Raw genomic sequence first — 53,668 nt, forward strand, 5'->3', positions numbered from 1 at the left:
CATGGGAATTGCCGCTTTCGGACGGTCGTGTCTTGCGTACCCGGATCTCGCGGCCCATGGACAACACCGACTACGGATCCAAGCTGTGGTGCCAGATCCTGAAGGACCAACTCGAGGTCAGCGAAGCCCAGTTCTGGGCATGCGTAAACGATCGAGTTCGTCCAGCGCGCACCCCAGAATCTGTCATGATCCCCGACAAGGAGCCAATCCCTCTCGGTATCGTCGAGAAGCTCATACGCCTGGTTCACCTGACCCCAGGGGAAATCGAGGAGATGACCAAAGATCAGGCGGTAGCCCGGCTCAACCAATTCTGGGCTGAACAGTGAGCTCCGCCGACTCCTCATTTAGATGAAAGCCCGGAGAACCGTGGGGCTACCACCTTGGCACCAGCTCGGCGGTGATGCCCGATGAACGGCCGAGACGACATCACAGCGGCGGACGGGGCAGCGATTGGGTGCGCGGATGGGTCGGCAGGTGCCCGGCGTCCTATAGCCGCCACCCCAAACGCCGAACACGCCAACGGTATCCGGGCTGCTCGGGCACACATTCGAGGTACCTGGGCGAAATCCAGAATGAATAGCAAAACTCATACGCATCTCGGTAGGGGCGTGCAGTGAACGCCGCGTGCACCGCCGCAGATGTCCGGACGCCGGCACCTGGTTTCACCTCCGCGACCGCGACGACGCCTCCACTCCCTCCTTCCACCGCAAAGTGCTTACCGCCAACCAGATCACAGCACTCGAATTCGTCTCTACCCAGCGCGTACAGGATCGGCTAAGCAAACTCGGTGAGTAGGCAGACCCTTCGCTTTCTGTGAATCCCTCGGTCCGGGGAGAACGACTTCTCTTGCCCGGCAGCGCCATCGAGTCAAAACGGTCGAGCCGCGGAGCCTTGGACCTTGCCACCTTCGTGCTCTCCGACCTGATCGGACCGGCTGCCGTCCCCACCTTCCGCATCCTCCAACCCGGAAACGACATTGGGGCTGGTACCGCCTCTGCGGTACCAGCCCCAATGGAGTCGGTTCGTGCAATGACACGATGGGTGGAGCTAAGGGGACTCGAACCCCTGACCCCCACACTGCCAGTGTGGTGCGCTACCAGCTGCGCCATAGCCCCTTGCGGTTGTCGCTGGGAATACCCGGCGACTGGACGAAGGTACACCATGGGGGTTGGGGGTGTGCAAATCGCCTGGTAAAGGTGGGTCTTTCGGGGGAAGTGGTGGGTTGGGTCGCACGGATGACGGGGCACTCGGTGTTGAGGTCGGCGGCTGCGGCGGAGACTGTGAGTTTCCCGCCTACGGTCGAGTTGCGGGATGGGACACAGGGATTCAACAGTTTCGCGGAGGTTGTGCTGCGGGGCGGGTCGCTGTACACGCGGCCTCGGGAGTCAGGGGGTCCGTGGCGGAAGGTGCCGACACCGGGGTGTTTGGACGGGCAGGTCACCGCGGTGTCGGTGGACGGGGAACATGCTCGTGGCCGCGGATCGGAACGGGCGGATCACCGTCGCCCCGCTGGGCGCGACCCTGCACGGGGGCTGAGCACGACGGCTAGCTGGGGATCATCGCCCCGGGGTGGTACGTGACCGCGGGGTTCCACAGGAAGAACCCGTTGTACCCCGCCGCATAGGTGGCGTCGATCTGGGCCTTCACCTGCTCGTCCCCGTAGGAGACGCCCAGACTGAAGTCCTGCAGCCACGGAATCACCTGCGCACTGGTCCCCGCCGTGCGCGCCCGGAAGTCCTGCAGCGACCGGAACACGATGTCGTAGGGCTGCGAGTTCGGGCTCGCGACATCGTATTCCCCGGCATGCCAGTGCGACGGATACAGCATGGGCGCCAGGAAATCCGAGTAGCGCGCCATCGCCGGGATGTCCTGGGCGATCTCGTCGGGCCGGGTGGCGGCGATACCGAACACGGCGGCGCTCAACGACGCACCGGCCTGGTGGATCGGCTCCCGGCAGTCGCGCAGGAAGTTGGCGATCGAGTCCGACGGGGATTCGGTGAGCCCCGGGAACTGCATGCCGCCGAGCCCGCCGTCGGGGCGGCGGATGTAGTCGTACATGACGCCGTCGAAGCCGAGCTTCGCCGCCTCGACGGCGAGATCACGGTTGTAGGACCGGATTTCGGGACTCGCGAAGTTGGTGAACGCGATCGCGCCGTAACCGCTGGAGTACGGCTGGCCACCCGCGTTCTGGATCACCCAGTCGGGATGGCCGTTGCGCCAGGCCCACACGGCGACGGTTGGATCGCGGAAGGCGACGATGCGGCCGATCACCCTCAACCCCATGTCGTGCAGTTGCTTCAGCGCGGCCGGGGCGTCGTAAATCGTGGTGGCGGCACCGGATTCGCGGGCCAGCGGCACCTGCGAGTCGTAGCCGATCATGCCGTCCTCGTCCTTGATGTCGAGCTGCACGGTGTCGATCCGGCCCTGACGGGCGAGATCCAGCACGGCCTCCCGCATCGGGTCGTAGGCCCACGCGTAGGCGGTGACGTGGACAGCGCGAATGCGCGGCAACGTCACCTCGACCTTCACCGGGCTGACGACGGTGTCCCCCGCCGCGCCAGTGGCCACCACCGTCGCGTCGACCGGACCATGCGGCAGCCGGATCTCGAAGGAGCCGTCCGGGCCGGGACGCACCGACTGGTCGCCGATCGCGACCTGGTTCGCGCCGATCGCCTTGCCGCGCACCAGCACCGGGTCCCGATAGGAGGTGGCTGCGGGGGTCGGTGCGAGGTCCAGGGTGGGCGGCTGGACGGCGGCCGAGGGGCGGCTGCGGCCGAAGACGAACACCACCGCGGCGAGCACCAGGCACAGCACCGCGCCGATCGCGAGCAGAGCGGACCGCCGACGGCGGATCGACCGGAGTCGCATGAGCAACCTAGACACCAACTTCCACAGACGGCTGTTGGGCATCACTATCTCGCCTGTATGCGAACAACGTCCGATTTTCGCGGAGATCACGTCAAAACCGTTGTCGCCGCGTAGCGTTGCGGCGATGAAGGCGTCGACCATGCTGCGAATGGTCACGGCGGCGCTGCTGTGCGCGACCGCCACCGCGTGCGGAGGATCCACCGCTCCGAGCCCGGCGGCCGCGCCCGCCCCGCCCCCGGCGGCGGCCAAGCCACCGGATCCGGCCGCGGTCGCCGCCAATGAGCTGGGCCGGATCCCGATCCTCATGTACCACCGCGTCGAAGCCGCACCCGGCGGCGAATACGACCAGACCCCGGCGAAATTCACCGCCGAACTGGAGCGGCTCCACACCGAGGGCTACCGCCCGATCACCATCACCGAGTACCTGTCGGGCGTCATCGACCTACCCGCGGGCACCCATCCGGTGATCCTCACCTTCGACGACTCCACCGGCAGCCAGCTGACCCTCACCCCGGCCGGCGACCCCACCCCCGACTGCGCCGTCGGCCTGCTCGAGCAATTCCATTCCCGCCACCCGGATTTCGCGGCCACCGCCACCTTCTTCATCAACAACGAACCCTTCGGCGAGGACGCCCGCACCCTGCCCTGGCTGGTGCGCCACGGCTACGACATCGGCGCGCACACCGCCACCCACGCCAATCTGGGCCAGCTGCCGCCCGCCGACGTGCAACGCGAACTGGTCCAGAACATCCGCGCCATCACCACCGCCGCCCCCGGCACCACCATCCGGTCCATGGCCCTGCCGCTCGGCGTCTATCCCGCCGACCACGGCCTGGCCCGCGCGGGCAGCTGGGACGGCACGCCCTACCGGTTCGGCGGCGTCCTGCTGGTCGGCTCCAACCCGGCCGCCTCGCCTTTCACGGCGGCCCTGGACCCGGCGGGCATCCCCCGAATCCGGTCCGGCCGCGGCCCCGTCGCGTTCGACTCCGGCTACTGGCTCGACTGGCTGGCGGCCAACCCGGCCGAGCGCTACACCTCCGACGGCGACGCCACGCATGTCTCGTTCCCGCGCGCCGCCGCCGCGGAACTGTCCGTGAGCTGGAACTCGACCGCGCAGCCGTACTGACCGCGCGCAGCCTGGCGCTTTGGCTCCTGTTCCTCCGGACGCGCGCGATACTGTTCGGTGTGAGCGCAATTCGGCACAGCCCTGCCCCGGCGAGGTCGAGCGGACGGGTTCCGCGCAACGCCGAATTGCTACTGTGCGCGGCGGCGCTGGCGCTGACCGGGTTCGCGTATCTGGCCATGACCTCCACCACCGGCAGCGGGTTCGACGGGCAGAGCATTCGGGCGCTGGTCGTCTTCACCGTGTTCGTGTTGGTCACGCATCTGGCGGTGCGGTGGTGGGCGCCGGCGGCCGATCCGGTGTTATTGCCGTGCGTGGCGCTGCTCAACGGGATCGGGCTGGTTCTCATCGATCGGCTCGACCGGGCGGAGGCGACGCAGGCCGCGCACGCGGGCAAGCCGATCCCTTCGTCGGATTCGGCGCATCAGCTGATCTGGACCGGCTTGGGCATGGCGTTGTTCGTACTGGTGCTGGCCTTGGTGCCCGATCACACCAAACCCGCGCGATACGGCTACACCTGTGGGCTGGCCGGGGTGATCCTGCTGCTCATCCCCGCGCTGCTGCCGTCCCGCTTCAGTGAGGTCAACGGCGGCAAGAGCTGGATTCTGATCAGCGGCTTCTCGATTCAGCCCGGTGAGTTCGCCAAGGTGCTGTTGATCATCTTCATCGCCGCCTTCCTGGTCGCCAACCGGGATCTGTTCACCACGGCGGGAAAACGCTTCCTGGGCATGACCTTCCCGCGCCTGCGCGATCTGGCCCCGCTGCTGCTCGTCACCTTCGTCGCGGTGCTGGTGCTGGTGTACGAGAAGAACCTGGGCTTCTCGCTGCTGGTGTTCGGGACGGTGCTGGCCATGATGTACATCGCGACCGGGCGGGCGTCGTGGCTGCTGATCGGGCTGGCCATGTTCTCGGTCGGCGCGATCATCGCCTACGGGCTGTTCGCGCATGTGCGGGTGCGCGTACAGGTGTGGCAGGACCCGCTGGCCACGTATTACACGACGGGATACCAGATCTCGCAGGGCCTGTTCGGCATGGGCACCGGCGGGCTGATCGGCACCGGCCTGGGCAATGGCCGGCCGCAGGACGTGCCGTTCGCCAAGACCGACTTCATCATCTCCACCATCGGCGAGGAACTCGGACTGGCCGGGCTGGCCGGGGTGCTGGCGCTGTTCCTGATCCTGTGCGTGCGCGGTTTCAGCGCCGCCCTCACCACCCGCGACGCGTTCGGCAAACTGCTGGGCGGCGGACTGGCGTTCTCCATCGGCTGGCAGTTGTTCGTGGTGGTCGGCGGTGTCACCAAACTGATTCCACTGACCGGCCTGACCACGCCGTTCATGTCCTATGGCGGTTCCTCGCTGCTCGCCAACTACATCATCCTGGCGCTGCTCATCCGGATCTCCGGCGACGCCCGGTCGGCCCCGCCGCCGCCCGCGCGCCCCACCGCCCCGGTGCCGCCGATCGCCGAGGACCTGACCGCCCACGTGTCCCGCCGCCTGCTGCCCCGCCGCCGCTGAACCGGAGGCCATCGATCCGATTGCGCTGCCGCACAGCCCGAACCGGGAGCATGCTGGACCGGTGACTTCCTCCAGTACCGGCCGGACCGCCCTCGACAATGTGCGCGTCTTCGACGGCCGAGGACTGACCGAACCGACCACGATCGTCATCGACGGCGCGATCATCGGCGCCGATGACACCGGGGCCGACCGCATCGACGCGGCGGGCGCGGTCCTGCTGCCCGGCCTCATCGACGCCCACGTCCACATCCGCGACCACGACACCCCGGCGCTGCTCGCCGCGCACGGCGTCACCACCGGCCTGGACATGGCCTGTGAGCCCGAGGTGGTCGCCGACCTCCGGAACACCGTCGGCACCAGCGATATTCGCAGCGCGGGCCGCGCCATCGTCGGACCCGACGGCATGCACGGCAAGTTCCTCGGCGAACCCGCCATCATCCGCGGCGCGGAGCAGGCCGAACCGGCTGTCGCCCAGCGTCATTCGACCGGGTCCGACTACATCAAGCTGGTGCTGGAGGCCCCCGGCGAGGGCGGCCCGGACGCCGCCTCCGCGAAGGCCGTCGTCGCCGAGGCCCATGCCCGCGGCCTGCTCGTCATCGCCCACGCGGCCACCCCCGGCGCGTACACCATGGCGCTGGACGCGGGCGCGGACGTCATCACCCACGTCCCCGCGGGCAATCCGCTCCCGGCCGCCACCATCGAACGCATCGCCGCCGAGGGCACGATCGTGGTCCCCACCCTCACCATGATGGAAGGGATGGCCGCGGTGCGGGGCTTTCCCGACGCGTTCGGCGCGTGCCTGGCGTCGGTTGCCGCCATGCACGCCGCGGGCATCCCGATTCTCGCGGGCACCGACGCCAACGCCAATCCCGGCGTCCCCATGAATCCCGCGTTCGGGGCGAGCCTGCACCACGAACTCGAACTGCTGGTCGCGGCGGGGCTCTCCCCCGCCGAGGCCCTGCACGCCGCAACAGCGGGGCCCGCCGAACGGTTCGGTCTCGCGGATCGCGGGGCGATCACCCCGGGACTGCGCGCCGATCTCGTTCTGCTCGACGCGGATCCGCTCGCCGACATCACCGCGACGACGCGCATCCGTCAGATCTGGTCCGCCGGAACCCCGGTCCCCCGGTAGGTTTCAGTCGCGGACGGGCAGCCGATCGGTCACCAGGCGGGTCAGCGGGCTCAGGGTCAGGCAGATCGTGAGCCAGCACGCGCCCATCAGCCATCCTGCCAGCACGTCCGTCGGCCAGTGCACGCCCAGATAAAGACGCGACAAGCCGACGGCGAGCACGAACAGGGCGGCGAGCGCGGTCACCACGGCCCTGGCGACCGGCCGGAGCCAGGGCAGTGCGACGACGACCAGGATCCCGAGCACCACCGTCGAGCCGAGGGTGTGGCCGGAGGGATAGGAGTGGTTCGTCTCGGTGACGAGGTGATCGATGACCGGCGGACGGTCGCGCCCGATCAGGAGTTTGCCGAAGAAGACGATCAGGCCCGCCCCGGCCGAGGTCACGGCGACGAGCACGGCCCGGTCCCAATACCTGCGCCAGGCCAGGAACAGACAGGCCAGCGTCGAGTAGACCGTGACCGACGTGGTGTCGCCCGCCGCGCTGATCGCCTTCGCGACCGTGGTCCAGGTGTCGGTGCGGTGGTCGATGAACCACTGCAACCAGGCCGCGTCGGGTCCGGCGGGACCGTGCGCCCAGACCACCACGCAGGTGAGGGCGATGATGATCGCCGCCAGCACGGACGCGATGAACACACCGGTGAGCGTGTAGTCGGCCGGTGGTGTCGTCGGCGCTGTCTCCTTCGGCGTGGGCGGTGTGGACGGCATGTCATCGAGGTTGCCACGCCTTCGCTGAGAGAATCTCGAGAGTCGGGTCCCAGTGGTGGGTACGGGCCGTGACCATGGGGCACTGGCGGTGGAGCCGAAACAGTCGCATACTCGGATATGTAAGCATCGGCTGATTACTAAATGACCATCCAGCCTTCGGAAGAAGAGTGCTGACATGAACGATATTTCGATCGACACTCCCTATTTGTCCGGCGTCTCCCGGATCGGCATCGAAAATGCTCTGGTCACGGCGGGGTACGACCTCCGCCGTGTGCGGCTCACCGATCTCACGCTGGTGGAGGACTTCCATACCATGGGCCGGATCGCCACGGGCGCGCTGGTGGAACTGGCGGGAATCACCGCGGATTCGCGGGTGCTGGATGCCGGCAGCGGGATCGGGGGGACCGCGCGATTCATCGCCGACAGCCGGAGATGCCGGGTCACGACCGTGGACCTGACCGAGGACTACTGCGAGACGGCGCGGTGGATCAACAAGCTTGTCGGACTGGATGATCGGATCACGGTGCGGCAGGGCGACGTCACCGATCTACCGTTCGCGGACAACAGCTTCGACACGATCGTCAGCCAGCACGTGCAGATGAACATCGCCGACAAGGACGGCCTCTACCGCGAGGCGCATCGGGTGCTGGATACCGGTGGCCTGCTGGCCATCTGGGATATCACCACCGCATCCGAGGGCGAGCCCGACTTCCCGCTCCCGTGGGCGGACCGCGCGGACCAGAGTCACCTGGTGACCGCCGGCGAACTGCGCGCGGCCGTCGAACGATCGGGCCTGACGGTGGAGCGGTGGGAGGACCTCACCGAGCAGGCAACCACCGTCATGCGGATGGTGCTGGCGAATCCGCCGAATCCCGTTGGCCTGCAATCCTTCATCGCGAACTTTCCGGCAAAGATCGAGCACCTGACCGAGGCACTCGCGGACGGGCGCTTGCGGGCGATCCGGGGGATCGCCCGCAAGCCCTGATCAGCTCGACCCGGCTTGCTCGGCTCAGCGCAGCGTGACCGTGGTCGGCAGGGTGGCGAAGCCGCGGTTGTTGGAGGCGTGGATGCGCTTGCTGCCCGCGGTGTCCACCTCGAAATCCGCTACGCGGGAAGCGATTTCCTGCAGGGCCGTGCGCAGCTCCAGCAGCGCCAGGTTGGAGCCCAGACAATGGTGGCGGCCGCTGCCGAAGACCAGCGAGGCGGAGGTGTCGCGGTCCAGGTCGAAGGTGTCCGGGTCGGCGAAGACCTCCGGATCGCGGTTGGCGGCGCCGGTGAGCAGCAGCACGCGGGCATCGGCGGGGATGGTGACGCCGTGCAGTTCGACCGCCTCGGTGGTGGTGCGCAGCTGGGTCTGGGTGGCCGGATCCCAGCGCATGGCCTCGTCGATCCAGTCGTCGATCCGGCCGTCGAGCGCGGCGCGGCGGGCCTCCGGATGCAGGGCGGCGGCGTTCCAGGCATTGCCGAAGGTCAGCATGCTGGTCTCGATGCCCGCGCCGACCAGCAGGATCAGCACGCCCACGATCTCCTCGGGGGTGAGCCGGTCGTCGCCCTCGGCGGCGTCGAGCAGGCCGGACAGCAGGTCCTCCTGGCGGGACTTGCTGCGCTCGATGGTCAGCTCGGTGTAGTAGCCGACCAGCGCGCCGATCGCCTGCATGGCCTCGGGCCGCAGGTCGGTGGACTCCTCCTCGGTGTACATGATCTCCATGCCGAGCTTGCGCAGCATCTCCCGATCGCCCTCGGGCACGCCGACCAGCTCGGAGATCACCTCGGTCGGGAACGGCCCGGCGAACTCCGCCATCAGATCGAAGCTGCCGCGCGCGAGCAGCGGCTCCAGCATCGAGACCGCGATCTCGCGCAGCCGCGGCCCCAGCGCCTGCACCCGGTGCGCGGTGAAGGCCCGCGTCACCAGGCCGCGCAGCCGGGTGTGCTTGGGCGGGTCCATGGCGACGAAGGAGAAGAAGCGCTCGGCTTGCGGGCCCCAGAAGGCGGGCTCCATACGCAGGCCGTTCTTGCTGGAGAAACGATCCGAATCGCGGAGGGCGGCGAGCACGTCCGCGTGGCGCGACAGGGCCCAGAAATCGTCGGTCTCGTTCCGGTAGACCGGGGCCTCGCTGCGCAACCTGGCATAGTAAGGGTACGGATCGGAATGGACTTCGAAATCGAACGGGCTGTATCGCAACTGCATGACGAACCTTCCGGCGATGTCGCGGCGCGGGCGCGGGACCGCCGCTACCGATCCGCAACTGGAGCTGACATAGTCAGACAGTAGCCGAAAAGGATTGGGAGCGTTGTGAACTCGGATTCAGCGGCGGAGCGCGTCGACACCACCAAACCACACCCGGCCCGCCGGTACGACTATTGGCTGGGTGGTAAGGACAATTTCCCCGCGGATCGCGAATCCGCCGACGCGGTCGCCGAGGCTTTTCCGACAGTCCAGCTCGCCGCGGTCGAGAATCGGAATTTCCTGCGGCGCGCCGTCGCATATCTGACCGGTGAAGCCGGAATCCGCCAGTTCCTCGATATCGGCACCGGCCTGCCCACCGCGGGCAATGTGCACGAGATCGCCCAGGGCATCGCCCCCGAATCCCGCATCGTCTACGTCGACAACGACCCCATCGTGCTGGTGCACGCCCGGCACCTGCTCGACAGCTCCCCCGAGGGCCGGACCGCCTACCTGGACGCGGACCTCCGCGACCCGAAGCGCATCCTCGATCACCCCGACCTACGCTCGACCATCGACCTGAGTCAGCCGGTCGCGCTCATGGTGGTGGCGGTGGCGCACTTCATGCCCGACGACGAGCACCCCTACGAGCTGATCCGCACCCTCACCGACGCCCTGGCGCCGGGCAGCTACCTGGTCATGTCGCACGCCACCAACGACTACTTCGACGAGCATGATCTGGCCCGGTCGGCCGAGGCCAACACCCGCAGCGGCGTGCCGTTCCAACTGCGCTCGAGCGCCGAATTCGCCCAGTTCTTCGACGGCTTCACCCTGGTCCCGCCGGGCATCACCGCGGTCACGCTGTGGCGGCCGGAGGAGTATCGGCCGCATCCGCGACCGGAGGCGGTGTCCATGCTCGGCGCGGTGGCCCGGATTCCCTGACCGGTCCGCGCCGAGCCGCGTGGTCACAACCTGCCGACATCCTTGAGCACCCGCCGGGCCTGCGCGAAGAGCATGCCCACATTGACCGATTTGCGGCACACCACCACCACGACCACATCCTCGCGGCTCTCGGTCCTCACGAACAGGTGGGTGAGGTTGTCACTGTTGACCAGGACCTCCTGGAAGTAGTGGCGGTCGGAGCGGATGCCCCGGCGCTCCTTCCAGATGTTCTCGATCATGACCACATTGCGGCCCTGGAACAGCTCCAGGGTGGCCGCGGCCAGCAGATCGAGCACTTCGGTGGGGTGGTTGTCGACGGTCTCCACGGCCAGCAACATGCCGGTCGCCATATCGATGGCGCCCGCGGCGATGCAGTCGGGCACGTCCGATCGCAGCATCTTGACCAGCGTCGCGATTCGATCCGTCATGCTGCCGGGTGCGCGTCGGTGGATTCGAGGTCAGTGCCCGACTGCCAGAAGCAGTTGCCGATCCAGCCTGAGGTGATGGCGAAACAGCCGTCCACCGCGGCCATCATGGTCACCACGCGCAGATCGGCCTCCCCGGTGGAGGTGCGCCCGGGGCGCGCGAGCAATTCGCGCACCCCGGGCGCACCGGGCGAGTCCACCGTGACCACCAGCCCGTGGACGATGTGGAGGTCGCCGCCCGGCTCCCCGGTCACCCGCAGTACCCCGGTCCGCGTGGTGGCCGCCGCCTGCACCAGTTCCCGGACCAGTTCGCGGGCCGATTCGCGGTCCAACACCGGTAGGCGCCCGGGTCCGGCGACAGGTCCCGTAGTCATGCGCGAACTCCTGGGGAAATAGGCAGAACGACATGGCGCGAATGTGCGACCGACCGCGGCCGACAGCGAAATGCGCACGCCTGGTGAATATTTCGACGGCGAATCGCACCAAACTCGCTCGCCGCGTGTGGGATATCGTGACAGCCCAGCAGTTTTGGGGCAATGGATTCCTGCGAATCGAGTACTTAAGTCCCTTCGCGGCTACCGAATTCACTGGGCGGGATACCAGCATCACCAGCGCAAGCGATCCGCTACCCGCGCGTCACAGGGGTCAAGTCTTATTAACAGAGGCAGCGCGGAGTCACAATTTTTCCCGACGGAATTATTTTGCGGCGCAATATGAACCGCTCGGTCGAATTGATTTGTCTGATTTCGAATCGGCGCGATTATCGAGGACTCACCGATCGCGCGGGACGACGCATTCCGCCAGGGCCAGCAGATCCGCGGCGGGACGTCCCCCCAGCATGTCCGCGGCGGCGCGCAGATGGCGCAGGGATTCCGCTTGCGCCCAAGCCTTTCCGCCCGCACGCGCGATGAGATCCGCGGCGTGCGCGGCCGATTCGCGATCCAGAGCCTTCCTGGGCCCGGTCGTGATGCCGGCCCAGGCAGAGCTCGATGACCACGTCCGCCAGCCGCGCGATGCTGTCCAGCGTCGCGGTCGCCGGGGCGTCGGCCAGGGTCCAGATGGCCCGGCTGTGCAGGGCGTCCCCGACCAGCACCGCATCGTCCACACCCCATAACTGCCACACCGTGGGACGCCCCCGGCGCACGGTGCCACCCTCCACGATGTCGTCGTGGATGACCGTGAAGTTGTGCACCATCTCGACCGCGGCCGCGGCGTGCACGGCGGCGGCGGGCTCGGCGTGCACGGCGGCGGCGGGCTCGGCGTCCAGGGCCGCGGCGGCCGCCAGCACCAGCGCCGGGCGCAGTCCCCGGCCCGACTCCCCCTCCGCCACCACACCGTTCGCGTCGCACCAGCCCACGTGGTAATCGGCCATCAGGCGCAATTCACTGGGCAGGGTGTCGAACGCGACCCGCAGCAGCGGTCTTGGCCCGCCGCAGTAGGTACGGGGCCCGCTCATCGAGCCCGATTCCACTGTCCCGCGTGCCTTTCCGGTGAGAAAACGCGGGACCGGCCGCTGTCGACGAACTCATGGCAACCTCCAGTGAACTGCTGCGGACTCGTGATCGCCGGACCCGACCGGGCCGGCGCCGACCCGATGGGCACCGGGCCCCGCGAGATGTGGGTGCCGACCGGCTCAGCGACGAGCCGCGGGGACGGCGTGCACGCTGACGAACGGCCCCAGCGGGCGGCCGAACGCCGGCCTGGGCCGCGACACGCGCAGCGCCGCCTCGGAGTAGCGTCCGGTCCTGATGTGCCAGTGCAGGTTTCCGGCCATGTGATCGCGCAGCCGATCGACGTGCGTCAGCAGCGCGGCCCGGACCTCCTCCGACAGTTGATGATCGGCCATGAAGCCCGGAAGCTGATCGCGGACAACGAGTTCGAACTGCCGCAGCCGCTCATTGGCCAGGTCCACCACGATCGCCGACGCGCGCTCCCGCGAACAGCCCAGGAACGACTGCGTCAGATACACCAGATTGTGCAACTCGTGGTCATATTCGATTTCCCGCTGATACGAGTACAGATCGTTGACCAGACCGGCGTAGTCCTGCGCCGAATGGTGCAGCTGCCGGACGATACCGGAGTCCGCGAGTTCCGCGACCGCCGGATCCGAGACAACTCCGGGCGAATGGAGAGCATCCAGCGCGCCGAACAAGGGACCGCCGGAGGTGATCCGCCGCAATTCGAGATAGTCGACCGGATCCGGCAAACGGTTCCGGGTCTCATTCTCCAGCACGGTGATCCAGCCGTCGACGAGTTCGATCAGCGCCGCACGCAGTCGATTCCGGCCACTGTCGTCGCACACCGCCGACGTCTCCCGCCACAGCGCGGCCAGACCGAATTCGAGCGGACTGGACGGCGCCGGCGCGCTCTCGCTCAGCTGAAGGGGTAAGCGCCGCAATTGATCCCGGCCCGAGACCGGATCGGCCCGGAACACCCGGGTCCCCAGATCATCGGCGTAGCTGCCCCAGGCGCACCAGCGCGAGCGCGACATCAAGGTCTCCGCGTCGGCCTCGGGGTCGGCCATAGCCAGGAGCGCCGGGAAGTCCGCGTCCGTCAGCGATTCCGCTGTCCAGCCCACCCGCGGATCCAGCAGTCCCACCGAGGCCGCCCACTTCGAGACATCGGCGCGGGCCAGCTCCACGTGCGGATTCACCCCTACGACATAGGGCATCTCCAGCCCGGTGACGGGCAGCGGACCTGCCACCCGGGGCGGCGGCACATGCTGATTCAGCTGTACCCGCAGCCCGGGCCGCAGCCGTGCGCCGGCGGTGCCCAGCCCGGTCGGGCCCCGATCGACGCCGCTGTTCATGTAGCGACTCGACCGCAGATGCCATTCGTGCCCACCGGACTGCCAGTCCTGCAGTCCCAGCGTGTAGCGCGTCACCGCGAACTGTTCCTCGGGAGTGGCCGCGCGTTCGGTGAACAGCTGCGGCACCTCGGCGAGGGCGGTGTGCTCGAACTGCCCGAGGCGGGAGGTGAGCACGTCATTGGTGAGCTCGGCGGCCGCCTGGGTGGGTAAACCCAGGAACCGTTCCAGCACCAGCACCATGTTCGCGTTCTCACCCTCGACCCGCACCTCGCGTTCGTAGGAGAACAGGTCGTTGCGCAGATGCACTGCGTCGGAGAAGGTTTCGCACAGCACTCGCAGCGGGCGCTCCTCGGCGAAACGGTCGGGCACCTCGGCGCCGCAGGCGAATTCCACCAGCGCGGCCGACCAGGGCGCGCCGCCCACCCGGCGGCGCATCTCGATGTACTCGATCGGATTGGCGACCCGGTCGCGGGCGATATTGTCCAATTCCCAGAGGGATTCGACCATGAGGTTGTGGGTGGAGTGGCGCATGCGCCGCCGCCAGCCCTCTGACATGGCGGGCACGGTGCGGGCCCAGCAGTCGGCCAGCCCGGCCTCCGAGGCGTTCTCCGGTTCCGGTGCGGGACAGCCCGGTTCGGCCATGAACTCTTCCAGGCGCGCCAGGTAGCGGGTGGCCTCGGCGCGGTTGCCGGTGCGCTTGTAGGCGTCGAGGAACCAGTCGTCGAAGTAGAAGACCCAGATGTACCACTCGGTCAGAAGCGTCAAAGTCTCGGCGTCGCAATCGGGATGGGTGTAGGCGCACAGCAGCGCGTACCCCATGCGCTCCAGTTTCTCGGCGTCCCAGATGGGTTTGCCGTCGACCCCGGGCTCACCGAGCATGCCCAGGCGCTCGGCCCATTCGGCGGCGTGGACGCGGGCGTAGTCGTGATGGGGATTGAGCCGGGCGGGGTGCGGCGTATAGAAATCGGGCAGGGTGAAGGGCTTCAATGCGGGGCCCTCTCGCTGGGCTGATCAATAGGACATGCCGGTGAGCACTGCTTTTGGGAAATATCGCTACTCGGGGAAATGCCGAACGGGACCGCGTAGGAACTGCACTGCGAAGACGTGACTCTCACTGCGACAACGTGATCAGTGTCACAACCATGGTAAAGGCCCGTAGCCGTCTCGCCAACACCTCGCAATCTTCTCCGACCGACCGGTACCTCCCGGACCGGTCCCCGCGGCCGTTCCCGGGATAGCCTGGGCGCTGCCCCACCCACCCGACCCACCCCGCCCAGGAGGATCGTCCATGTCGAATCCCGCCGCCGACCGCACCCCGATCCTGCAGCGGCTGGGCGATCGTGGCCGGGTCCGGGTGATCGTCGCCGGCGGCGGCACCGGCGGCCACACCTATCCGGCGGTCGCAGCGGTCCGGGCGCTGCGCGATCTGGCCGCCGAGGCCGGCGCCACCGCCGAGGTGCTGTGGGTCGGCGTGCCCGACAGTCTCGAGCAGCGGGTGGCGGCCGAGAACGACATCGACTTCACCGGCATCAAGGCCGGAAAGCTGCGGCGCGACCGCAATCCGCTGAAAATGCTCAACAAGGACAATGCCCGCGACGCGCTGCGGGTGCCGGTCAGCGTGCTCACCGCCCAGGGCGTGGTGGGCCGCTTCCGGCCGGACGCGGTGCTGTGCACCGGCGGCTACGTGTGCGCCCCCATCGGCATGGCGGCCGCGCTGCGCCGTCGCCCGCTGGTGATCCACGAGCAGACCACCGGCATCGGCAAGGCCAACCTGCTGCTGGCCCGGATGGCCGACCGCATCGCGCTGTCCTCCGAGGCCTCCATCGGCATGCTGCCCGCCAAGGTCCGGGGCCGGGCCCTGGTCACCGGCAACCCGATTCGGCCCGCGCTCGCCACCGGCGACCCCGCCGCGGCGGTCGGGGCCCTCGACTGGGAGGGCTACGCCCCCGGCCTGCCGACCGTCTACATCACCGGCGGTGCGCAGGGTGCGGTGCAGATCAACGATCTGATCCGGGAGCTGCTGCCCGAACTGCTGCACTCCGCCAACGTGATTCACCAGTGCGGGCGGCTTTCCTTCGAGCAGGTGCGCGACTTCGCCGCCACCCTGCCCGAGGACGTGCGCGGCCGCTACCTGGTGCGCGAGTTCATCGGCCCGGAGCTCCCGGACGTGCTGGCGCTCACCGATGTGGTGATATCCCGTTCCGGCGCGGGCACTCTCGCGGAACTCACCACGCTGGGCAAACCGTCGGTGCTGATCCCCTACCCGCATTCGGTGGGCGGGGAGCAGATCCGCAACGCGCGGATCCTGGCCGACCACAATGCGGCCCGCGCCCTGATCGGCGAGGACGCCACCGCCGCCAATCTGCGCGCCGCCCTGACCGAGCTGCTCACCGAATCCGAGACCCGCGCAGCCGTTTCCGCCGCGGCCCGCGCCCTCGGACACCCGGAGGCCGCCGAGCACCTGGCCCTGACCGTGCTGGACCTCGCCACGCGATGAATCGGTTCGCCGCGTGGTGATTCCGGTCCCACGCGAGCGATCCCACAGGCGGGTCTCAGCCCGGGTAGGTATGGTCGAAGGTGTCAGCAAGTTCTCGGCTATTACCGAGAAGATTGGAGATGCCAGCCATGCAAATCCAGGTCTTCGCCGACAAGAACGTCGGTGGCGGCGCGATCGCCCAGGATGCAACCGATACCATCGCTGCGATTCTGGACCGGTTCGCGGATCATCTCACCCGGGTCGAGGCCCACATCACCGATGTGAACGGCCACAAGGGTGGTTCCGAAGACAAGAAGTGCACCCTCGAGGCCCGGCCCAAGGGCCAGCCGCCGGTCGCCACCACGCATCGCGCGGCCACCGTCGAGGACGCCTACACCGGGGCCGCCGACAGCATGGCGCACCTGCTCGACAGCAAGTTCGGAAGACTGCATCACGCCAAGGGCGGCGAATCCATCCGCCACCTGGTGGCGGACTGACCCGGCCGACTCTCGGGGCTTTCCGGGGCCGGCCCCTGAAAGCCCACCCGGGTAGGACGAGTTCGATTCTCCGGGGCAGCTGAAGCCCCATCCCGTGGGACGCGTTTACGGAAGGAGCCCGAGGCGGCGTGCTCGCACGACCGCCTCGTGGCGATTGTGCGCGCCCAGTTTGGTCATGGCGCTGCGCAGGTAGCTCTTCACGGTCTCCGGACTCACCGAAAGCCGCTGGGCCGCTTCCACATTGGTGCAGCCCAGGGCGATATGGGACAGCACGTCCAGTTCGCGCGGAGCCAGCGTCACCGCGTCGTCGGCAGCCGCCACCCCCGACACCAGGCGGGCGAGTTTCTCCGTGACGTCCCGCAGCCGCGCCCGCGCGGTGGCGTCGGAGACCACCTGGGTGATCCCCCGCAGTTCGGCGTGCAGATCCCGGAGTTGTTCGGTGGCAATCACATTGGCGCTGTTCAGGGACTCTCGCGCGAAGGACAGCCGCAGCCGCCGATCCACCTCGTCGCGGATGGCCAGTTCCGTGCTGAGCCGCCGCGCGGCCTGCACCATCTCGTCGGCCACCCCGTCGCCGATCACCCCCGTTTCACGATTGGCGACATAGATCACCGCGCGCGCCTCGCCCTTGACCACCACCGGCACCGCCACCACCGAGCGCAGGCCCTCCCCCAGCACCGGGACGTCGTAGTGGTGGGTGATGGTGGACGCCGAGCGGTAGTCGGCCACCGAGCGCGGGCGGCCCGTCGCCACCGCCGAACCGCCCAGCCCGGAGCTGTACGCCACCGCCAGCCCCCGCATGCCGTTGGTCCGGGTTCCGACGAACTCGCTGAGCACCAGCGTGCCCGCGTGCACCTCGCCCCCGAAGACGACCGGCAGCTTGCTCAGGGCGGCGAGCGCGCGCAACTCGGCGCGCAGGGCGTCGCCGTCGCTGGGGCGCAGGAGCCCGTCGGCGGCCGTAGTCATCGGGTAGCCCCTTTCGGGGGTAGTCGAGGCTGGGTGTGACGTAGATCCTACTGGTGTGACCGAGAGCACGAGCTACACCTTCGGAGTCTGGGACGCTCCCCTGCTGGGCGACACCATCGGGGCGAACCTGGACCGGACCACCGCGGCGCATCCGGACCGCGAGGCCCTCATCGACTACACGACCGGCGTCCGCTGGACCTACCGCGAGTTCACCGACGAGGTGAACACCCTGGCCCTGGGCCTGCTGGCGGCCGGGATCGGCAAGGGCGACCGGGTGGGCATCTGGGCGCCGAACTGCCCGCAGTGGACCCTGACCCAGTACGCGACCGCCAAGATCGGCGCGATCCTGGTGAACATCAACCCGGCCTACCGGGCCCACGAGCTGCGCTACGTGCTGGGTCAGGCCGGGATCCGGCTGCTCATCGCGGCGCCCGCGTTCAAGACCTCCGACTACGCGGCCATGATCGACGAGGTCCGCCCGGAGTGCCCGGAGCTGGAGCAGGTGGTGCTGCTCGACAGCACCGAGTGGCGGGACCTGTTCGCCACCGGGCGCGCGGCCGATCCGGAACTGCTGGCGACGGCGCAGTCGGCGCTGTCCACCGACGATCCGATCAATATCCAGTACACGTCCGGCACAACGGGTTTCCCCAAGGGCGCGACGCTCAGCCACCACAACATCCTCAACAACGGGTATTTCGTGGGCGAGCTGTGCGGCTACACCGAGCTGGACCGCATCTGCATCCCGGTCCCCTTCTACCACTGCTTCGGCATGGTGATGGGCAATCTGGCGGCCACCACGCACGGCGCGGCCATGGTGATCCCGGCCCCGGCCTTCGACGCCCGCGCCACCCTGGAAGCCGTTGCGGCCGAACGCTGCACCTCGCTGTACGGGGTGCCGACCATGTTCATCGCCGAACTGGCCGACCCGGACTTCGACGCCTACGACCTGTCCTCGCTGCGCACCGGCATCATGGCCGGATCGCCGTGCCCGGTGGAGGTGATGAAGCAGGTCATCGAGCGGATGGGCATGCGCGAGGTGAGCATCTGCTACGGCATGACCGAGACCTCCCCCGTGTCCACCCAGACCCGCCACGACGATTCGCTGGTGCAGCGCACCGCCACCGTGGGCCGGGCCGGGCCGCACATCGAGGTCAAGATCGTGGACCCGGTGACCGGGGTGACGGTGCCGATCGGCACCGCGGGCGAGCTGTGCACGCGCGGCTACTCGGTGATGCTCGGCTACTGGGGTCAGCCCGAGAAGACCGCGGAGGCCATCGATTCCGCGCGCTGGATGCACACCGGCGACCTGGCCACCATGGACGCCGACGGGTACGTCGCCATCACCGGGCGGATCAAGGACATGGTGATCCGGGGCGGCGAGAACATCTACCCGCGCGAGATCGAGGAATTCCTCTACACCCATCCCGACATCATCGACGCCCAGGTGATCGGTGTGCCCGACGCCAAGTACGGCGAGGAGCTGATGGCCTGGGTCCGGCTGCGGCCCGGGGCGGCGGAGCTGACCGCCGAGACCCTGCGCGAGTACTGCACCGGCAAGCTCGCGCATTTCAAGGTGCCGCGTTACGTGCACGTCGTCGAGGAGTTCCCGATGACGGTGACCGGCAAGATTCGCAAGGTCGAGATGCGGGAGATCAGCGCGCGGCTACTGGGACTGACCGAGGAGAACGCGTGAGCAACGTCAATACCGAGGCCTATCGGGCGGCCCGTGATGGTCTGCTGGCCGCCGCCACCGACTACGACGCGGCGGTGCGCGATTTCGAGTGGCCGCGACTGTCCGGTGAATTCAACTGGGCGATTGACTGGTTCGACGTCATCGCCCGCGGCAACGACCGGCCCGCGCTCTGGATCGTCGAGGAGGACGGGTCCGAGCAGAAGGTCGGCTTCGCCGAGATGTCCGAGCGCTCGGATCGGGTGGCCACCTGGCTGGCCGGGCTGGGCGTGGGCAAGGGCGACCGGGTGATGCTCATGCTGGGCAATCAGGTCGAGCTGTGGGAGGCCATGCTGGCCGTGGCCAAACTGGGCGCGGTCATCATGCCGACCACCGGCGCGCTGGGCCCGGCCGACCTGAGCGACCGGATCGAGCGGGCCGGAGCGCGCTTCGTCATCGCCAATCACGGCGACGCGGGCAAGTTCGACGAGGTGCCCGGCGACTACACCCGGATCGTGGTCGGCGGGGCCGTCTCCGGTTGGCAGAACTACGCCGATGCCGCGGCGGTCGAGTCGGCCGGTCCGTTCCGGTCGGTCACCGAGGTGACCGATCCGCTGCTGGTGTACTTCACCTCCGGCACCACCAGCAAGCCGAAGATGGTGCAGCACTCCCAGATCAGCTACCCGGTCGGTCATTTGACCACCATGTACTGGATCGGCGTCCGGCCCGGCGACACTCACCTGGCCATCAGCGCGCCCGGATGGGCCAAGCACGCCTGGAGCTGCTTCTTCACGCCGTGGCTGGCCGAGGCCACCGTCTTCGTCTACAACTACGCGCGTTTCGACGCCGCCGCCCTGCTCACACAGCTGCGCCGGGCCGAAGTGAACACGTTCTGCGCGCCGCCCACGGTGTGGCGCATGCTCATCCAGGCCGATCTGGGCGAGCGTCCGGCCGGGCTGCGCGAAATCCTCGGCGCGGGTGAACCATTGAACCCCGATGTCATCGCGCAGGTCGAGAAGGCGTGGGGCCTGACCATCCGTGACGGCTTCGGCCAGACCGAAACCACCCTGCAGGTGGGCAATACGCCCGGACAGCCGCTGGTGCCCGGCTCCATGGGCCGTCCCGCTCCGGGTGTGCCGGTGGCGCTGGTGGATCCGATCACCGGGCAGCTCGCCGACGAGGGCGAGATCTGCCTGGACCTGTCCGCGGCGCCGGTCAACCTGATGACCGGCTACCTCGGCGATCCCGAACGCAATGCCGCGGTCATGGCGGGCGGCTACTACCACACCGGCGATGTCGCGGCCCGGGACGCGAACGGCTACATCACCTACATCGGACGAACCGACGACGTGTTCAAATCCTCCGACTACAAGGTGTCGCCGTTCGAATTGGAGAGCGTGCTCATCGAGCATCCGGCCGTGGTGGAGGCCGCCGTGGTCCCGCAACCGGACGACACGCGGCTTGCCGTGCCGAAGGCATACGTTTCGCTGGCGGCGGGATGGGAACCCAACGCCGAAACCGCCCGCGCCATCCTCGAATACGCCCGCGACCACCTGGCTCCCTACCTGCGTGTCCGCCGGGTGGAGTTCACCGAACTGCCGAAGACCATCTCCGGCAAGATCCGCCGCGTGGACCTGCGCCACCGCGAGGAACAGGCGCACGCGGAAGGCGTCACCATCCCCACCGAGTACCGCTACGAGGACGTACTGACCGACACCACCCGCTGAACCCGCCCCACCCCTACCAACCCGCCCTGCCCCTGCGACAGATAGGAACACCCGTGTCCCACACCGTGGAATCCGCGACCGCCTACGTCATCACCGCCCTGGAGGCCAAGGGAACCGCCTCCCGCGACGACTTCGACGTGTCCGGCATCGTCAGCGCCACCCACAACATCATGCAGACATGGGATTTCCGCGCGGTCGCCCGAGACCGCTTCTGGGGCATCGCCGCCACCTTCATCCGAGCCTGACCAGCGGGCTCGCTCACAGTTCCGCGAATTCCGGGTTTCCGGCCCGGAATTGCCCTCACCATTGGCACGTGCACACCTCCGACTCCGTGCTGCTGCCCCGCTTCGTGCTGTCCCGCGCCGCCTCGGCGGGCCTGGATCCGGCCCGCCTGGCGCGGGAAGCCGGGATACCGGGCTGGCTGCTGGCCGACGGGGACGCCCGGGTATCGAGTCACTACTTCCCGCGCCTGTGGGAGCTCTTCGAGCACGAACTCGGCGACCCGGAGGCCACGCTGCGCGCCACGGGCAGCTACCGGCTCGGTGAATTCGGGCTGATCGACTACCTGATCTCGACCGCGGATACCGTCGGCGCGGGGCTGGGGGTGCTGGGACCCTACGTCGGCTCCATCTCCACCAACTTCCGCATCGAGGCCGGCGCGCAGACCGAGACCGAATCCACCTTCGACGTCTACACCGTCAACATGGCGGGCCGCGGACGTGATCTGTCGGTGCAGATGGCGCTGACCTCGCTGGTCTCGCGCATGCGTCAGATCACCGGGCAGCCCATGGATCCGGTGTGCGTCGAACTGCGCGAGCGCGCGCCGCGCCGACTGGACGCGTTCACCGAGCAATTCGGCACGGCCCGCCTGGAATTCGGCGCCCCGATGGATCGCATCACCTATCGCAACACCGACTTCGAGCGGCCGCAGATCACCGCGGACCCGATGCTGGCGGCGGTGCTGCGCCGCCACGCCGCCACCATGCCGCCGCCGCCCCCGCGCACCACCGAATGGCCCGACCGGGTGGCCACGGCATTGGCCGAGGTGCTCGACGGCACCGACGCGCTGCTCGAACAGGTCGCGCGGCGGCTGTACACCAGTCCCCGCACCCTCCAGCGCCGCCTCGCCGAATCCGGCACCACCTGGCGGCTGGAGGTCGATCGGGCCCGCAAGCGGCATTTCGAAGACCCCGAGCCTGGGACGCCGCCCCCGGACGACGCGCTATGACGCCCGGGATCGACTGCGGTACAGGATCTCCAGGCTCGAAGGTGGATGGGTGACCGGATCGGACAGCGTGCTGCTGGCGCGCTTCGTACTCACCCGGGCTCGGGCCGTGGGTGTGGATCCGGTGGCGTTGGCGCGGGCGGCGGGGATCGGGCCGTACGCGCTGGAGGCCTCGGCGGGAAGTGTTCCGGGGCAGTGTTATCCCCGCTTGTGGGAGTTGTTCGAGCGCAGGGTGGATGTGCCGCACGTGGGACTGCGGGCGGCCGAACGATATGGAATGGGGGAACTGGGGATGATGGATTATCTGCTCGCGACCGCGCCGACGGTCGGCGAAGGCTTCCGGGCCGTAGGGGAATTCGGGTCGCGGCTGTCGGGCAACCGGCGGGTAGCCGTGGTCGCCGAGACCGATCGGCAGGTCACGTTCGCGTCGGAGAGCGCGGCGCGGGGCCGGGGCGCGGAGGTCGCCGCGCAGGCGAGTTTCGCCTACCTCACCGGCCGGGCCCGGCTGGCCGCGCGGGCGCGGATCACGCCGGTGGCGGTCACCCTGCGAGAACGCGCGCCCCGACGACACGGTCCCTACCGGGAGTTCTTCGGCACGGCGGCAGTGGATTTCGGGGCCGAGGTCGACAGCCTGACGCTGCGCCGCGCGGACCTCGACCGGCCGCAGCATTCCGCCGATCCGGGCCTGGCCGCCGTGCTGCGGCGCGGCGCGGCGGCCGCCACCCTGTCCACGCCGCCCGCCCGGGCCTGGGTCGATCTGCTTGCGGCCGAACTCGATTCACTGAGCGATCCGGCCCCACCCGGACCGGATCGCGACACCGCGGACTTCCGGGCGGCGGCGTCCCTCGACACCGTCTCACTATCCGATATCGCGCGCCGGCTGGGTACCAGCCCGCGCACCGTGCAGCGGCGGCTGGCCGCGGCCGGGACCAGCTGGAGTCGGGAGCTGGCGAACGCTCGCCGCCGGGCCGCGTGGTGACGGTCGGCCGTGAACACTCGATCCGATTGTCACGACAGCATTCTCATGGCCCGGTTCGCGTTGGAGCGGGCGGTGCGGGCCGGACTCGACGCCGACCGGATCGCCCGGACGGCGGGCGTGCCCGCCTGGCGCGAAGGTGGTGAGGGCACCCGGGTGTCGTCCCGGTACTGCCTGCGGGTGTGGGAGCTGATCGAGTGCGAGACCGGGGATCCCGATATCGCGCTGCGCGTGTCCGAGGAGAGCACCACCGGTGAGTTCGGGCTGCTCGAGTATCTGTTCCTGTCCGCGGCCACGCTCGGCGACGCGCTCGAGGCGTGCGTGCGCCATACCGGCAGTCTCAGCACGAGTTACGGCTTCCGGGTCGCGCGCCGCGACGAGCAGGAGGTCTGCTACGAGGTGCGGTCGGGGGTGGAGGACTGCCGGGGCCGGGAACTGTTGATACAGGCGACTTTCGCGCTGCTCGTGGGGCGGACGCGGGCCGCCACTCGCTACCCGGTGGTGCCGGCGCGGGTGAGCTTCCGGCAGTCCGCTCCCGCCGATCTCGCCACCGTCACCGAGCTGTTCGGCACCCGCGCAATCGATTTCGACGCCCCGGCGGACGCGCTGACGCTGCGGGCCGCGGATCTGGCGCTGCCGATGAAGTCGGCCGACCCGGAGCTGACGGCGGTGCTGCTGACCTACGCGGCCACCCTGCCCCCCACTCCGGAGGCCGGGGTGACCTGGCTCGAGCAGCTCGGCGACGCCATCGATCTGGCTCTCGCCGATGGCGCTGCGACGCTGGAAGTGGTTGCGCGGCGGCTGCTGACATCGCCGAGATCACTCCAACGCCGACTGGCCGAGGCCGGAACCACTTGGCGGCGTGAGGTGGATCACGCACGCCGCCGCAGATTGCAACGCGCCGAACACCTTCCACGCGCCCAGCAGGCGGAATTCCTGGGTTACGCGGATCCGGCGAGCCTGCGGCGGGCGGTGCAGCGGTGGCGGGACCGGGCCGATCCGGACCCCGAAGACCCCCGTTGAGGAGCCGAAATCGCACCTACCGTACGGTATTCCGGCAACCCCACAGCAAGGTTGGCGTGTCCTGGATCGGTTTGGCGCTTTCGGAACTCCCGCACCGGGCGGACGGAAATCAGACTGGACGGAAACGCCAGGACACTGTCACGCGTTCCCCCGGATCGGTACTCGATTGGAGCTTCCTCGTGCCCCACACCGCAGAAACCGCCACCGCCTACGTCGTCACCGCCGTGGAGGCCAAGGGCACCGCCACCCGGCACGACTTCGATATCAAGTCCATCGTGAGCACCACCCACAATCTCACCGAGAGCTGGGATTTCCACACCGTGGACCCGAACATGTTCTGGAACATCGTCGCCACGTTCCTCGAGCACTGAGATCGGTTCCCGCGCGCGTCAGATGCCGTCGACCGAGAGCGTCGCGTTCATCAGATTCATGGCCGTTGCGCACGGATCGGGCTGCGCGGTGTGATCGCGGTTCCGCACCCACCAGGTGACGGTGCCGGTATCGGCCACCGTCACAGCGCAACCACCCGGATCCGCCGGATCCCGCCAGTACATGCCGCCGAAGTTCCGCACCACGAGCCGCTCCACGCGGTATCCGAACCGGTCGGCGATCCGCACCTCCCGTGCGAGCGTGTCGTCCCGCAGCCAGGCATAGGTGATGTCGACCGCGCCGCCACCGGGATTCGTAGCGGTCCAGTCACACACCGTGGGCTCGCTCTGCCGCCGCATACCGGTGACGCCGATGGCCGCGGCCAGCTTCCGATCCTCCAGGGGGCCACAGCCCGCCAGTAGGTTCGGATCGGCCGCGGGGCGGGCATCGGCCTGCCGGTCGGCGTGCGAACACCCGGACAGGGCGGCGATCAACAAGGCCGCCACCGTGATTCGCATTCCCGGGCGCGCCATCAGGTCTGCCCCGCCTGGGTCAGGGTGGCCGCGGCCAACTGCTCGACGCCCTGGCAGGCGCGCGCGCTCGACCGTTCGGACCAGTCGATGAAGTCGGTGTCGCCGAATGTCACCGCGACCTCACAGGATTGCGCGCCCCGCCATTCGATGCCCGGCTGCCCGGCGATCCGGACGGTGGCGGGACTGCCGGTGGTGACCTGGTCACGGCGGTCCTGCAGCGAGCTGCCCCGGAACCAGTGGAAGGTGACGGCGTAGTCGCCGCCCGTGGCGGGCTGCCAGGCGCAGCCGATCGGATTAGCCGAAACCCGTTGCGCACCGGTCGATCCTGTGGCCTCGGCCACCTCGGCATCGGATACGCCGCCGCACAGGCCGATGGTGTCGGAAGACGGCGCGGCCGCCTTCGGCGCGGCGGTCGTGGTCGCGGCCCGCTGATCCGAGGAGTTCCCGCACCCCGCGACCGCCAGGCCGATCAAGGCGATCCCCACCGCCGCGCGCGTCGCTCTCGTCACGCGGACCAGACTAGGTGAACGTCCCGAAACACAACAGCCGATGCCGCGTCCGCGAAACCGGCTGCACGCCGTCGACTTTCTGGTGCTCGGCGTGGCCGTGTTCCTGATCGCCGTCGCGCTGCCGCTGTTCCGCGATATGTCGGTGCCGTGGACGCCGGGCTCCGGAACGGAATCGGTGTCGACCGATCCCCGGGAACTGCCGTACTTCGCGGCGCGCACCACGCTGCGGATGTTCCTGGGGCTGGCGGCCTCGATCCTGTTCACGCTGGTCGTCGGCCAATGGGCGGCGCATTCGCGGCGGGCGGAGAAGGTGCTGGTGCCGATGGTGGACGTGCTGCAATCGGTGCCGGTGCTGGCGCTGGTCTCCATCACGGTGACCGCGTTCGTGGCGCTGTTCCTCGGCTCCTTCCTGGGCGCGGAGGCGGTGTGCGTGTTCGCCATCTTCACCGCGATGGCCTGGAACATGACCTTCGCCTACTACCAGGCGGTGCGCACCCTGCCGCGGGAACTCGACGACGCCGCCCGCATACTGCGGCTCACCCGCTGGCAGCGGTTGTGGCAGCTGGAGGCCATGGACGATCTCGGCGTGCACGGGTGGCTGCGGTGGAAGTCATTGATCCTGCCCGCGATCGCCCCCGGCAATGTGGTCGGGGCGATCACCGCGTTCGGCGGGGCCTGGAACGCCACGCTGGTCGGCGAGGCGGTCGAGGCGGGCGGCACCCACCCACCTGCAGGCGTACGGGCTGGGCGCCTACATCACCAATGCCACCGCGGCGGACGTGTTTCCGAAGGTGCTGCTGGGCACCGCGGTGATGAGTGTCGTCACCGTGACCATCAACCGGCTGGTGTGGCGTCGGCTACAGCGCCGGGCGGAACAGCGTTTCTCGTTGAGCTGAAACAGTTTTCGAAAGGAGGACAGCTCAGTCCGCGCGGCGGGCGCGGGCGCGGCGTTTGCCTTCGTGCATGGCCTGCACCCGCGCCACCGGGATGGTGTGGCCCTCGGCGATGAGATCCGCCGGGAGCGTTTGCGGTTCGGGCATCGCCTCGGCCCACGGGTCCCGGTCGCCGAGGATGGCGGCGGCGGTGCGCACGGTGAAATCGCGCGGATCGATCTCCGGCAGGTCGGCCCAGCCGACCGGGAACGACACCGTCGCGCCGGGCCGCACCCGCGGGCTGTACACCGACACCACCGTCGCCCCGCCGGCCCGGGTGGAATCCAGGAAAACCTTGCCGCCCCGGTCTTCTCGAATGAAGGCCGTGGTGGCCAGGTCCGGGTCGAGCCGTTCGGCGCGCGCCGCGATGGCCCGGGTGGCGGCCGCCGCGTCCTCGATATCGACCCCCGCCCGCACGGGCACGAAGATGTGCACCCCCTTGGACCCGCTGGTCTTCACCGCCCCCGCCAGCCCGTCGTCCGCCAGCGCCCGCCGAATCAGCTCGGCCGCGGCCACCGCCTGCGAAAACGGCTGCCCCGGTTCGGGATCGATATCCAGCACGAGATGCGTGGGCCCGCCGGAATAGTCGACCAGATCCTCCGCCAGCAGCAGCGTCACGTGGTACTCCACCGCCCGCTGATTCCCGAACCACAACAGTGTCCGCACGTCGTCGCACAGGGCGTACGACACTTCCCGTTTCGAGCTCCCCGCCCACAAGGTCTTCCGCCGCACCCACTCCGGGGTGTACTTCGGCAGGTTCTTCTGCATGAACGGCTCCTGCCCCGGCCGCACCCGCACCACCGACAACGGCCGTTCCCGCAGCGCCCCCACCATCCGCTCCCCCACCGCCTCGAGATAGTCGATCAGCTCCCCCTTCGTGGCCCCCGCCCCATCGAACAGGGGACTGTCCAGACTGGAGAACTTCAGACCGGCCCGCGCGTCTTCGCCCATCGGCCCACCATGCGCCCCCACCGCACCCCCGTCAACCACCCCGGCCGTGTCCGCGGTCACCGGACGCGAGTCTCGCCGGGATGGTTACTGCGTGTTTGGTTTTCCTCGAGGACCGCTCGAGCCGGGATTCACATACTCGGGACGCGAACAGCGACGTTCGGGATCTGACCCCGAGTAGCCACCGGCTACCTGCACGATTCGGAAGACATCATGAACGCCAATCTGATCGCGGCGGCCCAGGAGTTGGCCGCGCCGGGGGCACCGGACGGGCAACGGCGGGTACTGGCCATGTTTCCCGGGCAGGGATCGCAGCGGGAGGGGATGGCCGCGCATTTGATTCGGGAGCATCCCGAGACCGCGGGGGCCGTGTTCGAGCGGGCCGACGAGTGCCTGGGGCTGCCGATGCGGACGCTGTGCACGGAGGGGGACGCGGAGCAGTTGCGGGCCACGGAGGTGGCGCAGCCGGCGATTCTGGCCACGGCGCTGGCTACCTTCGAGGTGCTGCGGGCCGAGGGGTTCGCACCCGATCTGGTGGCCGGGCACAGTCTCGGGGAGTTCGCGGCGCTGGCCGCGGCCGGAGTGCTGGATCTCGCCGACGCGTTGACGCTGGTTCGGCTGCGGGGTGAGCTGATGGCCGAGATCGCGGCGGCGGTGCCGGGCGCGATGACAGCCGTGTCCGGGGTGGACGCGGGGCGGATCGAGGAGATCTGCGCAGGCGTGGACGGGGTCGTCGAGCTCGCCAACTACAACGCGCCGGATCAGTCGGTCATCTCGGGGACGGCGGAGGCGGTCGCGGCCGCCACCGAGCTACTGCGCGCCGCGGGGGCGGGCTCGCTGGTCGCGCTGCGGGTCGGCGCACCGTTCCACTGCTCGCTCATGGCGTCCCTCGAGGAGCGGTTCGCCGCCGGGCTGTACCTGGCCGACTTCCGCGATCCCACCACCACCGTCATCAGTTCCGTGACCGCACAACCGATTTCGAGCGGCACAGAGGCGCGGGAACTACTGCGCCGCCAGCTCACCGCCCCGGTCCGCTGGATCGAGGTGATCGGCACCGCCGCCGAACTCGACTGCACCGACTACCTCGAGATCGGCCCCGGACGCGTGCTGTCGGGGCTCGCCAACCGCATGGTCGGCGACGCCACCGTGCGCAGCACCCAGGACGCTCGCCGCATCGCCGCGGCCGTCGCCCAATACGCCTGATCCCGGCCGAATACGCCCGAGCCAGGCCGTATCCCACCGATCACACCCCTGCTGCAGGCGCCGCAGGGGTCCCCACCAACCCCTCACCGAGAAAGAAGGAATCACCATGCCCGAAACCACCACCGACTTCGCGCCCGCCGTCACCGACGCGATCGCCGACGCCCTCGGTATCGACCAGTCCGAGGTGACCCTCGACGCCACCCTGATCGACGAACTCGGCGCGGAATCCATCGACCTGCTCGACATCCTGTTCCGTATCCACCGCGACACCGGCGTCAAGATCGCCGTCGCCGACGTGCAGGAACTGCTGCAGGGCGGCATCCCCGACGACGAGTTCGGCGACGAGAACGAGATCGTCTCCGAGATCGGGCTCGCCCACCTGGAGAAGGTGCTCCCGCAGTTCGACCGCAGCAAGCTCAACGGCCCGCTGCGCGGCGAGCAGGTGCTCGGCCTGGTCACCGTGCGCAACCTGGTCGACCTGGTCGCCCAGCGGGCCGCCGCACCGGCCGAGGCCGAAGAGGTCGCCTGATGCCGGAGCAGGATTTCGCAGGCAAGGTCGCGCTGGTCACCGGCGCGTCCCGCGGCATCGGCCGGGCCGTCGCACTCACCCTGGCCCGGCGCGGCGCGGCGGTCGCGGTGAACTACCGCTCCCACAAGGACGAAGCCCTCGAGGTGGTCGCCGAGATCGCGGAGTTCGGCGGCCGCGCGGTCGCCGTCGGCGCGGACGTGTCCGAGCTGGCGGCGGCCAAGGATCTGGTGGAGCAGACCCGGGATCAGTTGGGCGGCTTGCACATTCTGGTCAACAACGCGGGCATCACCCGCGACGGGCTGCTGCACGACATGGATCCGGCCGAATGGTGGAAGGTCATCCAGGTCAACCTGGGCGGCGCCTTCAACTGCACGCACGCCGCGGCCGGGCACCTCATGTCCCAGGGCGAGGGCTCGATCGTGAACGTCTCGTCCATCATGGGCGAGAAGGGCCTCACCGGGCAGTCGAACTACTCCACCTCCAAGGGCGCGATGAACGCCCTCACCCTGGCCTGCGCGGTGGAGATGGCCCGGTTCGGGGTGCGGGTGAACGCCGTGCTGGGCGGCGTCATCCCCACCGATCTCATCGGCGACCTGCTGCAACGCGACAACGGGAAGGGCCGCACCCATGTCCCGATGCGCCGCTACGGCGATGTGGGACAGGTCGCGGAGGCGGTGGCCTGGCTCGCCAGTCCCGCCGCCGATTACGTCACCGGAGAGCTGCTGCGCGTCGACGGCGGCCTCGCGGTGCAGCTCAGCAACGGCCGCCTGGTCTCCCGCTGAACACCCCGGCATCCCGCTGAATCGGAAAGGACGTGACTGCCATGCGATTTCATCTCATCGACCGAATCGAGTCCTGGGAACCGTTGCAGCACATCACGGCTCGCAAACTCACCTCGGTCTACGAGAACGTCTGGCAGCCGTCCGCCACCGGCCCCGTGCTGCCCTTCGGCCTGGCCCTGGAGGCGCTGTGCCAGGCCGGGGCCTGGCTCGTGCTGCTCAGCTCGGCGCACACCAAACGCGCCGCGCTGCTCACCGTCGGCGAAGTCACCATGCACCGCGACGCGGTACCCGGTGACGTGCTGCGGATGACGGCCCGGGTGGTGCACGCGACGCCGGAGGCGGCGGTGGTGGACGGCTGGATCGAGGTCGACGGCGAGCGAATCATGGACGCCCGCAACATCATGTGCGCCCTCATCGACGCCGACCGGCTCGACGACCCGGCCGACACCGAACGGATGGCGCGCCACCTGCTCGGCGAGGAGCTGGTCGGATGAGCACCCCGGCCGGACGCCGGCGGGTGGTGGTGACCGGCGTCGGCGCGGTCACCCCGCTCGGCGTGGACGCGCCGTCCACCTGGGACGGACTGGTGGCCGGGCGCAATGCCATCGGCCCGCTGACCACCTTCGACTGCACCACCTTCCCGGTCCGGATCGCCGGGCTGGTGCCGGACTCCTTCGATCCGGCCACCGCGATCCCGGCCGCCGCCGACCGGCGCTGGGTGTCCCGGCCCGGCCTGTTCGGGCTGGCGGCGGTCGGCGAGGCCCTGCGCTCCGCGGGCCTGGACGCCGAGCAGCCCTATCCGCCCTCGGATCGCGGGGTGGCCATGGGCGCGAGCGTGGGCCGGCCCGACCTGGGGATGGTACTGCGGGTCTCCGAATTACGTTCCCGCACCGGGAAACCCGACGCGTTCGTGCGGCCCGCACCGTCGGCCACCCTGACCGGCAATCAGAACCTGGCCCTCAACGCCATGGTCCGGCTGATCGGCGCGACCGGTCCGATGGTGGGCATCCACACCGCCTGCGCCGGATCCGGACACGCCCTCGGCGAGGCCTTCCGGCTGATCCAGGAGGACGACGCCCGCATGATGGTGGCCGGAGGCTACGACTCGCTCACCACCTGGGCCGACATCCTCGGCTTCGGGCTGCTGGGCGCGATGACCGACCGCTACAACGACGATCCCGCCGCCGCCTCGCGCCCCTTCGACGCCGACCGCAGCGGGTTCGTGATCGGCGAGGGCGCGGTGTCCTTCGTGCTCGAGGACCACGACTCCGCGCTCGAGCGGGGGGCGCCGATCCTGGGCGAGCTGCTCGGCTACGGGTCCACCATGAATGCCTGGCGGATCACCGACTCGCCGCCGGACGGTGCGGGCGCGATCGAGGCGATGGAATCCGCCCTGACCGAATCCGGTTTGGGCACAGCCGATATCGACTACATCGCGGCGCACGGCACCAGCACGCCCGGCAATGACGTCTCCGAGACCCGGGCCATCAAGAAGGTGTTCGGCGACGACGCCTACCGGCTGGTGGTGTCCTCACCCAAATCCATGGCCGGGCACCTCACCGCCGGGGCCGCGGCCCTGAACCTGCTGGCGGCGCTGGGCGCGATCCGGGACGCGGTGGTGCCGCCCACCCGCAATCTCGACACCCCGGACCGGGCCCTGGATCTCGACTACGTCCCCCATCGCGCGCGCCGGATGCCGGTGCGCGCGGCCATGATCAACGCCCTCGCGTTCGGCGGTTCCAATACCTGCCTCGTGGTGGGCGCACCCCCGAACACCCCCGAACTCAGGGAGCAGCCATGACCGCGTCCCACCCCGCGCCCGCCGACCTCCCGGCGGCGGGCATCGGCACCCCGGGATTCGATCGAATCCTGCTGGTGAGCCCCGGCCTGCGCGCCGAGGCCCTGCTGAACGTCACCGGCACCCTGCCGTTCTTCGACAGCCACTTCCCGCGACGTCCCATCCTGCCCGGCGTGCTGCTGACCGAGAGCCTGATCGCGCTGGCCGTCATGGCTGCCGGTGATCCGCTGCTGCGGCTGCGCGCCGCCGACGGGCTGCGCTTCCGGCGCTTCATCACGCCGGGCGATCAGGTGCACCTGACCGTCGAAAGCGTCAGCACCGGAACCGATCCGGACGAGTCGGTGTGGCGGGCGACCGCCACGGTGGAGGGCCGGACCGCCGCCGCCATCAAGAACCTGCGCCTGGCGCGTAGGCCGATCGCCGCGGTGAACGGCGATTCCACCGCGGCGATCGGTGGCCCCGCCGCATCGATGCCGGTCGCGAACGGCTTTGCCGCCGAGGTGACGTCGTGACCGCGCGGCGCGTGGTGATCACCGGCGTCGGCCTGGTCACGGCGCTCGGCGAAGGCGCCCGCGAGACCTGGGACGCGCTGGTGGCGGGCCGCACCGGCATCGCCCCGCTGCGCGCCTACGACCCGGCACCGCTGCGCACCCGGCTCGGCGCGGAGATCCCCGACTTCGATCCGGGCAAGTTCCTGTCGCTGCGGTCCATGCGCACCTCCACCCGCGGCGACCAGTACGGCGTCGCGGCCGCCACCCTCGCGCTGCGCGACGCCGGGCTCGAGCGCAGTGACCTCGGCCACCGCACCGGGCTGTATCTCGGTGGCAACAAGGACATCTGCCAGCGTGACGACTCCATCGCCGACATGGAGGCCATTCGCGGCGTCGACGGCGGGCCGGACATGCGCAAGCTGGGTGAACTGGCCCGGTCGATCGTGCCGCCGCTGGCGTATGTGGAGGGTTTGCAGAACGGCGGGACCTACCACATCTCCTCGCTGTTCGGCCTGCGCGGACCCAATGCCTTCTACGCGGGCGCGGCCGATTCCGGTGCGACCGCGATCGGCCGGGCCATGCGCGCCATCCGGCGCGGGGAGGCCGATCTGGCCGTGGCGGGCGGTTACGACGACGCCACCAACTGGTGGGCCATGGCCAAGCTGGATGGACTCGGCGTGCTGTCACCGCGAAACGACCTGGATACCAGAGCATTCCGGCCGTTCGACCGCGAGCACACCGGCTCCGTGATCGGCGACGGCGCGGCGATCCTGGTCCTCGAGGATCGTGATCGGGCGCTGGGGCGCGGCGCGCACATCTACGCCGAGCTCGCGGGCTACGGCATGGGCAACGACTGCGTGCGCCCGCCCGCCTCCGATCCGGACGGCCGCGGCCTGGTCCGCGCGATCACGGCGGCGCTGTCGGATGCCGATGCGGCGGGCCCGGATTGCGTGTTCTCGCACGGCTGCGCCACCACGCTCGGCGACACCAGCGAAGTGCGGGCGCTGCGCACCGCCCTCGGCGGAGCCGCCGACCGGGCGGCCGTGACCAGCGTCAAACCCCAGACCGGGCATCTGGTCGGCGGCGCGGGCGCGCTCAATGCCGCCCTGGCCGCGCTGGCCCTGGACTCCGGCGTGGTGCCCGCCACCGCCAATCACGAGAACCCGGCCCCCGGATGCGATCTCGACATCGTCACCGGCGCGGCCCGGCACGCCCGACCGAGGGTCGCGCTGGCCCTGGCCCGCGGCCTGGAGGGTCAGGCCGTGGCGCTCACCCTCACCCAATCGAACTGATCGACAGGACTTTCCGCCATGCACGAAACCCATCGTCCGGCGCCCCGGCGCATCGTGATCACCTCGCTCGGCGCGATCACCGCACACGGCGCCGGCGCGGAGGAACTGTGGCAGCGGGTGCGCGGCGGCGAGGTCGCCATCCGGCCGCTGCGCGAATTCGCCGTCGCCGGACTGCCCGCGGCCATCGGCGGCGAGATTCTCGACCCGCCGCGCCCCAAATACGACTACCTGGCCCCACTCGGCCTCACCGACCCCGAACCGGCCATCGACTACGCGCTCATCGCCGCCGAGGAAGCCATGGCGGGCGCGGGATTGGGCGTGCTGGAGGCGGGCGCGGCCCCCCGCCCGGACGCGCTCCCCGCCCATCGCTGGGGTGTGGCCTTCGGCAGCTGCAACAGCGGGATCCGCAGCGCCGAGAAGGCGGTCCGCCGCGCGGTCGACGCCGGACGCACGGTCGGCGCGGACGAACTGGGACTCGGCGACGACCGGCACCTGCTGCTGGTGTCACCCCAGTTCTGCGCGGAGGCCCTCAGCGCGGCCTTCGGGCTGAAAGGTCCCGTGCTGTCGGTCAATACGGCCTGCGCGTCCAGCGCCCACGCTCTGGCCCACGCCGTCGAGCAGATCCGCGCCGGACGCGCGGACGCCATGCTGGTCGGCGGCAGCGACGCGCTCAGCGAGATGGCGTACTACGGCTTCAACAGCGTCGAATCGCTGTCCTCGCGACCGGCGCGGCCGTATTCCCGTGACCGCGACGGTCTCTCGCTCGGCGCGGGCGCGGGCATGATGGTGCTGACCTCCGCCGAGGTGGCCCTCGCGGCCGGCGCCCCGATCGTCGCCGAGGTGCTCGGCTACGGCATGTCCGCCGACGGCTACCACGCCACCGCCCCGCATCCCCAGGGCGCGGGCGCGGCGCGCGCCATCCGCGCCGCCATCGACACCGCCGGGCTCACCCCCGCCGACGTGCCCTACATCAACGGGCACGGCACCGGGACCCCGAAGAACGACTCGGCCGAGAGCAATGCGGTCCGCGCCGCCCTCGGCGACGCCGCCCAGGACGTGGTGCTGAGCAGCACCAAATCCATGATCGGCCACCTGCTCGGCGCGGCCGGAGCCGTCGAAGCCATCGTCACCATCCTCGGCCTGCGCGACGAGATGATCCCGCCGACAGCAGGTTTCGCCGAGACCGACCCGGCCTGCGGGCTGGATCCCGCACCGAACCAGGCCCGGCCACTGCCCATGCGGGTCGCCGCCTCGAACAATTTCGCCTTCGCCGGGGCCAACGCCTGTGTCGTGTACGGGCGGCCGCGCAGCGCTCCCACCCGGCCCGCACCCGAAGTGGGCGACGGGACCGCAGCGATCGACACGACCGGGACCGCCGCCACAACCAGGACCCCGGACCCTGCCGATGCCGGCGACGCGTCCCACGGAGGCGACCGCGCCGGCCTGCGTGGCGGGGCCTCCATCAGTGATGTCACCAGGGCCGGCGAGTTCGATGAGGTCGTCGTGACCGGGGTCGGTGTCCTCCTGGGCGGGGCGGCCGATGCCGAACAGCTGTGGGCCGCATGGCAAGCCGGGTCCGGAATCGCAGAGTCCCACCACGGTTTACGAGTCGTGCGAGTGAGCACCGACCCGGGAGCGGCCATTCCGGCGAAGGCGCGGCGGCGGATGGACCGCCTCGGCCAGTTCGCCGTGGCGACCAGCGGGCAGGCGCTCACCGCGGCCGGGCTCACCGCCGACGAGAGCGTGGGCGTGGTGCTCGGCACCGGTGTCGGGCCGATGAGCAGCATCTCCCGATTCTTCGAGCCGACGGTGCTGGGCGGTCCACTGCAAGGCAATCCGGCGATCTTCCCCAATACCGTCTTCAACGCCGCCGCCGGGCAGGTGGCGATGGCGCTGGGCGCGAAGGGGCCGACCTCGACTCTCACCTCGGGTCACGCCGCCGGCGCCGCCGCTCTCGGCACGGCCTTCGATCTGTTGCGAGCCGGACGTGCCGACGCCGTCCTCTGCACCGGCGCGGACGAGCTCTCGCCCTACGCGCTCGACGCCTACCGGGGCGCGGGCGTGTTCACCGGTCGTCACGGCCGCGCATTCCAGCTCGCCGAGGGCAGCGTCACCCTGCTGCTGGAACGGGCCTCGACCGCGCGGGCCCGCGGGGTCACACCGCTGGCCGTGCTCGCCGGCTACGCCACCACCTGCGACGCGCTCGGCATCGCGCGCTGGGATCCGCGCGGGCACGGGGTGGAGCGGGCCATGCGCGATGCCCTCAGCGCGTCCGGGGTGAAACCGGAAGACCTGACCGCGGTCTGGACCGGCGCGGCGGGGCTGCCCGCGGTGGACGGCCCCGAGCGCCGGGCCGTCGATCGGCTCGGCCTGAACCCGGGCTGTGCCCGGCACGAGCCCAAGCGGGTGCTCGGCGATCCCATCGGCGCGGGCGCGCAGCTGGCCGCCGCGCTGGCCATCACCGCGTGGGCGCACGGCGCGGACCACGGCCCGGTGCTGGTCAACGGCTCGTCGCTGGGCGGCACCCACACCAGCTTCGTGCTGACCCACCCCGCGACCGCACCGCGGTAACCCGACGCACCCACCCAATCGTGAACGCACACATCGAATCGTGAACGGAGACACCATGCCGAACCTCGACACACGCCACGTGTCGATCCTGTCCACCGGCTCCTACCTGCCCGGGGACCCGATCGACAATGCCACCCTCGAGCGCCTGTGCGGACCCATGCCCGCCGAAGTCCTCGACAACATCCAAGTGCGGCAACGGCATTGGATCATCGACCCCGCCACCGGCCGCCACACCACCGGCACCTCCGCCATGGCCACCACGGCGGCGCGGCGGGCGCTGGCGCGCGCCGACATCGACCCGGCCGAGGTGGATCTGCTGGTCATGTCCTCGGCCAGCCCCGAATACCAGCTGCCCGCCGTGGTCACCTACGTGCAGGAGCAGCTCGGGCTCGCGCATTGCGCGTCCATCGAATTCCGGGCCGCCTGCACCGGTTTCGTGCAGGGCCTCGACTACGCGCGCCGCCTGCTCGCCGACGGCACCTACAAGACTGCCGTGGTGATCGGCGCGGAATCCATTTCGCCGCTGCTGGTTCCGATGTACCTCGGCATGGACCCCGAACTGGTGCGCATGCGCGACCGGCTGGTCATCAACTCCTTCGGCGACGGCGCCGGGGCGGTCGTGCTGCGCGCCGGCGAACCCGGCAGCGCCGACCCGAACGGCGAATTCCGTTTCGCCACCGCCTGTCTCGGCGGTGACCGCAAGCCCGGCATGCAGATCGTCGGCGGCGGCACCCACGAGCCGGTGTTCGATCAGGCCAAGCGCAAGCGCCTGGTGGAGATGAAGCTCGACGTGAACGGGACCGCCGCCTTCGGGCCGCAGGTGTTCGTGGCGGGCATGAAGGACATGCTGGCGCGCACCGGGCTCACCGTCGCCGAGATCGACGCCTGCGTCCTGCCCGAAGGCAATGCCGACTACTTCACCGCCGAATTCGACGCCGCCGGAGTCTCTCCCGAGGATCAGGCGGTGCTGGCCAAGAACATCGTCGAGAACCTCGCAACCGTCGGCGCGACCGGCTCCGCGGCGGTGCCGCTGGCCCTCGACGACGGCTGGGTCCAGGGCCGGGTCCGGCCCGGCGACCGGGTGCTGCTGCTCGCCGTGGAGGCCAGCCGCTACCTCTACGCCGGTCTGTCGCTGCGCTGGGAAGCCCCGTTCGCCGAATCCGCCGAGGTGATCGACCATGTCGCCTGATCACGTGTTCACGGCGGAGGAGAACGCGCGCATCATCCGCCGCGTCTTCGACGAGTTCGTCAACCAGGGCGACTTCTCGGTGGTCGACGAGATCTACTCCCCCGACATGGTCGACCACCAGCCGCTGCCCGGCGCACCCGACGGCACCGCGGGCGTCAAATACACCATCGCCGGTCTGCGCGAAGGCTTCCCGGACCTGCACGTCACCATCGAGGCGCTCAGCGCGCACGCCGACTACGTGGTCATCCACAACACCTGGCGCGGCACCTTCACCGGCGAATTCCTGGGCATGGACCCCACCGGGGAGGCCATCGAGTTCAAGGGCGTGGTGGTGTGGCGGCTGGCCGACGGCCTGATCTGCGAACGCTGGGGCATCGGCGTCGAATCCGCCATGCTCGAGGCGCTCGGCCTGGGCTGGCTGATGTCGGGCGCGCTGGGCCGCAAGGGCCGGCGCCGCAAAGGCGGCGGCATGGACCTCGCGGAACTGGCGGCCACCGTGTCGTCCCTGACCGAAGCACCGTCCCCGACAGAAGCGGCGTCCCCGACCGAAGCGAGCCGGCCGTGACGCAGCGGCCACTGACGGTTCTCATCTCCGGCGGCGGCATCGGCGGCCTGGCCGCGGCCCTCGCGCTGCGGCAGCGCGGCCTGCGCGTGCGGGTCTTCGAGCGCGCCACCGAACTGCGCGACGGCGGTGCGGGACTGCACATCTGGACCAACGGCACCATCGCGCTGCAACGCCTCGGCGTGCTGCGCGAGGTGCTCGAGACCGCCCCCGTGCAGCAGATCACCCACTTCGGGACCTGGCGCGGGGACCTGTTCGGCGCGTGGCCGGTCGGCGGGTTCATCGAGAAGTACGGATGCCCGACCATCGCGGTCGAGCGGTCGGTGCTGCACCGGGTCCTCAGCGCGGCGGTCACCGCCACCGGCGACGACGCCGAGATCCGCACGGGCGCAGCCGTCGTCGGCTTCGAACAGGACGACACCGGCGTCACCGTGGAACTGTCCGACGGCGACCGGGTCCGCGGCGACGTCCTCATCGGCGCGGACGGCATCAACGGCATGGTCCGCAACGGACTGCTCGGCATGGCCCAGCCGCGCTACACCGGCTACATCGCCTGGCGCGGCAAAGCCGAACTGCGGCACGAGAAGATCCCGCCCGGCACCTTCTACGCGTTGTTCGGGCCCGGCACCCGATTCACCTTCTACGACGTCGCACCCGGCGTTGTGCACTGGATGAGCGTGGCCAACGGCGAACCCGGCGGCCACGACGACGGCGACCCCCGAGAGCTGTTGGCGCAACGGCATCGGGGCTGGATGGCCCCGGTCGAGGAGATCCTGGCCGCCACCCCGCCCGAGGCCATCATCCGCGGCGACGTGCTGGACCGGGCCCCCGACAAGCGCTGGGGCGCCGGCCGAGTCACGCTGCTCGGCGACGCCGCCCACCCCATCACCTTCAATATCGGCCAGGGCGCGTGCCAGGCCCTCGAGGACGCCCTCGTCGTGGCCGAGGAACTCGACACCACCGACCCGGCGACGGCGTTGCGCCGCTACGAGAAACAGCGCCGCGCCCGCACCGCCGGACTCCAGAAGGTGGCCTGGCGGATCGGCCGCCTCGGGGCGGTGGAGAACCCGCTGCTCATCCGGCTGCGCGAACTCGGCATGCGGCTGGTGTGGCCGTGGCTCGTCTTCCGCATCGCCGAACGCGACCAGATCGCCTACGCCACCCGCTGGCGCACCCCCGAACCGACCGCATCACTGCAGAAAGACGGTGTCTGACATGAAGCAATCCCAAACCGAGGCCGACTTCTTCGGCGACTTCGCCGAATCCTGGTGGGACGACGACTCCGCCATGAAGGGACTCACCTCCTTCCAGCGCCCGCGCTTCGAGTACTTCGACAAATTCGTCCAGGACTGGGCGGGCAAGAAGGTGCTCGACGTCGGCTGCGGCGGCGGATTCACCACCGAATACCTGGCCGGGCGCGGCGCCGAGGTGAGCGGGATGGACCCCTCCGCCCGGCTGGTCGCCGCCGCCCGCGCGCACGCCGAATCGACCGGCAAGAACATCGAGTACTCGGTCGGGCGAGCCGAGGCGCTGCCCTACGCCGACCACACCTTCGACGTCGTCACCTGCGTGGACGTGCTCGAGCACGTGGACGACCCGGCGCTGGCGGTCCGTGAGATCGCCCGGGTGCTCAAGCCCGGCGGAATCTTCTGCTACGACACCATCAATCGCACCCTGCTGGCCCGCATCGTGATGATCTGGATCCCGGAGTACCTCACCGGCATGGTGGCCCGCGGCACCCACCATCACCACCAGTTCATCAAACCCGCCGAGCTGGCCCGCCACCTCGACGCCGCCGGGTTGAAACCGCTGGCCAAGCAGCGCGGGCTGACCATCCTCGGCAAGAAGCGCGACGGCAACCTGATCATGTTCACCACGGCGGACCTGTCCTCCACCTATATCGGTGCGGCGGTGCGCTCGTGAAGGCGGTCTTCTATCGGCGCTACGGCGACGCGTCGGTCCTCGAATACGGTGAGCTGCCCATCCCGAAGATGGCGCTCGACGGGGTGCTGCTCGACGTCAAGGCCGCCGCGGTCAACCCGATCGACTGGAAGGCCCGCGAGGGCTACCTGGATCCGTTCGCCGACACCGTGTTCCCCATCGTCCCGGGCGCGGACGTCTCGGGCGTGGTGCGCGAGATCGGCATCGGCGTCAACGAATTCGCGGTCGGCGACGAGGTCGTGGGCTGCGTGCGCGAGGACTACCTGAGCCGCGGCAGCTTCGCCGAGGTGATGCCCGCGCCGGTGCGGGCGCTGGCGATCAAACCGCCGAACATGGGCTGGGCCGAGGCCGCCGCCATGCCGCTGGCCGCGCTCACCTCCTACCAGGCGCTGGTGCGGGTGCTCGACGTGCAGCGCGGGGAGACCGTACTCGTGCACGGCGCGGCCGGTGGCGTCGGCAGCGTGGCGGTACAGATCGCGGTGCACCTGGGTGCGCGGGTGATCGGCACCGCCAGCGAGCGCAACCACGAATTCCTGCGCGAACTGGGCGCTGAGCCGGTGAATTACACGGTGGGACTGGCCGATTCGATTCGCGCGCTCGCCCCTGACGGGATCGACGTGCTGCTCGACGCGGTCGGCAAACGCATCCAGCGCACCGTGCTGCCGCTGCTGGCGCCGCATGGCCGGTTCGCCTCCGTGGTCGACCCGAAAGCCCGAGAACTCGGCGGCTCCTACGTGTTCACCCGGCCCGACACCGGCGACCTGCCCGTGGTCGCCGCACTCGCCGCCAAGGGCGTGTTCCGGGTGCCGGTCGGCGCGGTCTTCCCGCTGCCCGAGGCCGCCGGGGCGCATCTGCTCAGTCAGGGCGGACACGCCCGCGGAAAGGTCGTGGTCGCCGTGGACGAGGCGGTCTGCCAGGAGGAAAACCCCTACGATGAACGGTAATTCAATGCTAGCCCACCGCCGCGTGCAGGGCATGGTCCGGCAGATGGCATGGTCGCAGGCGCTGGCCCGGATCGCCATCGGCACCGGCATGCTCACCCAACCCGCCACGGTCTCCAAATCGTGGTCGGGTGAATACGACGACAACGCCTCCTCCCTGCCCACCCGCGCGTTCGGCACCCGGGACGTGGTGATCGGACTCGGCACCGTGTGGTCACTGCGGCGCGGGCACCCGGTGCGGCACTGGTTCGTGCTCGGCGTCGCACTCGAACTGGTGGATGCCACGGTGACGCTGAACAAGCGCGGACGCCTCGGTGTGACCGGGCCGCCGGACACCTGGGAGTTGCTCACAGCAGCGGGATTGGCCGGCGGAATTCTGGTAGCCGCGGCGTTGCGGGAGTAACGAACCCCCTACCGCCCCATAACCGATCACAAAGCACACCGGGCGAGAACTGGCCATCGCCACAATCACATTTCGGTGAAATGTATTGCACCACACGGTGCAACATAATGTTCACGACAATTTGCGACGATCACCACTACCGACGCCGAGGTGGAGAATCGGCGGTAGCCGTTCTCACCCTTGGCCATTCGCCGAGGATTTGCTAATGGAAATTCTGTTCCAGTCAGCCATAGGTATTTCAATTCTGACGACCGCGGTCGTCTACGGCACCGATTTTTTCTGCGCCCTGGTGCTGCGGACGGCCTTCGCCCGCATCGACGACCGCGCCCTGGCCGCGGTCACCGGCCGGATCCACGAGGTCGCCGACAAACGCATGCCGATCCCGGGCGCGGTCGGCGTGGTCGCCGCGGTCGTGGCCACCGGCCTGGCGTTTCTCGACGGCAAGACCGCCGCGGGGGGCTTCGCGGCACTGGCCGTCGCCACCCTGGCCGTCTGGCTGGGCATCTACGCCCGGATCAGCGCGCCGGTCAACAAGCAGCTCACCGCCGCGGTCATCGCCGACCGCGTCCCCGCCGACGTCCGCGAGATGCAGCGCACCTGGGACAGCGTCATCGTCGTCCGCGTCGTCCTGCAGGGAATCGCCCTGGTCGCACTCTTTCTCGCGGCGCTGTCCATGTAATGGGCTGCGCCGCAACCAAACCAGGGGGGAAGTTAGGCGTGACAATGATCCAGTTCAAGCTCCTGGGCCCGGTACAGCTCCACGTCCATGGCAAACCCGTCGACCTCGGGCCGCCCCGGCAGACCAGCCTGCTGGCCGCACTGCTGGTGGACTCGGGCCGGCCGCTCTCCATCGACACGCTCATCGACCGCGTGTGGGGTGATTCCCCGCCGGTCGCCGCCCGCGACGCCGTCTACACCTACGTCGCCCGGCTGCGGGGGGTGCTCACCGAGGCCACCGCCGGGCACGGCGGCCCACCCGTCCAGGTCAATCGCGGCTCCGGCGGCTACACCTTGTCCACCCCACCGGATTCCGTCGACCTGCGGCACTTCATGGACCTGGTGGACCGGGCCCGCGCCACCGACATCGACGACCCCGGCCGCGTCGAACAACTCGCCGCGGGGCTGAACCTGTGGAACGGCAGCGCCATGACCGGACTGGACAGCGAATGGGCCCGGCGACTCAGCGACTCGCTGCACCGGCTCAAGCACGAGGTCACCGCCGACTGGGCCGACGCCGAGATCCGGCGCGGCAACCACTCACTGGTGATCAACCGGCTGCACACCGCCCTGCTGGAGGAACCGCTCGTGGAAGGGTTGCAGGAGCGGCTGATCCGCGCCTACTTCCTCAATGGCGAGACCGCCCAGGCGCTGCGGCAGTACGAACTGGCCCGGCGGCTCATCGCCGACGAGCTCGGCGCCGACCCCAGCCCCGGCATGCGGGACCTGCACTGCCAGATCCTGCGCGGCGACCCGCCCACCGTCACCCTCGGCATCGCGCCCGACATGGTGCCGCTGGCCCCGCTCGGATTCAGCGGACGCGACGCCGAACTGGCCACCCTGACCGGCATGCTCACCGACGAGCCGTCCCCACGGCCGGTGCTGGTCACCGGCGGCGCGGGCGTCGGCAAGACCGCGCTCGTACTGCAGGCCGCCGACTTCCTGCGCGACCGCTTCCCCGACGGGATGCTGTTCGCCGACCTGGCCGAAGGACCGAACACCACCCCGGAGACGGTGCTCGGCCGATTGCTCACCGCGCTCGGCATCCCCGCCGACGCCATGCCCGCCACCCTCGCCGAACGCGCCAACCTCTACCGGGCGCGGCTGGCCCGGCGACGAGTCCTGGTGATCCTCGACAATGCCGTCACCGAATCGCAGATCATCCCGCTGCTGCCCGCGGGCGGATCCAGCACCGCGCTGATCACCAGCCGATTCGCCCTGGGGCTCACCACCGTCCGCACCTACGTCCTGCACGAGCTGTCCCGCACCCAGGGCCTGCAAATGCTGGTCGCCACCGTCGGGCGGGCGCGGGTGCTGCCCGAATGGGAGGACGCGGGCAGCGTCGCCGACCACTGCTCGGGCATCCCGCTGGCCCTGCGCGCCGTCGCCTGCCGCATGTCGGCGCGACCGCACTGGACCTTCGCCCGCATGCTGGCCCGGATCAGCGACGAACAACGCCGCCTCGAAGTCGTGTCCTACCAATCCCTCGACATCCGCGCCAGCCTCGACCTGACCTTCGACCGGCTCGACAGCACCGCCGCCGGCGTCTTCCGCGACCTCGGCCACCACACCTTCGCCGGAACCGAATTCATCGCCCCCGACCACCCCGAACTCAGCGCCGACGAGGTCGAGGACGCCATGGACCGGCTCGTCGACGCCTACCTGCTCTCCGAGGTCGGCCGCGACGAGGCCGACCGCGCCCTCTACCGAATGCTCGACATCCACCGCATCTACGCCAAGCACCTGGGAGACTGACCATGCCGCGTTCCGTGCAGCACACCACCCCGTACCCGTACAGTGACGTCCAGTTCCACCGCGCCCTCGGCTCCCGCGACTACTGGGAACAGCGCATTCGCGAAATCGACGGCGCCGACGCCGAATTGGCCGCCTTCGAGGTCACCCCGAACCGCACCCTGGTCACCGTCAACACCGTCATCCCGGCCTCCTCCCTGCCCGGCCCGGCCGCCACCTTCCGGCCCAACGGCGTGCGCTACACCTACAGCGAGACCTGGTCCGAACCAGCCGACGGCATCGCCCGCGGGCGGATGGACGGGCAGGTCGAGGGCATGACCATCAAACTCGGCGCCGACCTGGTGCTGCGACGCACCGACAACGGGTGCGAGTTCACCATGTCCGGTCAGATCGAAGCCCGGGTTCCCCTGATCGGCAGACTGATCGAGGCCGATATGGGCAAGACGTTCACCAGCACCGCGGCCGCCATCGACGAGTTCACGATGAAGTGGCTGGAGAACGCGGCATGAGCCTTCCCGTTCTCATCACCGGCGCGACCTCGGGGCTCGGCCTCGAGACCGCGAAAATTCTGGCCGCCAAGGGTGTTCCACTGATTCTCGGATGCCGTGACACCGAGCGGGCGGAGGCCGCTCGGCAGCGGATCCGGGAACACGCGCCCACGGCGCAGGTGGACCTGCTGGAACTGGAACTGGCGTCGCTGGAGTCGGTCGGGGCGGCGGTGGAAGCCCTGCACCGCCGCGAACAGCCGCGGCTCGGCGCGATCGTGTGCAATGCCGGTCTCCAGATCGTGGACCAGGTGCGCAGCTCCGAGGACGGCTACGAATTGACCTTCGCCGTCAATCATCTCGGGCATTTCGCGCTCGTCACCGGGTGCGCGGACCTGCTCGACGCAGGGTCACGGGTCCTGGTGGTGTCCAGCGACGTGCATCAGGGGCCGCGCAAATCGATGGGATTCCCCGCGCCGCAGTGGCGCGCGCCCCGCGAACTCGCCACTCCCGGTGAAGGTTCCGGCCGCGACGGGCGGGTCGCCTACGCCACCAGCAAACTCGCCAATGTGTATTTCGCCTACGAGCTGGCCAACCGGTGGGGCGATCACGGGATCACCGTCAACGCCTTCGACCCGGGCCTGATGCCGGAAACCGCGCTTTCCCGCGGCTATTCGGCGCCCGCCCGCATCGGATTCCGGCTGCTCGCACCGCTGCTCATCCGGGTCATGCCCATCGCCCGCACGGTCGCCCGCTCGGCCGCCGACCTGGCCTGGCTGATCACCGGACCCGACCTCGCCGACACCACCGGCAAGTACTTCACCGGCGCGACCGAAGTGCCCAGCGCGCCCGAGTCCTACGACCCCGAGCGGGCCGCGGAACTGTGGCAGGTCTCCGAAGACCTGGTCCGGACCGCGCGGCGGGTGCCGCCCGCCGAACGGCGGTGAGCGCGCGTGCTGCTCGCCATCGCCCACTTCGCCCAGCGCCGCGCGCGTGCCGTCCTGGTGCTCGCGGGGCTCGCCGCCATCCTGTGCTACGCCATCGGGTGGTCGGCGCCGATGCATCTGAAATCCGGCGGCTTCCAGGCGCCGGACTCCGAATCCACGTGGGTCGACCGGTATCTCGAAGACCACTTCCCCGGGGCGGCGCCGAATGTGGTGCTGGTGCTCACCGCGCCCGACGGGATCGACACGCCCGCCGCCACCACGGTGGGACAGCGGATCACCGATGAACTGAAAGCGAACCCGGATCTTCAAGGGGTGCAGTCGTATTGGAGCGTCCCGACCGAGATGCGCACCGCGCTGCGCAGCACCGACCGCCACAGCGCGGTCCTGGTGGCCTACGCGCGCGGCGACGACACCGCCGCACCGAAACTCGCGGGCACCCTGGCCGACAAGTACAACGGCAGCCAGGACGGAGTCCGGGTCCGGGCCGGCGGTGAAGCCGTAGCGCTCGCGCAGATGAGCAAGCAGATCACCCTCGACCTGGTGCTCATCGAATCCATCGCGATCCCGCTGGCCGGCATCGCGCTGGTGCTGGTGTTCGGCAGCCTCGTCGCATCCATGCTGCCGTTGCTGGTCGGCGTGGTCACCATCGGCGCGGCGCTGGCCGTGCTGCGGGTGCTGGCGGCGGTCGGCGACGTCTCCATCTTCGCGCTCAACATGACCACGGCGCTGGGGTTCGCGGTCGCGCTGGACTCCAGCCTGTTCATGGTGAGCCGGTTCCGGGAGGAGATCGCGGCGGGCTCCGACACCGTCGACGCGGTGGCCCGCACCGTCCGCACCGCCGGGCGCACCGTGCTGTATTCCGGTCTGACCGTGGCGCTTTCACTCGCGGCGCTGCTGGTGTTCCCGCTGTACTTCCTGCGGTCGTTCGCGTACGCGGGACTGGCGGTGCTCGCCGCCGCGGTGTTCACCACGCTGCTGGTGCTGCCCGCGGCGCTGGCGCTCATGGGCACCCGGGTCGAGGCGCTCGACGTGCGGCAGTGGCTGCGCCGACGACTCGGCCGGCCCGATCCCGTCCCCCAGCCGGTGGAGCGGGACCGGTGGTATCGCTTCGCCATGGGCGTTATGAAGCGGCCGGTCCTCGCCATCGTGGCCGTCGTCGCGGCCTTGCTGCTGCTCGGTGCGCCGTTCCTCGGCGTGCGCTTCGGGTGGGCCGATGATCGGGTACTGGCCTCCGGATCCAGCCGGGAGGTCGGCGACGCCTCCCGCACCGGCTTCTCCGAGAACCTCACCGCGGGCATCCTCGCCGTCCTGCCCGACACCCACGGGGACACCGCGCGCGTGGCCGACTACGCGCGCACCCTGTCCCAGGTCCCGGGCGTGAGCTCGGTGCTGTCCAGCGGCGGCGTCTACGCCGGGGGACTCCCGGTCGCCGGGCCGCAACCCGTCATGGCCGGGGACGCAGGAACCTACCTGCGCATCGGAACCCGCCTCGACCCCTACTCGGCCGCCTCGACCGAACAACTCGACCGCCTCCGGGCGCTTCCCGCCCCCGGACCGGTGCGGTTCGGCGGCCCCGCCGCCCGCAACGCCGACTCCGTCCACGCCCTCGGCGCACGAGTCCCGTTGGCACTGGCCCTGATCGCGATATCGATGTTCGTCGTCCTGCTGATCTTCACCCGCAGCGTCGTGCTCCCGATCAAGGCCCTGGTCCTCACCGTGCTCTCCCTGGCAGCCACCTTCGGAGCCATGGTCTGGATCTTCCAGGACGGCCACCTCTCCGGCGCCCTGGGCTTCACCCCCACCGGATACCTCGTCCCCACCATGCCGATCCTCATGTTCTGCCTGGCCTTCGGCGTATCCATGGACTACGAGGTCTTCCTCCTGTCCCGAATCCGAGAGGAATACCTCGAATCCGGCGAGACCGGGCGTTCGGTCGCCGTGGGCATCGCCCGCACCGCACGAATCTTCACCGCGGCAGCGGCGCTGCTGGCCATCGCCTTCGTGGGCATGGTCTTCGCCCACGTCTCCTTCGTCCAGCTCTTCGGTCTCGGCCTCACCCTGGCCGTCCTGGTCGACGCCACCGTCATCCGCACCATCCTGGTCCCGGCCCTGATGCAAACCATGGGCCGCCTCAACTGGTGGGTGCCCGGACGCACGAAAACCGCTGCGCCCGAACCGGTATCCACCGACGCCCGCTGAGCCGGGCTGCCGGTCCCGCTCAGCGTGACCGGCAGCCCCCACAGGACGAGACCGTGGCCGCCCGGCCGTGAAATAGGGTTGATGGCCGTGGGTAAGCCGAATCGCAAGCACCGGGCCGCCAAGTTGCGTGCGCAACTGGGTGACGTTCGCTTCCTGACCAGCGAGGGAGAGCAGCCGACCACGCAGGAAGTCGGGAACGCGGTGCTGGCGGCCGCGATGGCCGCGGCGCGGGTGGGAGCGGGGAGTAAGACGGCTCGGGGGGATTCCGGAATCGCGGGGCGGTTCGCCGAGGAGGTCGCGGAGAGCGGGCTGTCGGATCACGTTGTCGGATCCGGAGCGCACCTGGCCGGGCGGCACGTCATTCGGCGGGTGTTTCAACACGGGTGGCTGCCGGGGGATGTACACGAGGCCGCGGTACGGCGGGTCGACGAGTTCGCCGCCGGGTTCCTCGTCGACGTGATGGCCGATCATGTGCGGCCCTTCGCGGCCGAGACCATGGACGAGACGTGGGTCGAGCAGCTCGACGCCATCGAGGCTCGGGTCTGGTGGTCGGACTCGGAACCTTTCTTCGGGCAGTGGGCGGCCAAGCACATGCTGACCTCACGCGAGGCCATCACCACCGTGGTCGAGGCGCTCGCCTTGCTCCTTCTGCTGCCGGAATTGGAGCCCATCAGGCCGTTGCCGGGCAGTGCGCGACCGCGGGCCGGGGCGCATCATCACGTCGACGAGAAGGTGCTCGGGCGGGTGCGCGGGTTGCTCGCGAAGGCCGAATCGACCTCGTTTCCCGAGGAGGCCGAGACCTTGTCGGCCAAGGCGCAGGAGTTGATGACCAAATACGCGCTCGATCGGGTGCTGGTCGATGCCGACACCGCGGTGCCCGATCTGCCTGGGGCGCGGCGGATCTGGCTCGACACCCCTTACGTCGACGCGAAGGCACTGCTCGTGGACGTGGTCGCCAAGGCCAATCGCAGTCGCGCCATCGTGGCCTCGGAATGGGGGTTCGTCACCATCGTCGGGGACGACGCGGATCTGGAGGCCATCGAACTGCTCACCACCTCGCTGCTGGTGCAGGCCACCCGGGCGATGATCGCGAGCGGACAGGACACGCCCGACGACGGGGCGCGCAGCCGGACCTTCCGGAAATCGTTCCTGGTCGCCTACGCCACCCGCATCGGGGAACGGCTCGCGGCGGCCACCGCGGCCACCATCGCCGAGTCACCCGACTCCGAACGGCTGCTACCGGTGCTGGCCTCGCATCAGATCGCCGTCGACGCGGCCTTCGACGCACTGTTTCCGCAGGCCCGCAATCGCGGCATCACCATCCGCAGCGCCGAGGGCTGGGATGCGGGACGGGCCGCCGCGGACCGCGCGCAGCTCGACGCCCGGCGGCCGATCGGCCGGTAGTCCGCCGCACGATCCTGCCGGTCGGTCTCGAATCCATGACGGCGCGAGCAAACAACGCAAGAACACGTTACAGTCCGGCCGTGAAATATCTTGTGGGATGCGCAATGGCCCTGTCGTTCGCGGCGACGGGTTCACCGGTAGCGCAGGCGGATTCCGCACCGACGTGTACCGACACCCCGAACTCGTACACCGCCGGCTGGCAGACCGGATGGGCGTCGTACCAGGCCGCGGAGAAGAGCGGATCCTCCGGTTCCGCCTCGCGCACGGTCGACCTGCCGATCACCATCAACGCCCCGATCGACAAGGTGTGGACGGTCTACTCGAACCTGCGCAACGACATCGGCCGCCACCCGTTCCTCAAGGACATCATCACCCACCGCACCTGCAGCGACGGGGTGAGCACGACCATCGATTTCACCGCGCTGGAGAACGTCCCGATGGGCTCGGTCGACTACCCCGCGAAAACCCAGGCCGAACAGCGCCTCTTCCCGGCCGACCAGTACTACCTCACCGACAGCTACGACACCCCCGGTGTCATCACGCATCAGAAGGTGACCTTCACCGACAACGGCAACGGCACCACCGCGGTCAACGAACACATCACCTTCAGCTGCAACCCCCTGCTGCTCAACTTCACCGTCACCAACGGCGTCTCCTCCCACCAGGCGTACCAGGCTGCACTGAAGCGGGACATCGAGAACGGCACGCTCTGACCGCCACCAGGCGTAGCCACCGAAAAGGCCCGGTCCAGCAGGACCGGGCCTTTTCTCATACGACGCCGCGGGACGCCCTTATACGAGCCTCTTCCTCAGAGGCACCAAACCAAGTCTGCAGATCCCGGCAGCGGGAAGGTGAAACAGATGCCGACTGATCCATCCACGGGCGTAGCCTGCGGTTCGCTGGCCGACGCCACCGATGCTCCGGCGACGCCGAGCGACAACACGATCGCGGTCGCGGCTACGGTCCCGGCGATTCTTTCTTTCATTTGATCAACTCCTTGCACCATGTTCCGAGGAAGGACTTTCCCTTCAAAGGTAGCCAGCAGTTTCCTCAGCCGTAACTGGTGACACCGACCCTGAATGGTGGTGGACACTCCTCAGTACCCCCACTGAGGGTCCATCGCTAGTGCAGGGGACCCACGAAGGTCCCCGGATGCGTCGCGCCCTCGGGCCACACCGTGATCGCCCCCAGGTCCGCGGGCCAGGGGGCACGCAGCTGGGTGGTGGAGTCCGGCGGAGTGAGAATCACTTCGCCGGGAGTGCTGGTGCCGGTGACGTAGGTCAGCGTACTTGTCGCCCGGCCGCCGGGAGCGAGGGTCACACGGTGCGGCTGCTGGCCGGTTCGGGGCAGTGAGGCGGGACCGCCGTGGTCACCCACAGCGCCCAGGTCCACACCGGGAAAGCCCTGCAGGACGCAGGATTCGCCAGCTGTATTGACGAGCACGAGACTTGCGGTGCGCTGATTGGCCCCGGCCCGCGCGGGCTCGGCCTGGACCGTCAACCGCAACTGTGAAGCAACGCACCACGGTTCGTCCGCCTGTGCCTGCCCGTCCGCGATGAGAGGCATCAAGGTGCCCACCGTCGCCGCGAAGACTACCGAAGCCACTGCCCTGGAACGCATCTACCGACCCTCCGAATCATGTGATCGGCCATCACCTTTCTGGACCGAACTTATGGTCGGCTGAAGATCCGCTGAACACACCGACGGGTCCACCATGACGGTCGCGCACCACGTCCGCCCACACACCGCGGGCAACGCGAAGGATCCACAGGTGCGGTAGTCCTGGAGCAGGCTCACATCCGGGCGGCAGGGGCACCGCGCCGCCGTGGCTGCAGCTGGTGCAGCCGATACCAGGCCAGCGCGAGGAAGATCGCGGCGAGACCGGCGAGGACCCCCATATCGAGCAGCCATGTGCCGATGGTGTGTTTCCACAGCGGGTCGGGCCCGCCATCGTGCGGCGAGAGGGTATCGAGGTCGATGCTGGCCGCTGCGGCGCCGTAGCCCCACCGGGACGGCGACACCAAGGACAGCTGTTGCAGAACGGGCGTGCCGGGAAGCCGCACCAGCCCGCCGGTGAGCACCAGTTGCGCCATCGACAGCACGATCAGCAGGGGCAGTGTCTTTTCCGAGGTGCTCACCGAAGCCGACACCAGCAAGCCCAACGTCAGCGACGCGATGCCCAGCATCGCCATCGCCAAGACCAACTCCAGCTGGGCCGACGTGAATAGCCCGCTCGGCGGAAAACTCGTGCCGATAGAGCCGATCAAGAACAACACCGCCGCCTGAAGGATGGTGATCACACCCAAGACCAGCAGTTTCGACATCAAATAGACCCCGGCCGACAGTCCTGCCGCGCGTTCTCTGCGGTAGATCGTCTGTTCCTTGACGATCTCGCGAATCGCGTTGCCGGTGCCGACGAAGCAGGCGCCGAAAACCAGGATCATCAGCTTGGTGGAGGCATCGGTGTTGGTTCCCGGCGCCCCGGTGAAACCCGCGCCCGCGGGCACCGCGGCGATCAAACCGCCCAGCAGCAACGGCATCACGCCGAGCAACGCCAGATAACTGCGGTCCGAGGCGATCACCGCCAGATACCGCCGGCACAGTGTGCTGAGCTGGCTGAGCTTGGACTGCCGCGCGGGTGGCGGCGAAGCCGGTGCGTGTACTTCGCCCGGTCCGATGTCGTCGATCGGCCCGACATCGACGTAGTTCTCGAAGCGCGGGGACTTCCGGAACTCACCGGCCCAGTCGCGGTCCTCGTCCCGGTCGAATGCCTGGAACACCTCGGCCCAGGTGCGCTGCCCGAACTCCTGCAACCCCTCCGCGGGCGGTCCGTAGTAGGCCAGCTTGCCGCCGGGCACCAGCACCAGGAGGCGGTCACAGGAATCGAGATTCGCGACGCTGTGTGTAACGACGATGACGGTCCGCCCGTCGTGGGCGAGTTCGGACAGCATTTCCATGACCGTCTTGTCCAGGCCGGGGTCCAGGCCGGAGGTCGGTTCGTCAAGGAACAACAGGGACGGTTTGGTCAGCAGTTCCAATGCGACGCTGACCCTTTTGCGTTGCCCGCCGGAGAGCCGATCGATGCGGGTGTCGGCATGGCGCGTCAGGCCGAGTTCGTCGAGGACTTCGTCGACTCGCTGCTCGCGCTCCTCGCGGCGGGTGTCACCAGGGAACCGCAGCTCGGCCGCGTAGAGCAGGGCGCGTCGCGTCGGGAGCTCTTTGTGCAGGATGTCCTCCTGCGGAACCAATCCGATCCGGTGTCTCAGCTCGTCGTAATCGGTGTACAGGTCGCGTCCGTCGTAGCGGACGGTCCCCTCGGTCGCGGGCCGCATCCCCGTGACCGCGCCCAACAGCGTCGACTTGCCCGCACCGCTGGGTCCGATGACCCCGACGAGTGAGCGCTGCGCGATGGGGAAGGTCACGTCGTCGAGCAGCACTTTCCCTTCCGGTGTCCGCACGATCAGGTTCTGGACACAGACCGAGATGTCACCGGTGTCGACGGACTCGCGCAGTTCGTTGCCGACGAGCCGATAGGTGGTGTGTCCCATGCCGATCAAGTCGGATTCGGACAGGTCCGCGGTCTCGATCCGGTGGCCGTTGACATAGGTGCCGTTGTGGCTGTCGAGGTCGACGACTCGATATTTGCCTTCGTCGATCACCTGTAGTTCGGCGTGATGGCGAGACACCATGAGGTCGGGCACGACGATGTCGTTGTCTGCGGCGCGTCCGATCCGGAGCGTGCCCGAGACGATCCGTACTACCGCGCTGGGCTGGGTAGCCGGAGGCGACGACCGCGACACTCGCCGCGGCAGGCCCGGCTCGAACAGGGTGACCGTGGCTTCATCGTCCAGGTCATAGCCAGGATTCGGGACGACCATCGTGTCCCCGCCGAAATCGTCATCGGGCTCGGAGACGGGGGCGGGGTTGGGTGATTCCAGCGAGCAGGACAGCCGCGCACCGTCTTTGGCATGCCCCAGCTGGAAGGTCTCGTCGTGGTCGATCAGCATCCGCTCGACGCGCTGACCGTCGAAAAAGGTGCCGTTCAGACTGTGCGCGTCCTCGATTTCCCAACCGTGCGATCCTCGCTCCAGCACGGCGTGCACGGCCGAGACACGCGGATCGGTGACAACAACGTCGGCGGTCGGATCGCGGCCGATGTTGTACACACCCCCGGCGCGTAGCCGATAAACGTGTTCTCGCGTCTGCACCACGAGAACCGGCGACTCGGGGAATTCTGTGGAGGACCGCTCATCCGCCATAAGGGGAGTATACGACCCTGCCGAACTGCGGGCCGAGTGCCGATGGGATCGGAAATACGGTGCCCGATGATCGCGACCGGCCACCGCGTCGTCCGGATGCAGAACCGCCTCACCGCCCGACAGCCGGTATTACCCATCGCTACCGCGGTGTCTGTCCCCGGCCGTACCGGCTGGGAACAGACACCGCGGTAGCTTTTGTTCAGTGGCTGGAACCGAGGCTGCCGGGCAGGGAGCTGCCGGTGCCGGTGCCGGTGCCTCCGGTGGGTGCGACGGTGATCGTGACGGTGGTGGTGGACGCGTTGACGGTGCCATTGCCGGAGTAGTCGGCGGTGATGATGTGGCTGCCGGCGGCGGTGGGGGTCCACGTGATGGTGGCGGTGCCGTCAGCGCCGACCTGGGCGGCGGTGCCGATGACGGCGCCACCGTCGGTGAAGGTGATGGTGCCGCCCGCGTTTGCAGGGTTGACCTTCGCCGTCAGGGTGATCGCGGTACCGACGGTGGCTCCTGTGACCGGGTTGACGGTCACGGTGGAATTGCTGTCGGCCGCAGCGACGTTCACCTGTGCGGTGGTGTTGGATCCGGTGACACCGTCACGCCCCGAGAACGTCGCGGTCAGCGTGTGCGCACCAGCAGCCGAGGGCGTCCACTGGAAGGTCGCGGTGCCGGTCGCGTCG

General features: G+C 69.4%; 51 protein-coding genes and 1 tRNA gene (1 of these 52 only partly in view). 37 read left to right on the top strand and 15 right to left on the bottom strand.

What is annotated here, in order from left to right; translation table 11 throughout:
* Nucleotides 1–326: the 3' portion of a cytotoxic translational repressor of toxin-antitoxin stability system gene (locus ABZ412_RS10390; RefSeq protein WP_357278774.1), read on the top strand. 46 nt of this gene lie to the left of the window's left edge; the window shows 326 of its 372 coding nt (coding positions 47–372); the start codon falls outside the window, past its left edge; it ends in the stop codon at nt 324–326.
* A 716-nt stretch (nt 327–1,042) separates the two neighbouring features.
* On the opposite strand, the gene ABZ412_RS10395 is transcribed toward ABZ412_RS10390, so the two are convergent.
* Together ABZ412_RS10395 and ABZ412_RS10400 are read right to left on the bottom strand one after the other, a co-directional pair.
* Nucleotides 1,043–1,115, bottom strand: a tRNA-Ala gene (locus ABZ412_RS10395).
* Nucleotides 1,116–1,545: 430 nt separating this feature from the next.
* Complete coding sequence (locus ABZ412_RS10400) at nt 1,546–2,868, bottom strand: putative glycoside hydrolase (protein ID WP_357278776.1); 1,323 nt, start codon at nt 2,866–2,868, stop codon at nt 1,546–1,548.
* Between the two features lie 124 nt (nt 2,869–2,992).
* Between ABZ412_RS10400 and ABZ412_RS10405 the strand changes: the two genes are divergently transcribed.
* The 3 genes from ABZ412_RS10405 to ABZ412_RS10415 all read left to right on the top strand — a co-directional run bounded on the left by ABZ412_RS10405 (nt 2,993) and on the right by ABZ412_RS10415 (nt 6,637).
* Nucleotides 2,993–3,994, top strand: coding sequence for a polysaccharide deacetylase family protein (locus ABZ412_RS10405; RefSeq protein ID WP_357278778.1), 1,002 nt, complete (start codon nt 2,993–2,995; stop codon nt 3,992–3,994).
* A gap of 68 nt (nt 3,995–4,062) precedes the next feature.
* The gene (locus tag ABZ412_RS10410; protein ID WP_357279035.1) at nt 4,063–5,505 is read left to right on the top strand and encodes an FtsW/RodA/SpoVE family cell cycle protein; all 1,443 of its coding nucleotides are present in this window, start codon (nt 4,063–4,065) and stop codon (nt 5,503–5,505) included.
* A gap of 61 nt (nt 5,506–5,566) precedes the next feature.
* Nucleotides 5,567–6,637, top strand: coding sequence for an amidohydrolase family protein (locus ABZ412_RS10415; RefSeq protein WP_357278780.1), 1,071 nt, complete (start codon nt 5,567–5,569; stop codon nt 6,635–6,637).
* A gap of 3 nt (nt 6,638–6,640) precedes the next feature.
* Here ABZ412_RS10415 and ABZ412_RS10420 read toward each other — a convergent pair whose 3' ends face one another.
* Complete coding sequence (locus ABZ412_RS10420; protein ID WP_357278782.1) at nt 6,641–7,339, bottom strand: phosphatase PAP2 family protein; 699 nt, start codon at nt 7,337–7,339, stop codon at nt 6,641–6,643.
* Nucleotides 7,340–7,514: 175 nt separating this feature from the next.
* Here ABZ412_RS10420 and ABZ412_RS10425 point away from each other — a divergent pair, with 175 nt between their 5' ends.
* Nucleotides 7,515–8,324, top strand: coding sequence for a class I SAM-dependent methyltransferase (locus ABZ412_RS10425; RefSeq protein WP_357278784.1), 810 nt, complete (start codon nt 7,515–7,517; stop codon nt 8,322–8,324).
* A 24-nt stretch (nt 8,325–8,348) separates the two neighbouring features.
* On the opposite strand, the gene ABZ412_RS10430 is transcribed toward ABZ412_RS10425, so the two are convergent.
* Entirely contained in the window at nt 8,349–9,461 is a 1,113-nt protein-coding gene (locus ABZ412_RS10430) for a cytochrome P450 (RefSeq protein ID WP_357278786.1), read from the bottom strand.
* Between the two features lie 171 nt (nt 9,462–9,632).
* Between ABZ412_RS10430 and ABZ412_RS10435 the strand changes: the two genes are divergently transcribed.
* On the top strand, nt 9,633–10,445 hold the full coding sequence (locus ABZ412_RS10435) for an SAM-dependent methyltransferase (RefSeq protein ID WP_357278788.1): 813 nt from the start codon (nt 9,633–9,635) through the stop codon (nt 10,443–10,445).
* Between the two features lie 23 nt (nt 10,446–10,468).
* Here the strand turns inward: ABZ412_RS10435 and ABZ412_RS10440 are convergent, their stop codons facing one another.
* The 4 genes from ABZ412_RS10440 to ABZ412_RS10455 form a co-directional block, all read right to left on the bottom strand.
* Nucleotides 10,469–10,873, bottom strand: a complete 405-nt coding sequence (locus tag ABZ412_RS10440; protein WP_357278790.1) for a hypothetical protein — start codon at nt 10,871–10,873, stop codon at nt 10,469–10,471.
* A complete protein-coding gene (locus ABZ412_RS10445) occupies nt 10,870–11,244 on the bottom strand; it encodes a hypothetical protein (RefSeq protein ID WP_357278792.1) in 375 nt (124 codons plus the stop codon). The genes ABZ412_RS10440 and ABZ412_RS10445 overlap by 4 nt, the downstream gene beginning before the upstream one ends.
* A 386-nt stretch (nt 11,245–11,630) precedes the next feature.
* Complete coding sequence (locus ABZ412_RS10450) at nt 11,631–12,326, bottom strand: polyprenyl synthetase family protein (RefSeq protein ID WP_357278794.1); 696 nt, start codon at nt 12,324–12,326, stop codon at nt 11,631–11,633.
* A gap of 177 nt (nt 12,327–12,503) precedes the next feature.
* Nucleotides 12,504–14,666, bottom strand: a complete 2,163-nt coding sequence (locus ABZ412_RS10455; RefSeq protein ID WP_357278796.1) for a germacradienol/geosmin synthase — start codon at nt 14,664–14,666, stop codon at nt 12,504–12,506.
* Between the two features lie 301 nt (nt 14,667–14,967).
* On the opposite strand from ABZ412_RS10455, the gene ABZ412_RS10460 reads away from it, so the two are divergent.
* Nucleotides 14,968–16,176 carry a UDP-N-acetylglucosamine--N-acetylmuramyl-(pentapeptide) pyrophosphoryl-undecaprenol N-acetylglucosamine transferase gene (locus ABZ412_RS10460; protein ID WP_357278798.1) on the top strand — a complete coding sequence of 403 codons (1,209 nt, stop codon included), beginning with the start codon at nt 14,968–14,970 and terminating at the stop codon, nt 16,174–16,176.
* 119 nt (nt 16,177–16,295) lie between these two features.
* Nucleotides 16,296–16,652, top strand: a complete 357-nt coding sequence (locus tag ABZ412_RS10465; protein ID WP_357278800.1) for a ribosomal subunit interface protein — start codon at nt 16,296–16,298, stop codon at nt 16,650–16,652.
* Between the two features lie 105 nt (nt 16,653–16,757).
* Here the strand turns inward: ABZ412_RS10465 and ABZ412_RS10470 are convergent, their stop codons facing one another.
* The gene (locus tag ABZ412_RS10470) at nt 16,758–17,618 is read right to left on the bottom strand and encodes a LuxR C-terminal-related transcriptional regulator (RefSeq protein WP_357278802.1); all 861 of its coding nucleotides are present in this window, start codon (nt 17,616–17,618) and stop codon (nt 16,758–16,760) included.
* 55 nt (nt 17,619–17,673) lie between these two features.
* Between ABZ412_RS10470 and ABZ412_RS10475 the strand changes: the two genes are divergently transcribed.
* From ABZ412_RS10475 to ABZ412_RS10505, 7 genes are all read left to right on the top strand, one after another.
* Nucleotides 17,674–19,311, top strand: a complete 1,638-nt coding sequence (locus ABZ412_RS10475; RefSeq protein WP_357278804.1) for an AMP-binding protein — start codon at nt 17,674–17,676, stop codon at nt 19,309–19,311.
* A complete protein-coding gene (locus ABZ412_RS10480) occupies nt 19,308–21,014 on the top strand; it encodes an AMP-binding protein (protein ID WP_357278806.1) in 1,707 nt (568 codons plus the stop codon). Before ABZ412_RS10475 ends, ABZ412_RS10480 begins: the two co-directional genes overlap by 4 nt.
* 53 nt (nt 21,015–21,067) lie before the next feature.
* On the top strand, nt 21,068–21,259 hold the full coding sequence (locus tag ABZ412_RS10485; RefSeq protein ID WP_357278808.1) for a hypothetical protein: 192 nt from the start codon (nt 21,068–21,070) through the stop codon (nt 21,257–21,259).
* 68 nt (nt 21,260–21,327) lie between these two features.
* Nucleotides 21,328–22,242 carry an AraC family transcriptional regulator ligand-binding domain-containing protein gene (locus ABZ412_RS10490; RefSeq protein ID WP_357278810.1) on the top strand — a complete coding sequence of 305 codons (915 nt, stop codon included), beginning with the start codon at nt 21,328–21,330 and terminating at the stop codon, nt 22,240–22,242.
* 49 nt (nt 22,243–22,291) lie between these two features.
* Entirely contained in the window at nt 22,292–23,218 is a 927-nt protein-coding gene (locus ABZ412_RS10495; protein ID WP_357278812.1) for an AraC family transcriptional regulator ligand-binding domain-containing protein, read from the top strand.
* A gap of 45 nt (nt 23,219–23,263) precedes the next feature.
* A complete protein-coding gene (locus tag ABZ412_RS10500) occupies nt 23,264–24,238 on the top strand; it encodes an AraC family transcriptional regulator ligand-binding domain-containing protein (RefSeq protein WP_357278814.1) in 975 nt (324 codons plus the stop codon).
* Nucleotides 24,239–24,417: 179 nt separating this feature from the next.
* Nucleotides 24,418–24,609 (top strand): hypothetical protein, encoded by a 192-nt coding sequence (locus ABZ412_RS10505; protein ID WP_357086464.1) that lies wholly within the window; start codon nt 24,418–24,420, stop codon nt 24,607–24,609.
* An 18-nt stretch (nt 24,610–24,627) separates the two neighbouring features.
* On the opposite strand, the gene ABZ412_RS10510 is transcribed toward ABZ412_RS10505, so the two are convergent.
* Both ABZ412_RS10510 and ABZ412_RS10515 read right to left on the bottom strand, forming a co-directional pair.
* Nucleotides 24,628–25,125, bottom strand: a complete 498-nt coding sequence (locus tag ABZ412_RS10510; protein WP_357278816.1) for a DUF3558 family protein — start codon at nt 25,123–25,125, stop codon at nt 24,628–24,630.
* A 14-nt stretch (nt 25,126–25,139) separates the two neighbouring features.
* Entirely contained in the window at nt 25,140–25,649 is a 510-nt protein-coding gene (locus tag ABZ412_RS10515; RefSeq protein ID WP_357278818.1) for a DUF3558 family protein, read from the bottom strand.
* Between the two features lie 40 nt (nt 25,650–25,689).
* Between ABZ412_RS10515 and ABZ412_RS10520 the strand changes: the two genes are divergently transcribed.
* Nucleotides 25,690–26,658, top strand: coding sequence for an ABC transporter permease subunit (locus ABZ412_RS10520; RefSeq protein ID WP_357278820.1), 969 nt, complete (start codon nt 25,690–25,692; stop codon nt 26,656–26,658).
* On the opposite strand, the gene ABZ412_RS10525 is transcribed toward ABZ412_RS10520, so the two are convergent.
* Nucleotides 26,570–27,532, bottom strand: coding sequence for an ATP-dependent DNA ligase (locus ABZ412_RS10525; protein WP_357278822.1), 963 nt, complete (start codon nt 27,530–27,532; stop codon nt 26,570–26,572). The genes ABZ412_RS10520 and ABZ412_RS10525 overlap by 89 nt on opposite strands.
* Before the next feature lie 210 nt (nt 27,533–27,742).
* On the opposite strand from ABZ412_RS10525, the gene fabD reads away from it, so the two are divergent.
* The 21 genes from fabD (at nt 27,743) to ABZ412_RS10630 (ending at nt 49,448) form a co-directional block, all read left to right on the top strand.
* Nucleotides 27,743–28,732: an ACP S-malonyltransferase gene (gene fabD / locus ABZ412_RS10530; RefSeq protein ID WP_357278824.1), complete on the top strand. Its 990-nt coding sequence runs from the start codon at nt 27,743–27,745 to the stop codon at nt 28,730–28,732.
* 106 nt (nt 28,733–28,838) lie between these two features.
* The gene (locus ABZ412_RS10535; RefSeq protein ID WP_357086477.1) at nt 28,839–29,261 is read left to right on the top strand and encodes an acyl carrier protein; all 423 of its coding nucleotides are present in this window, start codon (nt 28,839–28,841) and stop codon (nt 29,259–29,261) included.
* Entirely contained in the window at nt 29,261–30,043 is a 783-nt protein-coding gene (locus ABZ412_RS10540) for a 3-oxoacyl-ACP reductase family protein (protein ID WP_357278826.1), read from the top strand. The genes ABZ412_RS10535 and ABZ412_RS10540 overlap by 1 nt, the downstream gene beginning before the upstream one ends.
* A gap of 41 nt (nt 30,044–30,084) precedes the next feature.
* Nucleotides 30,085–30,537 (top strand): hypothetical protein, encoded by a 453-nt coding sequence (locus ABZ412_RS10545; protein ID WP_357086481.1) that lies wholly within the window; start codon nt 30,085–30,087, stop codon nt 30,535–30,537.
* Complete coding sequence (locus ABZ412_RS10550) at nt 30,534–31,844, top strand: beta-ketoacyl-[acyl-carrier-protein] synthase family protein (protein ID WP_357278828.1); 1,311 nt, start codon at nt 30,534–30,536, stop codon at nt 31,842–31,844. The genes ABZ412_RS10545 and ABZ412_RS10550 overlap by 4 nt, the downstream gene beginning before the upstream one ends.
* Complete coding sequence (locus ABZ412_RS10555) at nt 31,841–32,353, top strand: hypothetical protein (protein WP_357278830.1); 513 nt, start codon at nt 31,841–31,843, stop codon at nt 32,351–32,353. The genes ABZ412_RS10550 and ABZ412_RS10555 overlap by 4 nt, the downstream gene beginning before the upstream one ends.
* A complete protein-coding gene (locus tag ABZ412_RS10560) occupies nt 32,350–33,624 on the top strand; it encodes a beta-ketoacyl-[acyl-carrier-protein] synthase family protein (protein WP_357278832.1) in 1,275 nt (424 codons plus the stop codon). The genes ABZ412_RS10555 and ABZ412_RS10560 overlap by 4 nt, the downstream gene beginning before the upstream one ends.
* 18 nt (nt 33,625–33,642) lie before the next feature.
* Complete coding sequence (locus ABZ412_RS10565; RefSeq protein ID WP_357278834.1) at nt 33,643–36,195, top strand: beta-ketoacyl-[acyl-carrier-protein] synthase family protein; 2,553 nt, start codon at nt 33,643–33,645, stop codon at nt 36,193–36,195.
* Between the two features lie 55 nt (nt 36,196–36,250).
* Nucleotides 36,251–37,384, top strand: a complete 1,134-nt coding sequence (locus ABZ412_RS10570) for a 3-oxoacyl-[acyl-carrier-protein] synthase III C-terminal domain-containing protein (protein WP_357278836.1) — start codon at nt 36,251–36,253, stop codon at nt 37,382–37,384.
* Nucleotides 37,374–37,949, top strand: coding sequence for an ester cyclase (locus tag ABZ412_RS10575; RefSeq protein WP_357278838.1), 576 nt, complete (start codon nt 37,374–37,376; stop codon nt 37,947–37,949). The genes ABZ412_RS10570 and ABZ412_RS10575 overlap by 11 nt, the downstream gene beginning before the upstream one ends.
* The gene (locus ABZ412_RS10580) at nt 37,946–39,160 is read left to right on the top strand and encodes an FAD-dependent monooxygenase (protein WP_357278840.1); all 1,215 of its coding nucleotides are present in this window, start codon (nt 37,946–37,948) and stop codon (nt 39,158–39,160) included. The genes ABZ412_RS10575 and ABZ412_RS10580 overlap by 4 nt, the downstream gene beginning before the upstream one ends.
* Nucleotide 39,161: 1 nt before the next feature.
* Nucleotides 39,162–39,869, top strand: coding sequence for a bifunctional 2-polyprenyl-6-hydroxyphenol methylase/3-demethylubiquinol 3-O-methyltransferase UbiG (ubiG, locus tag ABZ412_RS10585; RefSeq protein WP_357278842.1), 708 nt, complete (start codon nt 39,162–39,164; stop codon nt 39,867–39,869).
* Nucleotides 39,866–40,831 carry an NADP-dependent oxidoreductase gene (locus tag ABZ412_RS10590; protein ID WP_357278844.1) on the top strand — a complete coding sequence of 322 codons (966 nt, stop codon included), beginning with the start codon at nt 39,866–39,868 and terminating at the stop codon, nt 40,829–40,831. The genes ubiG and ABZ412_RS10590 overlap by 4 nt, the downstream gene beginning before the upstream one ends.
* A 4-nt stretch (nt 40,832–40,835) precedes the next feature.
* Nucleotides 40,836–41,231: a hypothetical protein gene (locus ABZ412_RS10595; protein ID WP_357278846.1), complete on the top strand. Its 396-nt coding sequence runs from the start codon at nt 40,836–40,838 to the stop codon at nt 41,229–41,231.
* A gap of 205 nt (nt 41,232–41,436) precedes the next feature.
* Complete coding sequence (locus ABZ412_RS10600) at nt 41,437–41,910, top strand: DUF1772 domain-containing protein (protein WP_357278848.1); 474 nt, start codon at nt 41,437–41,439, stop codon at nt 41,908–41,910.
* A 44-nt stretch (nt 41,911–41,954) separates the two neighbouring features.
* Nucleotides 41,955–43,703: a BTAD domain-containing putative transcriptional regulator gene (locus tag ABZ412_RS10605; protein ID WP_357279038.1), complete on the top strand. Its 1,749-nt coding sequence runs from the start codon at nt 41,955–41,957 to the stop codon at nt 43,701–43,703.
* Nucleotides 43,704–43,705: 2 nt separating this feature from the next.
* Entirely contained in the window at nt 43,706–44,209 is a 504-nt protein-coding gene (locus tag ABZ412_RS10610) for a DUF2505 domain-containing protein (RefSeq protein ID WP_357278850.1), read from the top strand.
* Nucleotides 44,206–45,132: an SDR family NAD(P)-dependent oxidoreductase gene (locus tag ABZ412_RS10615; RefSeq protein ID WP_357278852.1), complete on the top strand. Its 927-nt coding sequence runs from the start codon at nt 44,206–44,208 to the stop codon at nt 45,130–45,132. Before ABZ412_RS10610 ends, ABZ412_RS10615 begins: the two co-directional genes overlap by 4 nt.
* A 6-nt stretch (nt 45,133–45,138) precedes the next feature.
* Nucleotides 45,139–47,331, top strand: a complete 2,193-nt coding sequence (locus ABZ412_RS10620; RefSeq protein WP_357278854.1) for an MMPL family transporter — start codon at nt 45,139–45,141, stop codon at nt 47,329–47,331.
* Nucleotides 47,332–47,418: 87 nt separating this feature from the next.
* A complete protein-coding gene (locus ABZ412_RS10625) occupies nt 47,419–48,735 on the top strand; it encodes a DUF2786 domain-containing protein (protein ID WP_357278857.1) in 1,317 nt (438 codons plus the stop codon).
* Between the two features lie 80 nt (nt 48,736–48,815).
* A complete protein-coding gene (locus ABZ412_RS10630) occupies nt 48,816–49,448 on the top strand; it encodes a hypothetical protein (protein WP_357278859.1) in 633 nt (210 codons plus the stop codon).
* Between the two features lie 409 nt (nt 49,449–49,857).
* Here ABZ412_RS10630 and ABZ412_RS10635 read toward each other — a convergent pair whose 3' ends face one another.
* The 3 genes from ABZ412_RS10635 to ABZ412_RS10645 all read right to left on the bottom strand — a co-directional run.
* Nucleotides 49,858–50,355, bottom strand: a complete 498-nt coding sequence (locus ABZ412_RS10635) for a DUF4232 domain-containing protein (protein ID WP_357278862.1) — start codon at nt 50,353–50,355, stop codon at nt 49,858–49,860.
* A gap of 173 nt (nt 50,356–50,528) precedes the next feature.
* Entirely contained in the window at nt 50,529–53,078 is a 2,550-nt protein-coding gene (locus ABZ412_RS10640; RefSeq protein WP_357278865.1) for an FHA domain-containing protein, read from the bottom strand.
* Nucleotides 53,079–53,193: 115 nt separating this feature from the next.
* Nucleotides 53,194–53,668: Ig-like domain-containing protein (locus tag ABZ412_RS10645; protein WP_357278867.1), on the bottom strand; the 475-nt coding region annotated here is incomplete at its 5' end.

The sequence above is a fragment of the Nocardia sp. NPDC005746 genome (assembly GCF_040630785.1).
GTDB lineage: Bacteria > Actinomycetota > Actinomycetes > Mycobacteriales > Mycobacteriaceae > Nocardia.

Bases quoted from the DNA above. Each gene is read 5' to 3' on its own strand.
- ABZ412_RS10615 (WP_357278852.1), top strand. From the start codon at position 44,206: ATGAGCCTTCCCGTTCTCATCACCGGCGCGACCTCGGGGCTCGGCCTC.
- ABZ412_RS10635 (WP_357278862.1), bottom strand. From the start codon at position 50,355: ATGCGTTCCAGGGCAGTGGCTTCGGTAGTCTTCGCGGCGACGGTGGGC.
- ABZ412_RS10400 (WP_357278776.1), bottom strand. From the start codon at position 2,868: ATGCGACTCCGGTCGATCCGCCGTCGGCGGTCCGCTCTGCTCGCGATC.
- ABZ412_RS10450 (WP_357278794.1), bottom strand. From the start codon at position 12,326: ATGAGCGGGCCCCGTACCTACTGCGGCGGGCCAAGACCGCTGCTGCGG.
- ubiG (WP_357278842.1), top strand. From the start codon at position 39,162: ATGAAGCAATCCCAAACCGAGGCCGACTTCTTCGGCGACTTCGCCGAA.
- ABZ412_RS10510 (WP_357278816.1), bottom strand. From the start codon at position 25,125: ATGCGAATCACGGTGGCGGCCTTGTTGATCGCCGCCCTGTCCGGGTGT.
- ABZ412_RS10600 (WP_357278848.1), top strand. From the start codon at position 41,437: ATGGAAATTCTGTTCCAGTCAGCCATAGGTATTTCAATTCTGACGACC.
- ABZ412_RS10575 (WP_357278838.1), top strand. From the start codon at position 37,374: ATGTCGCCTGATCACGTGTTCACGGCGGAGGAGAACGCGCGCATCATC.
- fabD (WP_357278824.1), top strand. From the start codon at position 27,743: ATGAACGCCAATCTGATCGCGGCGGCCCAGGAGTTGGCCGCGCCGGGG.
- ABZ412_RS10555 (WP_357278830.1), top strand. From the start codon at position 31,841: ATGACCGCGTCCCACCCCGCGCCCGCCGACCTCCCGGCGGCGGGCATC.
- ABZ412_RS10550 (WP_357278828.1), top strand. From the start codon at position 30,534: ATGAGCACCCCGGCCGGACGCCGGCGGGTGGTGGTGACCGGCGTCGGC.
- ABZ412_RS10405 (WP_357278778.1), top strand. From the start codon at position 2,993: ATGAAGGCGTCGACCATGCTGCGAATGGTCACGGCGGCGCTGCTGTGC.
- ABZ412_RS10595 (WP_357278846.1), top strand. From the start codon at position 40,836: ATGCTAGCCCACCGCCGCGTGCAGGGCATGGTCCGGCAGATGGCATGG.
- ABZ412_RS10440 (WP_357278790.1), bottom strand. From the start codon at position 10,873: ATGACGGATCGAATCGCGACGCTGGTCAAGATGCTGCGATCGGACGTG.
- ABZ412_RS10445 (WP_357278792.1), bottom strand. From the start codon at position 11,244: ATGACTACGGGACCTGTCGCCGGACCCGGGCGCCTACCGGTGTTGGAC.
- ABZ412_RS10525 (WP_357278822.1), bottom strand. From the start codon at position 27,532: ATGGGCGAAGACGCGCGGGCCGGTCTGAAGTTCTCCAGTCTGGACAGT.
- ABZ412_RS10605 (WP_357279038.1), top strand. From the start codon at position 41,955: ATGATCCAGTTCAAGCTCCTGGGCCCGGTACAGCTCCACGTCCATGGC.
- ABZ412_RS10500 (WP_357278814.1), top strand. From the start codon at position 23,264: ATGGCCCGGTTCGCGTTGGAGCGGGCGGTGCGGGCCGGACTCGACGCC.
- ABZ412_RS10520 (WP_357278820.1), top strand. From the start codon at position 25,690: ATGCCGCGTCCGCGAAACCGGCTGCACGCCGTCGACTTTCTGGTGCTC.
- ABZ412_RS10460 (WP_357278798.1), top strand. From the start codon at position 14,968: ATGTCGAATCCCGCCGCCGACCGCACCCCGATCCTGCAGCGGCTGGGC.
- ABZ412_RS10610 (WP_357278850.1), top strand. From the start codon at position 43,706: ATGCCGCGTTCCGTGCAGCACACCACCCCGTACCCGTACAGTGACGTC.
- ABZ412_RS10565 (WP_357278834.1), top strand. From the start codon at position 33,643: ATGCACGAAACCCATCGTCCGGCGCCCCGGCGCATCGTGATCACCTCG.
- ABZ412_RS10420 (WP_357278782.1), bottom strand. From the start codon at position 7,339: ATGCCGTCCACACCGCCCACGCCGAAGGAGACAGCGCCGACGACACCA.
- ABZ412_RS10535 (WP_357086477.1), top strand. From the start codon at position 28,839: ATGCCCGAAACCACCACCGACTTCGCGCCCGCCGTCACCGACGCGATC.
- ABZ412_RS10470 (WP_357278802.1), bottom strand. From the start codon at position 17,618: ATGACTACGGCCGCCGACGGGCTCCTGCGCCCCAGCGACGGCGACGCC.
- ABZ412_RS10465 (WP_357278800.1), top strand. From the start codon at position 16,296: ATGCCAGCCATGCAAATCCAGGTCTTCGCCGACAAGAACGTCGGTGGC.
- ABZ412_RS10425 (WP_357278784.1), top strand. From the start codon at position 7,515: ATGAACGATATTTCGATCGACACTCCCTATTTGTCCGGCGTCTCCCGG.
- ABZ412_RS10570 (WP_357278836.1), top strand. From the start codon at position 36,251: ATGCCGAACCTCGACACACGCCACGTGTCGATCCTGTCCACCGGCTCC.
- ABZ412_RS10545 (WP_357086481.1), top strand. From the start codon at position 30,085: ATGCGATTTCATCTCATCGACCGAATCGAGTCCTGGGAACCGTTGCAG.
- ABZ412_RS10540 (WP_357278826.1), top strand. From the start codon at position 29,261: ATGCCGGAGCAGGATTTCGCAGGCAAGGTCGCGCTGGTCACCGGCGCG.